Genomic DNA, 55224 nt, shown 5'->3' with positions numbered 1-55224 from the left:
TCACGCGCGGGGGTCCTCGCCGTGTTCTTCGTCGTCGCGTACCTGGGAATGGGCTTGCCCTCCGTCCTGTTCAGCATCGCCCTGCGGCGTTTCGCCGTGCAGACCGCGATGATCGGCTTCGCGGCGGTCCTCTCCTGCAGCGCCGTTGTATCGGTCGCCGTCGCCCTGCGCGACCGCGCACCCGGTCCCGGCGCGCTCTCGGCGCAGTCCGCTCGCCCCTCCTGACCTCCTTGCGGCGCATGCGACACCGGTGTCTGGGAGGCGCGGACCTGGGCACTCGGTGCGGGTGCGCGTGACACGGATCCGCGGCAGACGGGAGGCCCGAGATGTCTGCAGAATCGGCCGGAACGATCGCACTCCCCTCCGGTGAGGAGATCGCGGCGCTCGGGCAGGGCACCTGGTACCTGGGCGAGGACCCGGCCCGGCGTGAACAGGAGATCGCCGCGCTGCGGCTGGGCGTGGACCTGGGCATGACCGTCATCGACACAGCGGAGATGTACGGCCACGGGGCAGCCGAGGAGCTCGTCGGGGAGGCCCTGCGGGGACGCCGGGAAGAGGTCTTCCTCGTCAGCAAGGTGCTGCCCGGTCACGCCGACCGGAAAGGCACCGTCGCCGCCTGCGAGGGCAGCCTGCGGCGGCTCCGTACGGAACGGCTGGACCTCTACCTGCTGCACTGGCGGGGACGGTGGCCACTCGAGGAGACCCTTGCGGGATTCACCGACCTGATGGAGGCGGAGAAGATCCGTTACTGGGGCGTGAGCAATCTGGACGTCGCCGACATGGTCGAGCTGACCACCCTGCCCGGCGGCGACACCGTGGCCGCCGACCAGGTGCTGTACAACCTCTCCCGGCGCGGCATCGAGTGGGATCTGCTCCCCTGGTGCCGCGAGACCGGGGTCACGGTCATGGCCTACTCCCCGATCGAGCAGGGGCGGCTGCTGAAGGTCGAGGCTTTGGGTGCCGTGGCCCGGGCCCTCGGAGCCACGCCGGCCCAGGTCGCACTCGCCTGGGTGCTGGAACAGGGGGTGGCCGCGATCCCGCGTTCCGGATCACCCGACCACGTTCGGGAGAACCGCGGCGCGGTGGACCTCCACCTTCCCACCGAGGCGCTCGACGCCCTCGACGAGGCGTTCCCGCCGCCCAGCGGCCCCACGCCCCTGGAGATGCTGTGAAGGAGCTGGTCCGAAAAAGGGAACCGGTCAGGTCGGCGTCCTCAGGCTCCGATGGGTTCGAAGCGGACGGTGAGGCCGAGGGCGTTGGCCTGGCGGGTGATACGGCGCAGAGCGCGTTCGGGGTCGTGCCGCGTGTAGTAGTCGCCGCCGAGGTCGTGGAAGGGGGCGTTGGTGGTGAGGATGTGCCAGACGGCGGTCAGGAGTGAGTGTTCGAGGGCGACCAGGGCCTTCTTCTTCCCCAAGCGGGGCATGAGCCGCATGTAGCGGGCGCCGAGGTAGGTGCGGTCCCGGGTGCGGGAGGCTGCCATGGCCGCGGTGCCCAGAGCCCCCGAGAGCCAGCGGTTGCCGTGGCGTCTTCGGCCGGACTTGTGCTTGCCCGCGGATTCGTGGTGGCCGGGGCAGACGCCGGCCCAGGAGGCGAGGTGTCCGGCGGTGCGGAAGCGGGTCATGTCGCCGCCGGTCTCCGCGATGATCACCTCTGCGGTGACCCTGCCGACGCCGGGGATGGTCTCGAGTAGTTCAAGCTGCTGGGCAAAAGGGCGCATCTCCTCCTCGATCCGCTCGGAGAGCTGGTCGATGGCGGCGCGCAGTTGGTCGATGCGGTCCAGGTGGAGACGGCATAGAAAGGCGTGGTGCTCGCCGAAGTTCCCGGTCAGGGCTTCCACGAGTGCGGGGATCTTGGGACGCATGCGGGCCTTGGCCATTTGGGCCAGGACGCGGCTGTCGCGTTCTCCGGCGATGAGGGCTTCCAACATGGCCCGGCCGGACACGCCGAGGATGTCGGTGGCCACGGCGGAGAGCTTGATCCCGGCGTCTTCGAGTTCCTTCTCCAGCCTCTGGGCCTCCCGGGACAGCTCGGAGGCCAGCGTGGTGCGGTAGCGAGTGAGGTCGCGTAGGTGCCGGATCGGCTCCGGTGGCACGAACGAGGCCTTCAAAAGACCGCATTCGCCCAGTTGGCACAGCCAGGCCGCGTCCGCGACGTCGGTCTTGCGGCCGGGCAGACCCTTGGCATGCGCGGCGTTGACCAGGATCACGTTCAGGCAGTCTTCGAGCAGGTAGAACGCCCCGCGCCAGTAGTCGCCCGTTGCCTCCATCACCACCAGGGTGACCTGCTCGGCGACCAGCCAGTCCCTCAACTCCAGCAGGCAGTTCGTCGTGGTGGTGAAGGTACGGATCTCCTGCCGCCGCGAACGCCGGCCACTCGTGCTGGGCGTGCGGACGCACGCCTTGAGGTCCTTCTTGCCGATGTCCAGCGCGGCACAGCGCTGGTGCAACACGTCCATGAGCCCCTCCCGGACGGCATCGTCAGGCGTGCCGTCCGGAGGAACCACAGGGCTGAAGAGTCTGGTCCGCGTGCTGCCGCAACAATTGACGGTCCCTGTCAGCAGTCCCCGACGCCATACTGAACGACGAGCTCACAGGCATCACAGATTCGCCGGCGTCCCGGACGGACACAACCCCCATTTTCCCGGCCTCACGGCGGCCGGCGCAGCCGGTCTGGGTTACTGACAGGATGGCGCGCCCCCCGCTCGTCGTCGGAATGGGGGGTTCGCTGCGCACCCCGTCGACCAGCCTCACCGCACTGCGCGTGGCGGTCGAGGGGGCGGCCGAAGCAGGCGCCGACACTCAGGTGATCGACCTCAAGCGGCTGGACCTTCCGTTTTACACGTCCGAGCACGGAATCCCTGCGTCCGCCCGCCGGCTTGCGGACACCGTTCAGGCAGCCGACGCCCTGCTGTGGAGCAGCCCGACCTACCACGGGTCGGTCAGCGGCGCGTTCAAGAACGCAGTGGACTGGCTCGCCCTCCTGGCCGACCACGATCCGCCCTACCTCAGCAACAAACCCGTGGGGATGCTGACGACCGCCGGCGGAGTGCAGGGCCTGCAGACGATCAATGCGATGGAGTTCATCGTGCGGTCGCTGCGCGGCTGGGCCGTGCCGCTGGTGTTCGCGGTTCCGCGGTCCTCCCGGGTCTTCGACGGCGACGGACGCCTCACCGACCAGCCGGTCGCGGACCAATTGCGCGGCCTCGGCACGGAGGTGACCAGGGCAGCCCTGCAGTTCCGGGCGGAGGGCACGTGCGACTACGCGCAGGAGCGGCCGTCCGGGGCCGTCCGGGACTGAGCCCGGCCACGTCACGCCGGGGGCGCCGGGGTCGTGCTTCCTCAGGGCCCGGTCCGCCCCACGGGCCGCCGGTGCTCGCCGCGCGCTCTGGAGCGTCCGGGCGGGAAGTGGGGCAGCACGTGTTCGGCCAGTTCGTCGATCACTTCGGCGACCGGGCGGCGGCTGTGCTTGAAGTTGATCATCAGCTGGTCGATGCCGATGTCCTGCCAGGCCCGCATCATCGCCAGGAACGACACCCGGCCCACCGAGAAGCCCTGGTGGATGCGCCGGGGCAGGGCCAGCGGGTCCTCGGTCAGGTCCAGGTAGGTGGCTTGGGCGTACGGCTTGAACCCACCGCCATCGCCCCGGGTCAGCTCCCGCCACCGCTGGATGTTCTCGGCCTGCTGCTGGAGCGGCGGGGTGTAGTACAGCCAGCCGTCCATGTTGTCGGCGATCCACCGGACGTCCTGCCTGCCGCGTCCCGTCATCAGTACGGGGATCCGCCGGTACACCGGCTTGGGCAGCAGATCGGTGCCGTGCATCCGGCCGAGCGGCGACTCCACGTGCGGGAAACGGTGCTCGAGGACGACACGGAAGTACTCCAGCGACTGCCGGAACCTCTCGGCCCGGCCGCCCACGTCCTGACCGAAGGCCGGGAACTCCACGGGCCGGTCACCGGTGGCCACCCCGAGCAGGAGCCGTCCGCCTGACAACTGGTCCACCGAGGCGGCCGCCTTGGCGGTGTGCAATGGATGCCGCAGCGGCATGACGATGCTGGCGGTCCCCAGTGTGATCGAGGTGGTGCGGGCGCTGAGCTGCCCCAGGTACACCCACGGGTCGAAGACCTGCCCGGCGTCCCCGAAGCTCGGGTCCAGCAGTGGTACGTCCCGGACCCACACCGAGGCGAAGCCGGCCCGCTCGGCCTGCTGGATCCGCTCGATGTGCCCGGCCAGGGACGGCACGGGCCCGTCGAAGCCCTCCAGGGGCGTGATGGCGCCCACGGTCATCCTGCCGCCGGGATACGCCCTGGCCATGGCCGCGTGCTCGGAGAACGGCCGCTGCGCTCCGCCTTCGACGTCCACGGGTGCGCCGGCTGAAGGAACTGTCGATTGTGTCATGCGATTCTCCGGCGATTTCATGCCGAGTCCGGGCGCATCTGACGCGTGCTGAGGTTGCCCAACCGGCGGTCCTCGCGCATCCCCTCGCCGACGTAGCGCCAACGTTTCGACAGGAGTTCGCTCTGCGCGCCGTGCGGCGGGACGCGGGAGACGAACGTGGTGCTATAGGCGTCCTGGGAAAGCACGGTGAGGTGGTGCGGCCGGTGGCCGTCCCCCCGGATCTGCCAGTCGGAGATGACCCGCATGTCGCGGAAGAACAGCCCCTGCGGCACCTCGGCCTCCATGTCGCCCGAGGTGCCCGAGACGCAAAACGTCGGCCCCTCGACCAGTGTGACGGTGGCGGCCGTGAGTACGGCCGGTTCCGTCTCCTCGATGACGGCGCCGACCTCGTTCGTCATGGCTCCTCCTAGCCCGGGGCGCCGACGAGAGCCTCGAAGTCCCGGGGCAGCTGGGACATTACGTGGCGGAACTCGCCATTACTGACCGCGTCCCTCAGGGTGCTCAGCTCCGCCCGTACGCCCTCACGGGCCTCGTCCGGGCTCACCCCTGCTCGCCTGCTCACCCGATCGATGAACTCGTCGACTCCGAAGGGCTCGGCCTCCGGGGTGGGAGAGACCAGCGGTTCCTTCAGCGGCTTGGGCAGTTCGGACGCGAGGTCCTCCGCCTCGCCCCTGGTGAGCCGCTCGGCCAGGGTTTCCAGGGTGGCGCGGGTGAGGGGCTCCGCCTTCTCCGGGGGGACAGGGGCGCGCCGGGTGATGGTGTCAAGGAAGGTCTTGTAGTCCATGAGCCGTCCTTTTCCTGAAGCTTTGCAACTGCCTGGCGTGGGACCTGAGACAGCCACCGAAGGGTGCGTCGTGCGTGTAGGGGCGCGCTGATGCGCGTCATGGTGCATGCGCCTCAGCAGACGCCGAGTGGAATCGGACATTTCCATGCTCCCGATGTGGGCCACACTCTGCCTGCTCCCGGCAGGAGGAAGGGCGGCGGGCTCGATAGACCTCAGAGCACAAGTGCAGACGGCCTCCGCCACGGCGAAGGGGACGCCGGCGCCGGTCTGCCGGACGTGCGTCAGGGCGCCGTGCCTGTGGGCGCGGTCGACTCTCCCGCCGTCGCGTTTCCGGCCGGCCCGTTCGGCGTCGAGAGCGTTCGACAGCGGCGCGCTGTCGGGCGATGTCGATCAGCCACACTTCCAGTTCGATCGACGGGGGGCACGGCCGGCGCGGCTCTCACCCGCACCCAGAGATGGGCATGTCCTCGTCAGGCACGGTGCTGGCCGACCCCGCTTCCTCCAGGGCCCTCGAAGCCGTGTGTGACGCTCGGGGGGTGATGGTCGGGGTTGGCGGCTGATCCGTGTGGTGCTGGTTTGTTGGGGGGCGGGGTGGTGCCTGCTCTTCAGCCCGGCCCCTGCGCCGGGCCCGGCTTTGTCCCCATCTCGTCGGGGCGCCCCCGCTTTACCGGGTTGGTCGTGTCGTCCGGTCAGTGGCTCTCGTTCAAGGCGCTGCAACGCCGTGCAGCTTCCTGCGGAGGGACGGCCGTACGGCTGGCCGGGATGCCTGCGCACTTCATGCTGCTCTGCCAGGGTGGGAGAAGGTGTTCTTTTTCGGCCTGGGGTGCGGAGGCGCTCAGCAGGGGGCTCTGCGAATCTCGACCGGGTAACAGCCGGCGGCGGTGCCGGCGGGAGCCAACGGCGCCGTCCGGTTCCCGGTGAGGAGGCGAGAGGCATGACCGTGATGGGTGTGTCGAAGTTCGAGAGGTTCTTCCGCGCCGCCGCAGGGCTCGACGTGGACAAGAGCGACCTGAAGCGGTACGGCGACTTCGTCGACGCCAAGCTTTACGACCTCCTGGTCGTCGGCCAGGCGTCGGCCAAGGCCAACGGCCGGGATACCGTCGAACCGTGGGACCTACCGATCACCAAGGGCCTCCAGGAGAGCATCCACCGGTTCCGGCGGCTCGACGAGGAGGTCGAGCTGAAGCCGATCCTGGAACAGCTCGCCGCGCACCCTCCCCTCGACAGGACACCCACCCAGGAGACCGAAGAGCGCTACCCCGAGATCATCGGCGGTCTCAGCGTCGCCCTCGCCGAGACGTTCAAAATCATGTATCCGGATGTCAAGAACCCGCAGACCAGCCACTGGGACGGCGTGACCGCGGTCTTCGACCGGCTGCTGTAGCAGTCGCGCCCCGGTGCACGTCGCCGGACCGAACTGGCATGTCGGACGGGGGCCGGAAGGTGGAGACTGGGAGCCTTCACCGAGGCCCGATTCGCGCAGCAGGTAGCTCGAGGATTCGCGATCGCCCTCTCAGCGCGGCTGGTCTCCTGGGCGGCCCAGGAAGATCACACCCGATTTCCTCCAGGCAACGGCGTGTGACTCGGAATGTCCTTTCGGGGAGGAAGTGCCGTCCCGCGATGCTCTGACACGCCGAGGGAAGATTCATGAAGCTGTCGTCTAGGAGGGGTCGCGCGCCGTGAGCGTGAAAGAAGTCCTCGATGCGCGTGTCGAAAGGCCCACGGCTGTCCTGGGGAAGACACCCCAACGAACAGCTGCGGCTCAGATCTGCATGAATGGAGGTCGTACCGACTTCGAAGAGGGGCGGGTGTTCGGGCCGGGAAGGCCAAGCTGTCCTGGATCGACTCCCACGAACTCCTCCTGAACAAGGCGGCAGACGGATACCAGCACTCCTCCACCCTGACGGCAGCTCCGGCTGATCGCGCGCACATACGCTCTCGGGGCACCCTCGGCCGGCCCTTGCAGTCCCCGATCCGGAAAAGGGATCCGGACGGGCCCTGCCGGGTGTCCCTGCCGCTCGCGTCGGACAACCAGCGACTCGTGAAGGGAGCCACACCATGACACAGGAACTCCGGGGGATGCGGGTGGGGATTCTGGCCGCCGACGGCGTCGAGCGCGTGGAACTCGACCAGCCGCGCGGTGCGCTGCAGGGCGCAGGGGCGAAGACCGAGATCGTCTCGCTTCATCCCGGCGAGATCCAGGCCCGCCAGTTCGACCTCAACGCGGCAGGAACCTTCCCCGTGGACCGCCTGGTCGCCGACGCATCCGTCGACGACTACCACGCCCTGCTCCTGCCCGGCGGCACCATGAACCCTGACCAGCTGCGCATGGACCGCGACGCGGTGCAGTTCGTCAAGGACTTCATGGCCAGCGGGAAACCGGTCGCATCGATCTGCCACGGCCCGTGGACCCTGGCGGAAGCCGACGCCGTGCGCGGCCGCCGCCTGACGTCCTGGCCCAGCATCCGCACCGACCTGCGCAACGCCGGCGCGGAGGTCGTCGCCGACCAGGAGGTGGTCGTCGACGGGCAGCTGGTCACCAGCCGCAGCCCGGCCGACCTGCCCGCCTTCTGCGCCGCCGTCGTGGAGCAGTTCGCCCGGGCGCACCCTCACCCCATCCCCGGCTGAACCCAAAGGCCTGGTCGCGGCGGAGAGAGCAGGCGGTGCACGGTGGAGGTGGGCCCGCTGGGCCCGCGCTCCACCCCACGGGCCGGTCAGCCGTGGCGGTCGCCTGCCAGCCTCCGCGGGTGCACCTCGGCGCGGTACGGCCCGAGGGCAGCGACCAGCGCCAGGGCAAGACCCAGGATCTCGCGCCCGTCCGCGTCGTCGAAAGGGGTGTGGGCCAGTGCCAGCAGCCCGTGAGGGTCCGCTGCGCTCCGGGGCGACCGTTAGGACCTGTGTCCCTCTGGGCGTCGAAGAAGTACATCCGTGAGCCCCGCACCTCATGCAGGCCGAAACCCTGAGTACCCCGCCGCGAGTCGCCAACCCGAATCGTCGTCCCGCCTCCTGTCCTCACAGACCGACCGCCGGTGCCGCTTTTCGACCCGCTGGGTGCAGGCGGGGTGACCGGCGAACAGCCACTCTGGGGCCTGTCGGGACCGCTCGGCGGTCCGCTGGCGGAAGGAGGGGCCATGACCGAGCAGGCCCGCAGGGCCGTTGCCTCGTACGCGACGTACCAGGAAGCCGAACGTGCCGTCGATCACCTCGCCGACCAGGGCTTTCCCGTTCAGAAGGTGGCGATCATCGGTCGGGACATGCGCCTGATCGAACAGGTGATCGGTCGAATGGGGTATGGCGAGGCCGCCCTCCACGGCGCAGCCACCGGAGCGCTGCCCGGCGTACTCATCGGCTGGATCTTCGGTCTGCTGAACTGGCTGAATCCGGTCGTCTCAGGTCTGCTCCTCGCCCTCTACGGGCTGATCTTCGGAGCGGTCGTCGGTGCGCTGCTCGGCGTCCTGCTACACGCGGCCCAGGGCGGCCGCCGGGACTTCGCCTCGGTCCGCTCGATGGAGCCCAGCCACTACGACGTCGTGGTTGACGAGGACGTCGCCGATGAGGCCGTCCGGCTGGTCGCCGGGCTGGACAGCAGGGGCGGCGCGAACACGGGGAGCGCCTCCTCGAAGGGCGGCCGCCCGCGCAGCGACCCCACCCCCACCTGAACGAGTTGCGAAGCCGGGCGGACAGGGCCCGGAGGATGAACCGGTCGCCGACGGACGTCGACCGCGGAAGGAGTTCCTCATGGCCAAGGCAGTGGGCATTGATCTGGGTACCACCAACTCGGTGATCGCCGTGTGGGAGGGCGGCGAGCCGACCGTCGTGCCCAACAGCGAGGGCAGCCGGACCACACCGTCCGTGGTGGCCTTCACCGACACCGGCGAGCGCCTGGTGGGCCAGTTGGCCCGCCGCCAGGCGATCCTCAATCCCAAGGGCACCATCTACTCGGCCAAGCGGTTCATCGGCCGGCACTTCGACGAGGTCTCCGAGGAGGCCAAGGCCGTCGCCTACGACGTCGTCCCGGGAGAAAACGGCGAGGCCCGCTTCAAGGTGCGTGACAAGCTCTACGCGCCTGAGGAGATCAGCGCCCTGGTGCTGCGCAAGCTCGCCGACGACGCCTCCAAGCAGCTGGGGGAGCGGGTCACGGAGGCGGTCATCACGGTGCCCGCCTACTTCAACGACGCTCAGCGCACCGCGACCCGTGACGCCGGACGGATCGCGGGACTGGAGGTGCTGCGGATCATCAACGAGCCGACGGCGGCCGCTCTCGCGTACGGCATGGACAAGAAGCAGCACGAGACGGTGCTGGTCTTCGATCTCGGCGGCGGCACCTTCGACGTGAGCATCCTCGACGTCGGCGACGGCGTGGTCGAGGTGCGTTCCACGGCGGGGGACAGCCATCTGGGCGGCGACGACTTCGACAGGCGTCTGGTCGACTACCTCGCGGACGACTTCCAGAAGGAGAACGGCATCGACCTGCGTAAGGACCCGCAGGCGCTGCAGCGCCTGTTCGAGGCGGCGGAGAAGGCCAAGACCGAGCTCAGCTCCGTCACCCAGACCCAGGTCAACCTGCCGTTCATCACCGCCGACGCCTCCGGGCCCAAGCACCTCACCGACTCGATCATGCGATCCACGTTCGAGCAGATCACCGCCGACCTGGTGGAGCGCTGCCTGGGACCGGTCAAGCAGGCCATGGAGGACGCCAAGGTCGGCGAGAACGACATCGACGAGGTCATCCTCGTCGGCGGCTCCACCCGCATCCCCGCCGTCCAGGCACTGGTGCGCCGGCTGACCGGCGGCAAGGAACCCAACATGAGCGTCAACCCCGATGAGGTCGTGGCGCTGGGCGCCGCGATCCAGGCCGGGGTGCTCAAGGGCGAGGTCAAGGACGTCCTGCTGCTCGACGTCACCCCCCTGTCGCTGGGCGTGGAGACGCGCGGCGGAGTGATGACGAAGATCGTCGAACGGAACACCACCATCCCGGTGCGCCGCGCCGAGACCTTCTCCACCGCCGAGGACAACCAGCCGGCCGTCGATGTGGTGGTCCTCCAGGGCGAGCGCGAGCGGGCCGCCGACAACCGGGCGCTCGGCCGGTTCCAGCTCACCGACATCCGGCCGGCGCCGCGGGGCGAGCCTCAGATCGATGTCACTTTCGACGTCGACGCCAACGGCATCCTCAACGTCAGCGCGCGCGACAAGGACACCGGCAAGGAGCAGGGCATCACCATCAGTGAGAGCTCCAACCTCGACCGGAGCGAGGTCGAGCGCATGGTCCAGGAGGCCGAGCGCAACCAGGGCCAGGACCAGGCCCTGCGCGAGGCCGTCGACGCCCGCAACGAACTGGACGCGATCGCCTACCAGGTCGAAAAGCGCCTGAGCGAACTGGGCGACGCCGCGCCCGCGCACGAAAAGGCCCGTGCCGAGATGCTGGTGGCAGAGGCCCGCGACGCGGTCAAGAACGAGGCCGGAGTCGACAAGACCAGGCCGCTGATCTCCGAACTCCAGCAGGTCTATGCCGGGCTCGCCGCCCACCAGGCCGAAGCGGCGGCGGCGAGTGGTCCGTCGGACACCACCGGGCCGGACGGCTCCGGGCAGGGCGGGACCGGCGCCGACGAAGACGTGATCGACGCCGAGTTCGACAAGGGCTGAGGTACCTGCCATGCCGATCCCTCCCCAGGACCGATCGTCCGACCTGCCGCCCGAGGGCGCCGCACAACCGCCGCAGGGCGACCTTCCCGAGCCCGGGCCGCCGACGACGGAGGCCGAACCGGGGCCGGACGCGGCCACCGGTCCGGCCGCGCGGGAAGACGAGTACGCGGAAGCACTCAAGGATGTCGAGGACCGCTGGCGTCGCGCTCTGGCCGATCTCGACAATCTGCGCAAGCGCCACGTCAGGGAGCTGGAGCGGGAACGGTCGGTCGAACGCGCCCGCACGGCCGCGGCCTTCCTGCCGGTCATCGACAACCTCGAACTCGCCCTGAGCCACGCGGGCTCCGACCCGGGGGCGATCGTGGAGGGGGTCCGCGCCGTGCGCGACCAGGCCGTGTCCATTCTTGAACGCCTTGGTTACGAGCGTCACGCCGAGACCGGCGTCCCGTTCGACCCCTCCCGGCACGAGGTCGTCGGCGTGGTCCAGGATCCGGACGCCGAACCGAACACCGTGGTGCAGGTGCTGCGCCCTGGTTACGGCGAAGGCGAGCGGCAGTTGAGGCCGGCCGCCGTGACCGTCGCCAAGCGGGAGTGACCGCCGATGGCACGCGATTTCTACGAGGTTCTCGGGGTTCCGCGCAACGCCGACAAGGACGAGCTGCAGCGGGCGTATCGCAAGCTGGCCCGCAGGTACCACCCCGACGTCAACAAGGACCCGGCGGCGGAGGAGCGGTTCAAGGAGATCAATGAGGCCTTCAGCGTGCTGTCGGATCCGGACCAGCGGGCCCGTTACGACCGCTTCGGGGAGGATTTCCGGAAGGTCCCCGAGGACTGGGAGGAGCGGGTCGGTGCCGGTGCGGGAGCCGGCGGCTTCCGCTGGTCCACCGGGGAGGGCGGCCCCCGGGGGCGGTACGCCACTACCGGCTTCGGCGGGGAGGGTGTCGACTTCGAGGACTTGTTCGGCTCGTTGTTCGGGGGCGCGGGGCGTACGCGTGTGCCCGGGGCGGACCAGGAGGCCGAGCTGCCGCTCACCGTGGAGGAGGCCTACCGCGGAGGCCGCCGCACCGTCACGCTCGCCGGGCCCTCCGGGCAGCCGCGGCGCTACGAGGTCGATGTGCCGCCGGGTGTCACGGACGGGCAGCGTATCCGGCTGGCGGGCGAGGGCGGCCGCGGCAGCGGTGACGCTCCCGCGGGGGACCTGTACCTGCGGGTGCGGATCCTGCCGCACCCGGTGTTCCGTCTCGAGGGCCGGGATGTGTATGTGCAGCTTCCGGTCACCCCCTGGGAGGCGGCGCTGGGTGCGACGGTTCCGGTGCCCACGCCGAGTGGGGCGACGGCGAAGGTGACCGTGCCCGCGGGCTCCTCCAGCGGGCGTCGGTTGCGGCTGCGCGGTGAGGGCATGCCGAACCCGCGGGGCGATAACGGCAACCTCTACGCCGAGGTACGGATCATGGTGCCGTCCCGGCTCAGTGACCAGGAGCGCGCACTTTTCGAGGAGCTCGCCGCCGTCTCCCCGTTCGACCCCAGGAGGACATGATGAGCGACCGACCGCCCCACACGCGCCGGGCACCCGCGTGGACGGCACCGGCCGCGGCACGCGTCCAGTACGCGATCGTGCCGGTGCCCAGGCTGTCCCTGGACACCGTTGCCCGCCGCTCCGGCGTCCATCCCGATCTCGTCCGCCGGTTCGTGGCCCTGGGACTGGTGGACGCCGAACGCGACGCCGCGGGGCGACTGGTGTTCGCTCCCACGGCACCGTCCGCCCTCGCCCGCGTCCAGCGGCTGCGCACCGGGCTGTGCCTCAACTACGCATCCATCGGCCTGGTGCTCGACCTGCTCGACCGCATCAGCCTGCTCGAAGCCGCGCTGCGCCGCGCTGGCACAAGGAGTGATCCGCCACCATGGACATGAACCGCCTGACCCAGAAGTCCCAGGAAGCACTCCAGGAAGCCCAGAGCGCCGCCATCCGCATGGGCCAGACCGAGGTCGACGGAGAACATCTGCTGCTCGCCCTCCTCGACCAGGAGGACGGCCTGATCCCACGGCTGCTGCAGCAGACGGGCACCGAAGCGGGGGAACTGCGTGCGGCCGTACAGCAGGAACTCTCCCGTCGGCCCCGGGTCACCGGGCCCGGCGCGGCGCCCGGCCAGGTCTTCGTCACCCAGCGCCTGTCGCGGCTGCTGGACGCGGCCGAGCGGGAGGCCAAACGCCTCAAGGACGAGTACGTGTCCGTGGAGCACCTGCTCCTGGCCCTGGCCGAGGAAGGCTCGGCGACCGCCGCAGGGCGCCTGCTCAAGGAGCACGGGGTGACCCGTGAGTCGTTCCTGAGCGCGCTCACCCAGGTCCGCGGCCATCAACGCGTCACCTCCGCCAACCCTGAGGTGGCCTATGAGGCTCTGGAGAAGTACGGCCGCGACCTGGTCCTGGAGGCCCGCTCCGGGCGGCTGGACCCGGTCATAGGCCGTGATGCGGAGATCCGCCGCGTCACCCAGATCCTCAGCCGCAAGACCAAGAACAACCCCGTCCTCATCGGCGATCCCGGCGTCGGCAAGACCGCCATCGTCGAGGGCCTGGCCCAGCGCATCGTTCGTGGCGACGTCCCCGAGGGCCTGCGCGACAAGACGGTGTTCGCTCTCGACATGGGCTCCCTGGTCGCCGGGGCCAAGTACCGGGGCGAGTTCGAGGAACGCCTCAAGGCCGTGTTGTCCGAGGTGAAGGCCGCCCAGGGGCGCATCCTGCTCTTCGTCGACGAACTGCACACCGTCGTAGGTGCGGGCGCCGCCGAAGGGGCCATGGACGCGGGCAACATGCTCAAGCCGATGCTCGCCCGCGGTGAACTCCACATGATCGGCGCCACCACCCTCGACGAGTACCGCAAGCACATCGAGAAGGACGCCGCCCTCGAACGCCGTTTCCAGCAGGTGCTGGTCGACGAGCCGAGCGTGGAGGACACCATCTCCATCCTGCGCGGACTGCGCGAACGTTTGGAGGTGTTCCACGGCGTGAAGATCCAGGACACCGCGCTGGTCTCCGCGGCCACCCTCTCCCACCGCTACATCACCGACCGGTTCCTGCCCGACAAGGCCATCGACCTCGTCGACGAGGCGTGCGCCCGGCTGCGTACCGAGATCGACTCGATGCCCGCCGAACTCGACGAGATCACCCGCCGGGTGACCCGCCTGGAGATCGAGGAGGCGGCCCTGTCCAAGGAGAGCGACCCCGCCAGCAAGGCCCGTCTGGAGGAACTGCGCAGGGAACTGGCCGACCTGCGCGGCGAGGCCGACGCCAAACGCGCCCAGTGGGAGGCCGAACGCCAGGCCATCCGCCGCGTGCAGGAACTGCGCCAGGAACTGGAACAAGTCCGCCACGAGGCGGAGGAGGCCGAACGCAACTACGACCTGAACCGCGCCGCCGAGCTCCGCTACGGCCGCCTCCAGGAACTGGAACGCCGACTCGCCGCCGAGGAGGAGCAACTGGCCGCCAAACAGGGCCAGAACCGGCTGCTGCGGGAGGTCGTCACCGAGGAGGAGATCGCCGAGATCGTCGCCGCGTGGACCGGCATCCCCGTCGCCCGCCTCCAGGAAGGCGAGCGGGAGAAGCTGCTGCGCCTGGACGAGATCCTGCGCGAACGGGTCATCGGCCAGGACGAGGCGGTCAAACTGGTCGCCGACGCCATCATCCGCGCCCGCTCCGGAATCCGCGACCCGCGCCGGCCCATCGGCTCGTTCATCTTCCTCGGCCCCACCGGCGTCGGGAAGACCGAGCTGGCCAAGACCCTCGCGGCGGCCCTGTTCGACTCCGAGGAGAACATGGTCCGCCTCGACATGAGTGAGTACCAGGAGCGGCACACCGTCAGCCGGCTCATGGGCGCACCACCCGGATACGTCGGCTATGAGGAAGGCGGCCAGCTCACCGAGGCCGTACGCCGCAAGCCGTACTCGGTCGTGCTGTTCGACGAGATCGAGAAGGCTCACTCCGATGTCTTCAACACCCTGCTGCAGGTCCTCGACGACGGCCGCATCACCGACTCCCAGGGCCGCACCGTCGACTTCCGCAACACCGTGATCATCATGACCTCCAACATCGGCTCCGAGCACCTCCTCGACGGCGCCACCGCCGAGGGCGAGATCAAGCCGGACGCCCGCGCCCTGGTGATGGGCGAGCTGCGCGGGCACTTCCGCCCGGAGTTCCTCAACCGCGTCGACGACATCGTGCTGTTCAAGCCGCTCGGTGAGCGGCAGATCGAGCGGATCGTGGAGCTGCAGTTCGACGAGCTGCGCCGTCGACTCGCCGAACGCCGCATCACCGTCGAACTCACGAATGCTGCCCGCGAGTTGATCGCCCACCAAGGCTACGACCCGGTCTACGGGGCACGCCCGCTGCGCCGCTACATCTCCCACGAGGTCGAAACCCTCGTCGGACGAGCCCTTCTGCAGGGCGACGTCCAGGACGGCGCCACCGTCCGCGTCGACGCCCGGGATGGCGAACTGGTCGTCACATACGACCAGCCCGAGGACGTGGAAGAGGCGAGGGCCGCATGAGCACCGCGCGAGCGACGACCGTCAGCTGCCCTCACTGCGGGCGCACCAACCGCGTTCCCGTGGCCGCCGAGGGCCACCCCAAGTGCGGCCACTGCAAGCAGCCCCTACCGTGGATGGTGGACGCGGGCGACGACGACTTCACCGAGGTCGCCGAGCGGGCCGACGTCCCCGTCGTGGTCGACCTGTGGGCCACCTGGTGCGGACCCTGCCGCATGGTCAGCCCCGCCCTGGAAAAGGTCGCCACCGACCTCGCCGGCCGCATCAAACTCGTCAAGGTCGACATCGACAAAAACCCGCGACTGTCGCAGCGTTTCGCGGTCCAGGCGGTGCCGACGCTGCTGATCCTCGACCACGGGGAGACCGTCGCCCGGCAGACGGGGGCCGCGCCCGCCCCCGCTCTACGCCAGTGGGTGGAACAGTCGATCACCGCCCGGAAAGGGTGATCCGGATGACCATGCATGCAGACCCCCACCTCGCGCTCGTCCGGCCGGTCAAGCCGCTGACCCCAGAGGGGTGTCAGGAGTGTTTGATGCTCGGCTCCCCGTGGGTCCACCTGAGGCTCTGCCTGACCTGCGGGCACGTCGGCTGCTGCGACTCCTCGCCGAACAAGCACGCGCGCAAGCACGCAGCTGCCGACGCTCATCCGATCGTGCAGTCGTTCCAGCCCGGCGAGGATTGGCGCTGGTGCTACGTTCACGAGGCGTTCGTCTGATGTCCGGCGACCAGTCGCTGCCGGGCGAAGAACCGGTGCCGGAGAAAGCGGACGAGGCCGCCTTCTGGGAGACCCCGGACATCTACGGCGCGTATCCGCGCCTCACGGAGGACCAGATAGCACGTCTGGCGGAGCACGGGCAACGCCGGAACATGGCTCCGAACGACGTGCTGATCCGGGAGGGGGAGCGCTGCGAGACGTTCTTCGTCGTCCTCAGCGGTACCGTCGCCGTCGTCGAGGACTACGGCACTCCGGAGGAGCACGTGCTGCGCGTGCACGGCCCCGGTCGCTTCATCGGCGAACTCGGCCTGCTGCACGGACAAGTGGCCTTCTACACCGCTGTCGTCAGGGAGCCGGGCGAGGCCCTCGTCGTCTCCTTGGACCAGTTGCGCCACCTGGTGTCCCAGGACTCCACCATCGGGGACATCGTGCTGCGCGCCTGTCTGTGCCGTCGCGCGCTGCTCGTCGGACAGGGCGCCGGCTTCCGCATCATCGGCTCGCGCTACTCGCCCGACACCAGACGGCTGCGCGAGTTCGCCATCCGCAACCGGCTGCCGCACCGCTGGATAGACCTGGAGACCGACAAGGAGGCCGAGGAGTTGCTGCGCCGCTTCGGCGTCGGCCCGGAGGAGACACCGCTCGTCATCTGGCGGGACACCACCCTGTTGCGCAACCCCAGCAACGCCGAACTGGCCCGTCTCATCGGCTTGCCGTCACTGCCTGCCGGAACCCGTCACGGCGACGTCCTGATCGTCGGCTCCGGACCCGCCGGCCTCGCTGCCGCGGTGTACGCCGCCTCCGAGGGCCTGAGCACCACCGCGGTGGAGGCGTTGGCCACCGGCGGCCAGGCCGCCACGTCGTCCCGTATCGAGAATCTGCTCGGCTTCCCCTCCGGCATCTCCGGCGCCGAACTCGCCGAACGTGCCCTGCTCCAGGCCGACAAGTTCGGCGCCAGGATCAGCATTCCGGTGGAGGCGACCGGTCTCCATCCCAAGGACGAGGACCACTACGTCGTGGCGTTCGCCGACGGCAGCGAGATCGCCGCCCGCGCCGTCGTCCTGGCCACGGGTGCCCGCTACCGCCGCCTCCAGGTGCCCGGCATCGAACGCCTGGAGGGAACGAGCGTCCATTACTCGGCGACCGTCTACGAGGCCCAGCAGTGCCGCACCGACCCGGTGGCCGTGGTCGGCGGAGGCAACTCGGCGGGCCAGGCGGTGCTGTTTCTCGCCGGGTATGCGCCCAAGGTGTACCTGCTGGTCCGAGGACCAAGCCTTGAGGCCAACATGTCCCGCTACCTGGTCGACCAGGTCGAGCGCCATCCGCGGGTGGAGGTCATGCTGCACACCGAGGTCAGCGAGGGCATCGGCCAGGAAGTGCTGGAGGAGCTCGACGTGGTCGACAACCGCACGGGCCGGCACCGCCGGCTCGCCGTAAGGAGCCTGTTCGTCTTCACCGGAGCCGACCCCCACACCGAGTGGCTCGCCGGCACCATCGCCCTCGACTCCCGCGGCTTCGTCCTCACCGGGCCGGAGGCCCAGGAAGCCTGCGCCCACCCCGAGGTGTGGCACGGCCGCGGGCGCTCCTGCATGACCCTGGAGACCTCCCTGCCCGGGGTCTTCGCGGCCGGGGACGTCCGCAGCGGCTCGGTGAAGCGGGTGGCCTCGGCGGCCGGGGAGGGCGCGATGGCCATCCACTACGTGCACCGGCACCTGGGGCACTCGGCCGCGCCCGGCACCACGGGCACGCCAACTGCCGCGGGCGGCTCGGACGTCTCCCCACGCATACGTCACAAGGAATCCGCATGGCTCGCATGACCCATGGCGGGCGATGAGGTCACGAGAAGGAAGAAGGAGGCGATGGCGATGGCCATGCCCGTCCGGCGCCACCGCGGTGGCGGTCTGCAGGAAAGGCCCGTCTGGGCACCCACCCCTGTCAATCCCCTGGTCGAGTTCGATGAACTGCTCAACCAGATGAGCGGCCTGCTGGAGTCGACGGTGGGCGCGGCACCCGCGGCCGCGTGGACGCCTCTCGCGGACGTGTCGGAGTCCGAGGAGGCGTTCCACATAGAGATCGAACTCCCCGGTGTGAAGAGCAAGGACATTGACGTAGAGGCCGACGGTCCCGAACTCGTGGTCACCGGAGAGATCAAGGAGCGGGAACGCAAGGGTGTGCTGCGCCGCAGCACCCGCCGGGTCGGAGCCTTCGAGTACCGTTTGCGGCTGCCCGGAGAGTTGGACACCCACAAGATCAAGGCTGAGATGCAGGACGGGGTGCTCAGCATCACGGTTCCCAAGGCCGAAGCCGCCAGGCCTCGCCGGGTCCAGATCAGTGAGTCCGGCGAGGGCGCGCGCGAAGACGCCACCCAGAGCGGCGCAGCGGCGGGCGGCGGGACCACCGCTCCCTGAGCCCCCACCGGGCCAGCGGTGCCGGACCAGCGTCCGTCACCGCTGCCGTCGCGACGAGGACGACGGCCTGCACGGTGCGGTTGATCGGCATGGTCTCGACGCACACGTCGGAGTCCGGGTACGTGTGGCGGCGCTCGACGCGGCGAGACTGCTTGCCCCTCCAGGAGGCGCGGCGCTCCCCGTGGCCGATTTCGTCACCCACTCCGGTGCGCGGGTCCTGATCCGTCACCTTCCGCCGCCACGGCGGCCCGCACCCGCTGCTCCTCGCGATCAGGGCCGACGTCCCGTTCCAGGGGTGTGCGGCTCACGGCCGTCGCGAGGTCTTCCAAGGCCCGTTCTTGCAGTTCCGCCTCGTGCCGCACGACCGGGCTCCGGTGGCCGGCGGCGTCCTCCCACGCGTGGAGCGCCTCGTTCACGTGCCCCCAGTCCGGATTCCTGTGCTCGCGCACGTCGGCTGCCGCCTGCTTGGTGTCGGCCTCCAGGGCGTCGGCGAACCGCTTCGCCTCGGGGACGGAACGGCTGTCGGCCTGCGGGACGTGGCTCTCCATGAGCATCGCCGCCCGGCCGAATTGCTTGAGCGCCTCCTGCGCCTCCTCCGTTTCGCGCGACGTCGGGCACCCCTGGGGCGGACCGGTTCCTGCCTTGCCCGGTCGTAGGCATCCTGGCAGGCGGCGCGTGCCTCCCTGCTCGCCAGCAGTACCCTGCGCATGTCGGCGTGATGCTCCCGGGTCGGTTCGGCGTGGCTGCCGAGCAGGTCGGTTCGGCGTGGCTGCGGTGCACAGCGGCCGCGTAGCGGCCGCTGGCGGTGAGCCAGTCCGCGAGCCGGACATGCGGTCCGGGTCCCCCGTCGGTCCCCGACGCGAAACAACCACGCACGATCAATCAGTGGAATCTTCGTACCCGGACGCCCACCAGCAGCGCACCGGGATCTGTGATCGGCTTGGCGGCGGTCCGCTCCGGTCACGGCGCCTGAGAGCAGCCCTCCCGGACCCGCGGCACCGGCACAGCGCCGGTCCCGGCGGGCCCGGCTGGGACAACTCCGGTTGCGCCCCGCCTGTGCGCGTCACACGCTCCTTCATGGACCGCACTCCGGGAAGCCGGCGTCCCGCCCATCCTTGTGACCGGCGCTGCGGGCCGCCTCGGGCCGTAGGGCGATCCGTGGTGGAGGGCCTTCGGCGAGGGGGCCTGCCCGTCCGGGCCATGGTGCGGCGCGATGACGACCGCGCGCAGGCGCTGCGCGCGACCGGCGCCGAGGTTGTTTTCGGACACCTGACATGGGCGGCCGACGTCACCCATGCTCTGGCCGTCTGCGGACGCATGTACTTCGTCATGGGCGTTTCGGCGCAGTATCTGCAGGCCCGCCGTCACCACGGCGGCCGTCGCGGGCACTAACGGACGCCTGGAGGCGTTCGTCAACATGCCGCAGTGCACCGTCTCCGAGACGGCCCTCACCAGCACCGCAGAGTCGGATCAGCAACTGCAGCACTGGCTGGTCGAGCAGGTCCTCGACTGGCCCGCGCTTCCCGTGGTCCACATCAGGCCGACGGTGTCCACGGAGAACCCGCTCTTCCGCGTCGGCTTCTCCTCGAAGTCCGGGAGAGCACCATCAGGCTGCCCTTCGGCCACGCCGAGACCTCCCCGGTGGTGGCGTCGCCGCGGTCGGCCCGGCTGGGGCGCGCGACCCAGCGGTAGGGAAGCGGCATGAGGCCCCGGTCGCAGGTCCGAGTCCTGGAGCGGGGGACTCGGAGCATGGGAACAGGGCAAGGTGCCGACCGGAGGAGCGGAGCCGGTACAAGTTCACCTACGGCGATCTCGAGCGCGTCAGCTCCGTTGCTCGACCACCCGCATCACTGTCCTCGTCCAGGCCGCCCTCTGCCTGTATCAGGCCAGCTCAGCTTGAGGATGGAAAACGCTCCCTACCTTGTTCGCGTGGGGTTGGTCCCGGTCACTCGTAGGATCGCGGAGACCCCAGGGGTCCGGGTGTGGCTCAAAAGGCTCATGCCGAAGATCGTGGCTTTCAGTGATTGGCCGCCCTGACCCCGCGACGACACGGCCACTGATTGGGATGCGCGAGCAGTCGCTTCGTAGGGACACGTCGGCGTGGTCGTCTGCGGGAACACAACGACGCGAGTTGCGAGGAGGCCCAAGTTGGCTGAACTGTGGGCGGGGACGGACGCGGGCAAGGCCGAGCACCACTGCACGGTCATCGATATGAGCGGGACGAAGCTGCTGTCGCGTCGGGTGCCCAACAACGAGCCCGAACTACTGGAACTACTCGGCGACGTGCTGGCGCTCGCGGACGGTGACCCTGTGACGTGGGCGGTGGACCTGAACGCCGGCGGGGCCGCGCTGTGGATCGCCCTGCTGACCGCGCACGGCCAGCAGGTCATCTACATCCCCGGCCGCACCGTGCACCACGCGTCGAGTTCCTACCGCGGCGACGGGAAGACGGACGCAAAGGATGCCTTCGTCATCGCCGACCAGGCACGCATGCGCCGTGACCTGCAGCCCCTGCAAGAGTGGGACGAGATCGCGGTCGACCTGCGGGTCCTCACCGCCCGCCGCTACGACCTGTCCGCAGACCGCACCCGCGCCATCAACCGGCTTCGCGCCCAACTGCTGGAGTACTTTCCCGCCCTCGAGCGTGCTTTCGACTACAACACCTCCAAAGCCGCGCTCACCCTCCTGGGCGGCTACCAGACCCCCGTCGGCCTGCGGCGCATCGGCCAGTCACGGCTCGCCGCCTGGCTGGCCAACCGCAAGGTCCGCAACGCCTCCGCCGTCGCGGCCGCAGCGATCGAAGCAGCCGGCCTGCAACACATACAGGTCCGCGGCGAGAAGACGGCCGCGGCCATGGCACGCACGCTGGCCCAGGCGGTCGCAGACCTGGACCAGCAGATCGCCCGCATCGATGCGCAGATCGAGGCCCGGTTCCGCGAGCACCGGCACGCCGAGGCGATCACCAGCATGCCCGGCATCGGCTCCCTGCTCGGCGCCGAGTTGGTCGCCTGCACCGGTGGTGACATCGCCTCTTTCGGCAGCGCCGGGCGCCTGGCCGGCGTTGCCGGCCTGGCCCCGGTCCCGAGGGACTCCGGCAAGATCAGCGGCAACATGCGTCGCCCTCGCCGCTACCACCGCCGACTCCTGCGTGTTTTCTACCTTTCCGCCCAAGTCGCCGCCCGCTGCTGCCCCACATCACAGGCCTTCTACCAGCGCAAACGCGGTGAGGGGAAGACACACAAGCAGGCCGTGCTCGCACTCGCCCGGCGGCGCCTCGACGTGCTGTGGGCGCTCATACGCGACCAGCGCACCTTCACCGCCGAGCCACCTCGGCCCAACCACGCAGCGGCATAGCCAGCACACCAGGCGTTACATCGGGCTTGACAAACCACATTGGGAATCACTGTCGGCGTCGCGGTCCAGGACTGCTCCTTCCCGAGGAGGGGCTGGGGACTGGGGAATCCCCATCGGACCAGACCGATCGCCGGGACGCTGTCGCGCCAGATGCCCACGAGGATCCGCGGCAGAGGCGTCGGACGTACCTCCTCCACCTGGCCGAACGCCGGAATTGATCCGATGGAGGTCGCAGAGCGAGCGGGAAATACCGTGGAGGTGCTGTTGGCTCGGTATGCCCACAGTGTCTCCATGGGCGGCACGCGGTGGCCAACAAACGCATCGAGGATCTGTTGTTCGGATACGAGCCGGCCCCCGGCGTGCGGGAACTCCGGTGGCGCCCCGGTTCAAAGGCCCCGTTCCGCCCACTCGCCGACGTGCTGCCCCGCCTGGCCGACGGTCGTGACATCACCATGCCCGGGGCAGACCACGGTGTCCGCCGGCACGGAGATGAGCCGCTCCCTGGAGGGACCGCTGGACGGTGACGGCTGACGCGGAACCCTTCGACCGGCGAGATCAACGCCGCGCCGGCTGTCACACCGGGCGGGGACTGGCAGTCTTGAGGGAGGTGCAGCCACCGGCGGGAGACGGTGATCGCGGTGTATGCGGGTACCCGTCTGCTTGAGGGTGCCCGGGCCACACCGGATGCCCCCGCCTGCACGCCGGTCGGCGGCCGCAAAAGCCGTTACCGGGGCCGGAACGCTTCGGGAGGCCCAGCCACGGTCCAGGACACCGCGCAGCAACGAGTACCCGCAGGCACTGTGGGGCCGGCCGGGCGGGTGGGGGATGTCTGGACGTCCGCGTGGGACCGGGTCATCGCCTCCGATCCCGGGTTCATCCGGCTGCTGAACGCGCTGCGCATCGTCTTGAGCGTGCTGCTGTCCGTCGTCGTGATGACTGCGCTGCACATCCCTCTTCCGCTCCTGGTCACCGGTGCGACGGCGGCGGAGGTCTTCTCGTTCGCCGTCTCCGATCCGCACCGCCGCGATCAGGCGATCACGCTGGCTCTGGGACTGCCGACCGGTCTGACCGCGCTGGCTTTCGGAGCCCTGCTGGTGCACCACCGATTGCTGAGCGACGTGGTCTGCGTCCTGGTGATCTTCGCGGCCGCTTACGCGCGACGGTTCAGCAGACGGTGCAGCGCGTTGGGCGTCATCGCCTTTCAGATGTTCTTCATCACCCAGTTCGTCAGGCCTCACCCGCAGTGGCTGCCTCGGCTGTGCCTGCTGCTGGTGATCGGTGCGGTCTGCAGCGCGGTGGTGAGGTTCGGGCTCGTCCCGACGTCCTCGCAGGGCACCCTGCAACGACTGCTTGAGGCGTTCCGCGCGCGACTGGTGCAGCACCTTGAGGCAGTCATCGACCTGGCTCGGCAGAAGCCGGGAACACCTGGCGCCGAACGGGCCGTGCGCCGTCTGCGGCGGCGCACGGCTGCCCTGCATCAGGCAGCACTGATGATCCAGGACCACTTGGACGACACGATTCGGGAGCACTGCACGGCAGCCCATGTCCAGCGGCGCATCGCCGAGGCGGAAGTGGCCGCCGAACACCTCGCGGTCCTGCTGACAGGGGCGCTCGGCCTGCAGGGGGTCAATCCCGTCGCCAGCGACATCACCGAGCGCACCGGCCGCGTGCCACCGGACGTCTCGGTACCGCTGCGCACGGCCGACGAGCAGGTCATCCACCGTCTCATCGCCGATCTGCACGCGCTGAAAGTGGTCGCCGGGCGGGCTCCCGGCAGCGACCACGGTGTCGGCCTGAAGATCGTGCGGGACCGGCTCCTGAGCTACCGCGACGACGAACGGCTGCCCGACGCGCCCCCTGCCGTACAGGACGTGTTCCGGGCGATCGGCGACGTCAGCCGAGCCCTGCTCGGCCTGCGCCTGGCACTGACCGGGCCTGACGAGAGCGAGGAGAGTCCGGATGACAGCCCCGAGACCGTGCGCTGCCGGGAGGAGCTGCAAACCGAGGACGCCGTCCTCGACGCCGAGGACGCCCTAAGGGAGAAGTCCGAGGAGGAGGGCGAACCGGCCGGCCTGGAACGCACTACCACCCGTATCGCCGTGCAGGTTTCCCTCGCCTCGGCCCTGGCGATCGTGGGTGGCGAACTGCTGTCGCCGCAGCGCTGGTACTGGGCCGTCTTCACCTGCTGGGTGGTGTTCGTCAACACCTCCTCGGCCGGAGAAATCCTGGTCAAAGGGTCCCGGCGCCTGGTGGGCACCCTGCTCGGCGTCCTGGCCGGAATCGGCTTGGCCAGCCTGGTCGGCAACCAGCCCTGGGCCGCGTTCACGCTGGTCATCCTGTGCCTGTTCGGGACTTTCTACGCGATCTCCTACGCGGTGGTGTCCTTCTTCGTCACCGCGATGATCGGGCTGCTTTACACGCTGTTGCACAGCTTCACCCCGGACCTGCTCGTGATACGGCTGGGCGAGTCCGCGCTGGGGGCCGCCTGCGCGGTCGTGGTGGGCCTGCTGGTGTTGCCGGTGCGGACGCAGGAGCGCACCGAGGAGCAGATCCGCGAAGTGCTCTCACGACTGCGTGAGGTGACCGGCCAGGGTGTGGCCGAGCTCGGCGGCGGTCGCCCCGTCGACCTGCTCCACCGTTCACGGGCCTTGGACGGCGCACTGGCCGATCTGCGGACCACCACTCTGCCGCTGCGCCATCCGATCACCCCCTTGCGCCGTCGCCGGCGGCTCACCCGTTACGTCCTGGGACTGCTGGAGACGGCCGCCTACCACGCCCGCAACCTCGCGGCCATCGCCCAGCCCGCGCCAGGCAGTCCGGGGATCGTGAGCGATGCGCGGCTATCCGAGGTGGCAGGACGCGTAGACCGCAACCTCGGCGCGCTCATCGAGTGCCTGCAGACCAAGGGTGGCTGCCGGGAGCCTCTCGACGCCGAGGCGGGAACCGCCACCGCGCAGAAGGACTCCGAAGCCCCTCACGCCCCCGGATCCGGAAGGCGGACGGCGCCGGAGACGGAGCAGCAGCGAAACCGGCTCACTCAGGTGGCACTGCGTCATCTGCAGCGGGTGGACGAAGACGTCCTGGGACTCGCCCGCCCGCTCGGCATGGGATTCAAGGAACAGCAAGCCAAGCCGGACACCCGGCCGACGGAGACAGCTGCCGCGGGCCGGTAGGACGCCGGCGCCCGCGGTGGGCGATCGCGGCGGTAGTTCGGCTGACGAGGCGTCATGGTCCCGGCGGCGCCACGATGCCGGCAGGGGGCCTGCGCTCACCAGGCCGATCGGGGCCGGTGACCGGGTGGTGACAGATCCGCCCCGCATCCGGCCACGGCGGGTGCTGCGTGACCGGCCCGGCCTGCGGCGCCGGACGTACAGTTGACGCAGATTCGTCCAATTGACGCAGATTCGTCGTACACGAGCCGCTGTCGGTGAAACTCCGAAAAGGACGGACCTCTCCCATCGACTGAGGCCGGTTCGTGCGACCTGCCGGGCACGCGGGCATGATCTCGCCAACGATGACGACGAAAGCCGTGCATCCCTCGCCGTGATCCCGGGAGTCGCGCATCGGAACCCGGCCTCGATCACGCGACGCACATCGCACGGAGCTCGCCCATGTCGAACCTGTGGGGCTCGGAAAGTCATCGCTGCAGCTCAAACGGCATATCTGTACTCGTTGATGACTCCGCCGAGGACGCGGGTGCGTAGGAGTCTTTGCGCGTGGGGGTCGTGCCCGACAACGGGCTGGTCCCGAGCCTCGGGCGGTCGTTGGTCTCGGGCTCGGTGCGGTCGATGCCTGTTGTAGTGGTGCTGGTACTCGGTGAGGACCTGTCGAGCGTGGGCCTCGTTCATGATCAGAACGTGGTCGAGTGCCTCCCGGCGGATCGTGCCGATCGCGCGCTCGCAGTGAGCGTTCATCCGCTGCGCCTGCGGCGCACTGAGCAGCACCTCCATCTCTTCCGCTTCGAAGACGGCGTCGAAGGAGCTGGTGTACTTGCTGTCGCGGTCGCGAAGGGCGAAGCGTAGGGACTCGACGCGGGCGCCGAGATCCGCGGCGAGGTTGCGGGCCTGCTGGGTCGCCCATTGTGCGGTGGGGTGGGCGGTGACGCCGGTGACGTGGAGTCTGCGGGTGCCGTGCTCCAGGAACACCAGCGCGTACAGGCGCCTGCCGGTCACGGTGTCCACGTGGAAGAAGTCCGCGGCGATGATTCCCTCCGCCTGTATGGTGAGGAATTCGCGCCAGCTTGGACCGGAGCGACGCGGGGCCGGGCCGATGCTGGCAGCGTGCAGGATCTGCCACACTGTTGATGACGCGATCGGGTGCCCCAGCCGGGCCAGCTCGCCCTGGATCCGGCGATGCCCCCACCGGGGATTGTCACGCGCCAGGCGCAGGACCAGTTTCTTGAGCGCGGCAGCGGTGGCTGGTCTACCGGTGTGTCGGCGTCGGCCGGAGTAGTCCCACTTTCTGGTGATCAGCCTTCGGTGCCAGGCCAGTAGCGTCCCTGGCGTGATCGGGAAGACGCTGCTCCAGCGGCGGCGCGGTATCAGCGACGACAGCGCGGCCAGCCAGAATCGGTCGGCCGGCTCGTAGCGGATCGGATGGGTGAGTTGCCGTTGCAGTACAGCGTTCTCGTGCCGCAGCACCAGCAGTTCGGCATCCTTGGCGGTCTCCCGGCGTAGCAGTACCGCTGGCACGGACAGCAGCGCACGGGTGGTCCGGTACAGCAGTGAGGTTCGGGTCGGCCCAGGCGGGGGCCACCTGAGGGGCCTCGCGTTTTTCGGACAGGGATCTGACCGTATATTTCACCCGGCGATTCGCAACCTCGCGTGCTCGGCGTGGACTTCTCGCGGAGGACGGTAACCGACAGCCGAGTGGAGGCTTTTGCGATTGTACCAGAATTCGATGTAGCGGGTGATGTCCTGCCGGGCGGCCTCGCGGGTCAGGTAACTCACACGGGGGGCACGCTCGTTCTTCAGGAGTGCTACTGACGTCGATTCACTTCGCCGGTTGGCATCACCTGCCAGCTCCCTGGACGAGGCCCACGGACCACCGCAACGAAGACGGCCGGTGAGACGTGCGCGCCGCAGCGGCCGTCGTCCGCGGACTCAACCGCGGCGCCGCGGTACGGGCGGCATAGCGGGCATGCCCGGGATGTCGGCCGGGTCGACCTTCCATTCCCGGGGGAAGGCGGAGGGATCGGTGGCGGCCGGCCCTTCGGTGGAGCGGTAGCTGTAGAAGCAGGTGTCGCAGACGTACATGGTCCACTTGCCCGGGACGGGTGAGGTGGTCATCACGCGCACCGCGGACTCCTCACAGCGCGGGCAGATGGTCGTGTTGAATGGGGAGGTCACTTGATCAGTTCCTTCAGGATGGTCTCCCACGCGGCGGTAGCCGGTGGGTTGGCGACCTCGTGGGAGTAGTGGCCCCGCGTCTCGGGAGACTTCGGGGTGGTGGCGTCGATGACCACTTTGTGGACGATGCCATCCGGCTCGGAACTCGGATCAAGGGCCAAAACCGAGCCGTTGGGCACGGTGACGATGTCGTGCTGGGCATGGAAGCGCACCGACAGGGCCCACATCACCTGCGCGAGGTTGAACGGGTCGACGTCGTCGTCGACGACGATGATCACCTTGCAGTAGGCCAGGCCGTGAGGAGTCGTCATCGCGCGCATGCCGACCGCCTTGGCGTGGCCGCCGAAGCGCTGCCTGACGGAGATGATCCCGAGCAGGCCCTGGGTGTACATGGCGTTGACCGCCACGACCTCCGGGAAGTCCGCCTTGAGCTGCCGGTACAGCGGGACGCTGGTGTTCAGGGCGAGCGTGTAGTCCATCTCCGTCCACGGCTTGCCGAGATAAAGGTGCTCAAAAATGGGATCAGTGCGGTGGCTGACCCTGGTGATGCGGATGACCGGCTGACTGCGAGCCCCGGAGTAGTAGCCGGTGAACTCGCCGAACGGCCCCTCGATCTCCCGCTCACCACGGACGATCTCGCCTTCGAGGACCACCTCAGAGCCCCAGGGCACATCGAGGCCGGTCAGCGGCGCCCTGCCGATACGGTAAGGGGCGCCCTGGATCGCGGCGGCCATCTCGTACTCGGACTGGTCGTAGGCGAGCGGCATCCCGCCGACAGTGGTAATGACCGGTTCGTTGCCGATGGCGATGGCGATGGGCAGGTTCTCATCCCGCTCCTCGGCCTTCCGCAGATGCAGACCGATGTCATGGGCGGCCAACGGCTGGATACCCAGGCGATCCCTGTCCTTGACCTGGATGCGATAGATGCCGGCGTTCTGCTTACCGAAGTGCTCCGGGTCGTCCGGATCACGGGTGACGACGATCGCCTTGTCGATGTAGGTGCCCACATCCCGCTCATTCAGGCGGAACAGCGGCAGCAACCGAAAAAGATCGATGTCCTCGGTCAGCGTGTGCTCCTGCCACGGCGGGTCGTCACGGCGCTCGACCTGGCCGGGGAAGGCGTCCCAGCGCCGGGCGAACTCGAAGAACTGCTCCTTGACGGGAGTGTCCTTGTCCATACCCAGCATGAGCGCGTGGTTGGGCCAGGAACCCACCACGTTGAGAGCGACACGCCCCCGCCCGGGCTCGTAGCCATCAATGTTGTCGAACAACAGGGCCGGCCCACGGTCGGTGAGATTGGTGACGGCGGCAGCCGCGGAACTCAGGTCGGGCTCGGGCCTGACGGGGTCGGAGTAGGTGAGCAGTTGGTCGTTCCTCTCCAGGAAGCTGAGGAATTCCCGTAGATTGGCGTAGGCCATGGGTTGTCCTTCTGTTGCGGTCGGGCGTCCTGACGGGCCGTCAGGCTCGGTCGCGCTCATCGGGGAGCCGAATCTCGTCATCCCGGTCGCGTGGGACGTCCGCGCGACCGGTGTGCGGTGCGGCCATCCCGTTCCAGCGGCGGGACCCGGGCATCCGCAGCTGAAACTGGTCGAGGGTGCGGGCCACGATGTGGTCGATCACGTCGTCGAGCCCTGCGGGGTGGTTGTAGAAGGCCGGTGTCGGAGGCAGCACGGTGACGCCTATCCGGGAGAGCTCCAGAAGGTTTTCCAGGTGGATGGTCGACAGTGGCGTCTCGCGGACCACCAGGACGAGCTTGCGGCGCTCCTTGAGGGTCACGTCCGCGGCCCGGCCGACGAGGTCCTGTGCGAACCCGGTGCGGATGCCCGCCACCGTCTTCATGCTGCACGGGACGACGATCATGCCGTCGGTGGGGAACGAGCCACTTGAGATCGACGCTCCCTGGTCGTGGGGCGCGTGGCTGACGGTCGCCAGCTCGGCCACATCCCTGGCGGTGCAACGCGTCTCCAGGCTCACGGTGGAACGGGCCCACCGGCTCATCACCAGGTGCGTCTCCACCTCCAGCTCCCGCAGGGCCTCCAGGAGGCGGACACCGAGGATGGCCCCGGTCGCTCCGGTCATGGCGACGACGAGTCGCATGGTGTGCCTTCCGACGACGAGGAGAGGGACGTGCGCGCCCCTTCTTGGGCCATAAAACGCTCCGCGCACGCCCTAATTGAGAAGTGTCCCCGGGGGTCGGGTACCGCTGCGACGCTTCGGTGCGGTGAGGTCAGATGCGGAGAAGATCCCCTGTACCGCGATTCCGGCGAACCGACCGCACGGCAGACGATCACCTGCTGCCCATCAAACCCCCGACCAGCCCGAGCCCCCACACCAGCCCCGTGACCTGTCTTCAGGTGGGAGACGGCTCAATCCGCCTCCTCGCGTACAGCGACACAAGACCCCAGGCGCGTACCGGAGCCCTCCGCAGCGTTTCGCACGGCGAGGGATGCCCGTCTGAGGGCATGTCACCCGAGCGGACACCACGCCAAGCAGTTCGCGCAGCACCTCCAGCAGGCACGCACTCGGCAGGGCGACCGTCACGCCGTGACAGTGGTCGGCCGCCGCACGGCTCAGCGCAGGCCAGCCCGATCGTGGTGGGCAGGAGACTCGGCGCCCGAATAGGTGTAGTAGTCCGTCTGCGGCAGGCCGATGAAGGCCAGCAGTCGGGCGGTGAACTCCTCGTAGAACTGGTCGACCGTCTGCGGCAGGTTGTAGAAGGTGGGGATCATCGGGTAGACGACGCCGCCCGCCTCCGCTACCTGGGTGAGGTTGCGCAGGTGGATGAGGTTGAACGGGGTCTCTCGCACACACAGCACCAGCGGACGCCGCTCCTTCAGCGTCACGTCGGCCGCCCGCTCAATCAAGGTGTTCGCCGTGCCGTTCGCCACCCGCCCGACCACGCCCAGCGCACAGGGCACCACGAGCATCCCCCAGGTCGGGTAACTCCCCGAGGTCGGCCCGCCGTTCAGGTCCTCCGGATCCCACTCCACGACCTTGTCCACCGCAGGCCGCGCGCCCAGCACCAGCTCGGCGGCGTCCCCGGAGGCATCCCGCCCGGTTTCGTACGCCACCAGCTTCCGCCCCGCCTGGGAGACCATCAGGTCGATCCGCCCCACCCGATCGTCCTTGACCAGCGCTTCCAGGACGAACCGCGCCATCCGGGTGCCCCCCGCACCCGTTACCGCCAGCGTGATACCGCGCCGTTCCGCCATCTACTCATCCCTTCGGTTCCCAAGCGGCCCATCCCCCAGTCAAGGACAGCCGACATACATACCGGAAAAATCATGGTAAACGGGCTGCTGATCAGATAGGGGATGGAAACGCCCTGAGTCGACGATCCAACACGGCGCGTCCCGCGGGTACCAGGGCCGTTCCAAAGTCGTTTGATCTTGGTGTTGTTGCTGGTCACGGGGCGATGCCGAGGAGGTCGAGGGGCGGGTGAAGGGTTCGTAGGACATCTCGCGGAGGCCGGCGGCGGTGTTGGTGTGGCCGTCAAGACGGAGCTTGTTGATCGCGAGGCTGCGCAGGGTGGCCATGTTCTCCGGGCCGTGTCCAGTGCGTATTTGGGAGCGGTCCTCGTCGAAGGTGACATCCCGGACGAAGTGCAGCTGGTTTTCGATCACCCACTGTGATCTCACAAGGCGAGCGATCCGCTCCGGTGAGGCCTGTCGGCTGGTGCGGTCGGTGATCACGTAGACGGTCTCGCGGGTCCGTTTCCCGGTCTTGCGGCTGGTTCGGTGCCGGGTGATCCTCGCGACCTGGGCGGCGTTCGGGGCGTACCACGCGGTGGCCGGGCCCGGGGGCACGCGATGGCGGTCCCGCCCGCAGTCCTTCCACGTCTCGGCGTGGGCGCGGGCGAACGGCTTCCCCGCCGGCGGCGCCGACGTCGCCGAGGGCGGGCTGCCGCCGCTGAACGTGCGGTGGCTGCGCAACGCCGCGCTGGTGCGCGCCCGCCGGCCCGTCGCCCACACCCGGGCCACGATGAACGACCAGTACCTGATGCGCAGCGACCAGGTCGTGCGCGAGTCCCGGACCGTCGTGGCCCAGGCGCTGCGCGGGGAGGTCGACAAGGCCCGCGCCCGCCTGGCGGTGCCGGTCTTCACCGCCGGTTTCGTCGCCCGCGCCCGCCTCGATCCGGCCGCGGCCGCGCAGGAGACAGGACTTACCCCGGCAGCGGTCGAGGCGCTGGTTGCCGGGCACAGCGACACGGTGCTCACCGGCTGCGTCGACCATACCGCCGGCCCGCACGCCAAGGCCGGCGCGCCGTGTCCGGCGTCGTTCCTGACGTGCCTGTCCTGCCCGAACGCCCGCGCCCTGCCCCACCAGGTGCCGGTGCAGGTCGCCGCCGCCGACCACCTGCGGGCCCCGCGCACGACCTGGACCCGCGGACGTCGATGGTGAAGTACGGGCCGGCGCTCGGGCAGCTCGATGAGATCCTCGGCCACTACACCCCGGCGGAACAGGACCGCGCCCGCGCCGGGGTGAGCGCCGGGCAGCGCGCCCTGGTCGAGCAGGTCCTCGACGGACGGTGGGAGCTGCGGTGACCGCCCCCGCGCGCGCCCTGCCGGCGCCCGGCGGCGGGCCGGCAGGGCCGTGGCGGAGGCGGACGTGGTGATCCTGGGGGGCCGGGCGCTGCGTCCCGGCACCCCGGTGGAGCAGCTGTCGCGGTTCGGCGCCCCGGTCTAGGCGCTGCAACCGGCTCACCCGGACGCCCACGAAGGGGTGTGGGCAGTGCACTGGGCGAAGTTCCCCACCGCCCTGGTCACTCCTGTTCAAGACGTGGGCCCTCGCGCTGCTGGACCACCCGGTGTCGGCGGACACCCCGCGCCGCGCAGACGAGGGCCTGCTGGCGGTGCGGGGTGTCGGCGAGCAGATGCGGCTGCGCGGCCTGACCGGATGGGACCAGCTGACCGACCGGCACCTGGAGGCCTACCGGGACCACGTGCTGACGGCCACGATCCCCGCGCAGCGCAAGCGCGCACTGCAGGGCGCCGTCCTGCTGCTGCACTCCTACCGCGACCTGCTGCCCGCACCGTGCCGGATGGCCACCGCCGACCCGTGGCGCGGCGCCCGCGACGACGCCCTGGTCGTGGTGCCGGGCCCGGGCCGGGTGAACAAGACGCCGCGGATCGCGCTGGCGATGATGGAGGCGCTGCTGGCGTGGAGCCTGCGGATGCTGGAGGACATCGGTCCGGACGTCGCCGAAGCCCGGCGGGTCTGGCAGGGACTGCGCGCGGGTGAGTACCGGTCGCAGGCCGGGTTCGACGGCCTGCCGATCCGCGACCGCCTCGCCCGGTTCCTCGCGGCCGCCGGAGCGGATGCCGTCCTGCCGGGCCGCCGCGGCGCCGACGGCGGCCTGGTCCTCGACGAGTACGCCCTGTGCCGGCTGCTGGGCCTGGACTCCTCCCACGGCAAGCTCCGCTCCGACCTCCAGCGCCGGATGGCCGCCGCCAGCGGCCTGCCGATCGCCGACGGCTGCCCCCTGCCGGCCCCGATCACCGGCCGGATCGACGGGCGGCCCTGGCGCGAGAGCCCGATCACCGCCGGTGAATTGCCCGGCCTCGTGCAGGTGCTGACCGCCGCGCTGTTCACGGTGGTGTGCCACCTCAGCGGCATGCGCCCCGGCGAGGTCCTCAACCTGCGCCGCGGCTGCCGGGCCACCGACCCCGGCGACCTGCTGCTGGGCCGCCGCGACAAGGCCCCCGGCCTCTGGACGTCTTGTCGCGCTGCGGGAACCCGGCCGGGGCTCGGCCGGCCGGTCAGGTGCGGAGACGGGTTGTCGCTGCCCGACGGGCGACGACAGTTCGCACGCTGACGCCGGTGACAGCCGCTCGCGCGAATGCCTCGGGGCCGTGCGGGCGAGGTCCGCACGGCCCCGAGGACGGGGAGGGTCAGGCGCGGCGCTGCGGCACCGGCGGCATGGCGATCATGCCGGGGATGTCGGCCGGGTCGACCTTCCACTCCTCGGGGTAGGCGGCCGGCTCGGTGGCGGCGGCCTCCTCGGTAGAGCGGTAGGTGTAGAAGCAGGTGTCGCAGACGTACATGGTCCACACGCCGGGCAGCGGCGAAGTGGTCAGGACGCGCACCGTGGACACCTCGCAGCGCGGGCAGACGGTGGTGTTCAGGGGGGAGGTCACTTGATCAGTCCCTTCAGGATCGTCTCCCAGGCGGGGGTGGCCGCCGGATTGGCGACCTCGTGGGAGTAGTGGCCGCGGACTTCCGGCGAGATCGGGGTGGTGGCGTCGATCACCACCTTGTGGACGATGCCGTCCGGGTCGGAGCTCGGGTCGAGCGCCAGCACCGAGCCGTTCGGCACGACCACGAGGTCGTGCTGCGGGTGGAAGCGCACCGACAGGGCCCACATGACCTGCGCCAGGTTGAACGGATCGACGTCGTCGTCGACAACGATGATCACCTTGCAGTAGGCCAGGCCGTGAGGAGTCGTCATCGCGCGCATGCCGACCGCCTTGGCGTGGCCGCCGAAGCGCTGCCTGACGGAGATGATCCCGAGCAGGCCCTGGGTGTACATGGCGTTGACCGCCACGACCTCCGGGAAGTCCGCCTTGAGCTGCCGGTACAGCGGGACGCTGGTGTTCAGGGCGAGCGTGTAGTCCATCTCCGTCCACGGCTTGCCGAGGTAGAGGTGCTCGAAGATGGGGTCGGTACGGTGGCTGACCCGCGTGATCCGGATGACGGGCTGGCTGCGGGCGCCGGAGTAGTAGCCGGTGAACTCGCCGAACGGCCCCTCGATCTCCCGCTCGCCGCAGATGATCTCGCCTTCGAGGATCACCTCCGATCCCCACGGCACGTCGAGGCCGGTCAGCGGCGCCTTGGCGATGCGGTACGGCGCGCCCTGGATGGCGGCGGCCATCTCGTACTCGGACTGGTCGTAGGCCAGCGGCATGCCGCCTACGGTGGTGATGACCGGTTCGTTGCCGATGGCGATGGCGATCGGGAGGTTCTCGCCGCGTTCCTCGGCCTTCTGCAGGTGCAATCCGATGTCGTGGGCGGCCAGCGGCTGGATGCCGAGGCGGTCCCGGTCCTTGACCTGGATGCGGTAGATGCCGGAGTTCTGCTTGCCGAAGTGCTCCGGGTCGTCCGGGTCGCGGGTGACGACGATCGCCTTGTCGATGTAGCAGCCGACGTCGTGGGCGTTGAGGCGGAACAGCGGCAGGAGCTGGAAGAGGTCGATGCCCTCGGTCAGGGTGTGCTCCTGCCAGGGAGCGTCGTCCCGGCGCTCGATCGCGCCGGGAAAGGCGTCCCAGCGCTGGGCGAACTCGAAGAACTGATCCTTGACGGAGGTGTTCTTGTCCATGCCGAGCATGAGGGCGTGGTTGGGCCAGGAGCCGACCACGTTGAGGGCCACCCGGCCCTTCCCCTGCTCGTACCCCGCGACGTTGTCGAACAGGAGGGCGGGCCCGCTGTCGGTCAGGTTGGTGGTGGCGACGGCCGCGGAACTCAGGTCCGGCTCGGGCTTGACGGGCTCGGAGTACTGGAGGAGTTGGTCGTTCTTCCGCAAGGCTTCCAGGAATTCCCGGAGGTCTGCATAAGCCATTGGGTCGTCCTTCGTTCTCAGGGGGGTATCCGCCCGGTCAGGCGAGGTCGCTGGCGGCGGGCAGGACGTCGGGGAGGCCCTCGGACTCGGGAAGGTCAGCAGCCCGCCCGTGGTGTTCGTCGGCCAGCCCGTTCCAGCGGCGGGCGCTGGGCAGCCGCAGCCGGAACTGGTCGAGCGTGCGGGCGACGATGTGGTCGACGATGTCGTCAAGGCCCTTGGGGTGGTTGTAGAAGGCGGGTGTCGGAGGCAGGATCGTCACGCCCATCCGGGACAGCGCCAGCAGGTTCTCCAGGTGGATGGTGGACAGCGGGGTCTCCCGGGCGACCAGGACGAGCTTGCGGCCCTCCTTGAGGGTCACGTCCGCCGCCCGGCCGACGAGATCCTGCGCGAAGCCGACACGGATGCCCGCGACCGTCTTCATGCTGCACGGCACGACCACCATGCCGTCGGCGTGGAAGGACCCGCTGGAGATCGTCGCTCCCTGATCCTGCGGTCCATGGTTGACGGTGGCGAGCGCGGCCACCTCCCGCGCGGTGTACTCCGTTTCCAGCGCGATGGTCGCGCGGGCCCACCGGCTCATCACGAGATGGGTCTCCACCTCCAGGTCACGCAGGGCCTCAAGGAGACGGACACCAATGACGGCCCCGGTAGCTCCGGTCATGGCCACGATGAGTCGCATGAGTATGCCTTCCGACGAGATAAAGGACGTACACGTCCTTTTCTGACGGCTACACTACTCCGTGTACGCCCTAACGCAAACGTCCGTCCCCGCGCCCTTCGGGGACCGCCGCGGGGAGGGCCGATGGAAGGAGGCCGAACCGTCGCGTGACAGCCTGGTCACGCAACGGTTCGACACACCTGTGGGAGGAGCACATCGTGATCGACAAGGAAGGCGGCGGGGACGGCGACGCCGTCGCGACCGGCAACGACGAACACATCGTCCGGGGCATCACGGGTGCGGGAAACGTCATCCGGCGGCTGTTCCAGCAGCGCACCCGGTTGTGGCTGCAAACGCTGCCCGACGACATCACGGGACCCCAGTTCACCGTCCTTGGCACGCTGTACCTGCGGGGCGCGATGGACCAGCGCACACTGGGCCACCATGCGAACCTGGACAAGTCCACCGCGGCACCCATCGTGGAGCGGCTGAGGGTACGAGGGCTGCTCGCCATCGAACGCGACACCGCCGACGCGCGCCGCAAGGTCCTCAACCTCACCCCGGCCGGGTGTGCGGCGGTCGCCCACCTCGCTCCCTACGCTGCTCAGGTCGAGGACCTGCTTCTGGAAGAACTGTCGCCCGCCGAGCGCGAACAGTTCTTCCACCTCGCCTACCGGATCCTCGGCGCCGCCGACACGACATGAGCCGAGCGGGCGCGAGGTGCGCCGAGAATCCGTCGCCGACCGCGGCACCACCGCACCACTCCGGAGCCTCGCCTGCCCCGTGGCCCGTCCCGTCGGGCCGGACCCGGCACTGACGAGCAACAACCAGCAAAGACAGGGCATCCGCCATGACCGGGACTTCCGCCACGCCCACGCCGCTCGCCATCCGCCAGGCGCTCGGCGGCCACACGACAATGACCCTCGCCCACACGGACGCGGACGGCCCCGGAGCCTGCGCCGTCCTATACGCGCTGACGGCGGGGACCGTCCCGTCGTTGATCTTCGTAACCTCCACCGATACACGGCACGGCAGGGCGATGCAGGAGCAGTCCCCCGCACAGGTGGCGTTCACCGCCCAGCGGGACGGCCAGGAGTGGAGCGGACTGACCGGCGTGCAGGGGCGGGGGGCCTGCCGAAGGCTTGACGGCCTCTCCCGCGACGCCGCCTGGATCGCGTACACCACGCGGTTCCCCTTTGTCACCGCCGACGCCAGGCTCGCGTCAGCACTCAAGCGCACGGCCCTGTGGGAACTCGTCCCGACCTGGCTACGCCTCATCGACAACACCCAGGGCTTCCGCCACAAAGAGGAGTGGTCGGCGTAGCGCCGGCGGGTCGAGCCGTGCGGCATACGCCTCCGCCCACTTCAGCCATTCCTCCTCATTGGTCGGCATCGGAGCGTCGTCGGTTTGAGCGCGGGCTGCCCGACAGAAGGCGCGGATCTCGGCAGCTCTTCTCCGAGTACTCATCCGTTCGAGGAGTACCTTCGCGCGTTACTCCGCCACACCCTCGTTGAGCGCCCGCAACGCAGTCGACCGGTCCACGCCCGTACTCCGCCCGCCGGCGTTCCAGCAGCCCCCGGCATGCACGTACACGGGGACCGCGTCCCGGTTCAGGCCGAGTTCCAGCAGCCGGTCGGGCGCCGTTGGGCGGGCCTGCTCACCCTGCCGCTGTTCCCGCTCGCGACGTTCCTCGTCGGCGATCCACCGGCGGTGCGTGCGAGGTCGCGTTCCTGTACTGGCTCAAGGAAGCGGAGTAGCACGAGACGCGAAGAGGCAGGGTCGTTCACGTGTTCGATTCTAGGCAGTACGCTGCCCAGCAGCACCACAAGGGCGATCGGCGGCAAGGAGGAGAACATGCGGGACGACCTGCAGATCCTCACAATCCCCGGCATCGACCCCGCCGCCCTGGACCCGGCACCCGACGGGCTGCGCCACTACTCCGTTGCCCGCGACCGCATCCACCCGCCAGGCCGCCATCGCTGCTCGGCTTGCGGCGCCCCCGCAGTCGCCACCTGCCGACGATCGATCCCCGGCCTGGGCTTGCGATGGCAGGACTCGTGCGTGCCTGCTGAGATGGAACACCCCCAAGACCCGCGCGATCTGTACCACGCATGCGGCGACGACATCACCGCCGCACGTCCCGTTCTCACAGGCGACGTCTACGAGGCAGTCGCCGTTATCGAAACCGACGGCTCCACGCGCGAGATCACGGCCATGGTCCTCGACCACCCGTGCTCTCTGCGCGCGAACGGAGTGAACCTCGCCTCGCGTCTAGCCGTGGCTGAGGTGAAACCTCTCCCCGGGGCTCAGTGGAACGGCTGCTTCAACCGCATGTTCCTCCCGCCGCCGTTTCCTCCGACATTCGGAGAGGTAAAAGCTTGCGCAGCCTTCTTCGATCAGTGCTACCACGTCTCTCCTGACCAACTTCAGGCCGGGACCAGGATCGCCTGCCTCAACCCCTTTGGGATCAACCTCCTTCTCCAGCGCATGGTGAAGCACTCCAGCCGCTTGACGGTCGAGACGTTCAAGTTCCAGGAGGCGAAGGACGAGCAGGTCGAACGGGCGATCAACAAGCTCAAGCAGTCCCGTGCCGTGGCCACTCGCTACGACAAGCGCGGCTACGTCTTCCAGGGCACCGCCGCGGCCCTGGTCATCTGGCTGCGGAGCTGAGTCCCGCCCTCACAAGGCGATTGGTCGATATGCCAGGGCCTGAGCAACTACCTCATCAGCCGAAAGCTCCCGCTCAGGCGGCCAGAAGATCAAGCCGCTGACGTGGCCAGACGGACATGCCAGGGCTGTGTCGAGCCTGTCCAACCAGCCGGCCACCTCGTCGTCGGAAGCGCAGTCCGCATCCATGATGCGCTGCACGAGCGCGACCGCCTCCGCGCGATTCATCTCCACTGCGCTCATCGGGTCCTTTCGTCGCGGTCACCCTAACGGGGCGCGTGATCGGCCGGACAGTTCCTAGCCGGGCCCGTCTCTACGGTCCGCGGACATGCTCCCGACGCCGCACCGCCTTGCCCCCGGATCGCCGGACTCGTGGACTCCGCGCCGGAAACTCAGTCGATGTCAAGGCCTGTGCACCCGGGGCTGAGGCGGGAAGCGGGAGCGCAGATAGCAGCGAAGTGCGAGGTCAGGCAAGGTGGGCCAGTCCCACTGTGCGGGGGCTCCGGCCGTTTCGGCTACCAGTTCACTGGCCTGCACGACGTCAGAATGTCACGCCTGACCGACGCGTCCGGCACGGACGCTGCGGCATCAGCCGCTCCATGGGTGAACCACCATGGAGGTGCCCATATACACGGGCGGTCCCCGGAAAGTCCCGATCAACACTTTCGCATTTCTCAGAAATCGCCGGGGACCTGGCCGGTGCCCGACAGGTGTTCCGTGGAGGAACCCTGTCGCGGTTGACCGGTCCTATTTGCCACGATTGCTCCGGTTTGCGGCATAGTCAAGAGGTCGGCCCAATTACTGAGCGGAGGTCGGCTGCGGGGGGAGTTCGAACCGTAGAAGGGCTCCGGCCTGCTGCGTGCGCAGTTCCGTCTCCGTGTCCACGTGCCGCACCTCGCCCCCGTCGTCGATGACGGCCCCGGCCAGTTCATCGATCACGTCGGGCACCTCGCGCAGCGGCTCGCCGCAGAGCGGGCAGGTTTTCCCCGAGCGCGTCAGCAGCCCGTCCCGGTCGCAGACGAAGCCCGGTACGACGGCCTGATCGTCCACCGCCAGTGTCCGGATCGCGGCCAGGGACGCCGCCCACAGGGTCTCGTCGAGCCCGACGGCGGCAGGTCTGCCAGCCGCCTTGGCCTCGAGGATCTCGCCGACCAGCCGCCGTTGCTCCTGCTCGGCGTGGTCGGTGACGAGCTCCCGCACTTTCTGCCGGATGTCCTCGGGCGTCGCGGTCTCCCGGTCGAGGGTGAAGGTCCCCACGAGGCGGTCCGTCAGCTCACCCGGCAGGAAGGCGACGAAGACCGACACCTCGTGCTCCTGACCGCCGACGGCAAGCAGGTCATAGCCCCCGCCCGTAAACAGTTGCTTGAGCTCGCCGACCAGCCGCCGGTAGTGCTTCTTGCTCAGCTCGTCCGCCTTGTTGCGGACGCGGTACTCGGCGTACTCGTCTGAGTAGGCGTGTTTACGCAGCACCCGGTCTCGGATCACCTCGAGTTCGCGGATCTCGTCGGGGTAGTACTCCCAGACCTGGCCCACGCTCTTGTCGACGAGGGCGGCGCAGGTGCGGTAGTACTCGTCAAGCACACCCAGGAGGGGCCGGACATCAGGATCGGCGTCCACCACGATGCTCTCGCGCGTCCTGCGGGGCAGCCACACCTGTTCGTAGATGTCGTGGCCGGCGCAGGAGAAGACCGCGACGGCTCCCGGCCGGAGGGGCTCCTCACTCAGTGTCTTCTCGATCCTCGCGATGTCCTCGCGGAGCGAGAGCCGCACGGCGTGCTCGGCCGAAGCGTCCTCCGAGAGCGGCCGGATGCGGTTCAGCAGGCTCGATACGCGGCTATCGAATTCTCGGCGGTCGGGCCTGCCGGGGTTCACCGGGACGTACAGGGACACCAATGGGAGTCCGTCGCCTCTCAGCCGCAGGATTCGCTCGATCTGCTCTTGCGTGATCATCGCCGCTCCTCGCCGCTCCATGAGTCTCGTCGCCCGATGGGCCTCGCCCCTCGTTCCAGCTAACGAGGTGGGCGGGGCGGCGGCAACCGCAGCGCGATGGCCCCCGGGAAGCACGCCCCCCGCCTGCGGTATCCCGGACGAGGTCGGGCATGTGGAGAAGTGGCAGCTGGCCCTGGACATGCTCGATGAGATCCGCTCTTGGGGCATCGAGGTGCCGCTGGCCATCGCGGACGCCGGATACGGCGACGCCGCCGCGTTCCGGAGCGCAGTGCAGGCCCGCGGTATGAACTACGTGGTGGGCATCTCCACCACGCTGTCGGCTCATCCCGCCAAGGCGGTGCCGGTGGCCGAGCCGTACTCCGAGAGCGGACGCCCGCCGGTGGCGAAGTATCCCGACAAGCCGCAGTCAGTGAAGGAGCTGGTCATCGAGGCGGGACGGAAGGCAGCTCGGCCGGTGCAGTGGCGTGGAGGCTCCCGGCCCGGTGCCGGCCGCTCGGGCCGCAAGCGGATGTACTCCCGCTTCGTGGCCCTGCGTATCCGGCCTGCCGCACGCGAGGTCCGCCAGGCCACCGACGGCCCGGGACTGCCCGTGTGCTGGCTGCTGGCCGAACGGCCCGCCGAGGAGAACGAGCCGGTGCAGTTCTGGCTGTCCGACCTGCCCTCCGGCATGCCGCTGACCACCCTGGTCCGACTCGCCAAGCTCCGCTGGCGCATCGAGCACGACTACCGGGAGACCAAGCAGGCCTTGGGACTGGCCCACTTCGAGGGCCGGACCTGGAATGGATGGCACCACCGCGTCGCCCTCGCGCACGCTTTCTGCACCCTGCAACGACTGGCCCGAGCCCCAAAAGACGCGGCGCCAGCCTGAGCCTCTACCAAGTCGTCCGCGAGCTACAGACACTCCTCGCCCTCTGAACCGGTGCCTGCCCCACCTGCCACCGCGACATACCAGCACCGATACTCCCCACGCGCGCTGGACGATGAACAGCGCGCTGCGTTCGAGAAGCTGTTGGTGAGCCGAGGTTGGGGCAAGTTGATCACAGCTTCGGGCTGACTACCCAGTCACGCCAGGGCGTGGCCGCCGCGGTTGCCGTAGCCCCGCATCAGGAACCGTACGGGCCTTGGCCTGCAACATTTCGGCGGCCTCTGCCTACACATACTTGAAGACCCCGGCCTCAGCGTTTCCGCTGGTGAGTGTCGGAAGCTGCAGTGAACGGTCGCTGCGCCGGGTGCCCGCGCTGGCCTCTCGTATGCTGACCTGGGAGTTGGTGCCGCGCCTTTAGTTTTAGACCGACCGGCAAATGGTGGCGCTGGGCACGAGACAGGCACGGGCCTGAGTGATCATGGAGTCCTACCTTTCAAGCGTGGGTTTCCGCTGGTCATTCGTAAGATCGGTGGGCCCAGGCCTGCGTTCCGCGTAATTCAGCGGCATAGAGTCACGAATCTGGGGTCTGACCTGCGCGGACATGGGTGAGGGCGCCTGAGAGGCGTTTCTCTAGGCGCTGGTGTTCGTGCTGGTCAGCGGGGTGTGGGTTCGAGGGCGATGATCTGCTTCGGTGTGGGGATGTCGAGCTTGGCCAGGAGGTCGGTCTGGGGCTTGGTGAGGGTGGTGACCTGGCGGAACAGGCCGGTGGGGCCGGTGAACGTGCCGAGGTGGAGCCGGTCGAGTTCGCGGCGGATGGTCGGCCAGGTCGCGCCGGTGGTGGTCTCGATGATGCGGATCAGCAGCAGGGCGAGCCAGCAGAGAATGACGTGCGAGCGTATGCGTTCCTCGAGCCGGTGATAGACGGGCCGCAGGTCGATGATCTGCTTCATGTCCCGCCAGCCCCGCTCGACTTCGAGGAGCTGCTTGTAACCGAGGGCGATGTCCTCGGCGGACAGGTGAGGGTCGGAGCATCGCAGCAGGTACTTGCCGTCAAGGTTCTCCTCCGTCTTGATCTTCGCGGTGTCGATGCGGAGCTTGCCGGCCGGTGTGGTGCGAAGGTAGCGGTTGAGGCCGGGCTTGTCGGCGATCTTGCCGCGGAGTTCGCCGCGCTTGAACTCGCTGAGCTTGTCGGTGTCTTCGATCAGGAGGGTGAGCTGGGCGACGAGCTGTTCGCGTATGTGCTGGTCGCGGGTGGCGGCTTCGGGGTTGTGGCAGATCACGAACCGTTCGGTGTCGGAGATCCGCACCTCCTTGACCCGCATGTTCTGGGCGATCTCGCCGTAGCGGCCCTGGCGGGACAGGGCGGCCTTCACCTCCGGGCTGCCTGAGCGGAGTTTCTCGCCGACGATGTAGGCGTTCTCGCCCTGGCGGAGGTAGCGGCGGTTGCGTTCGCTGGAGAATCCCCGGTCGGTGACCCACACGATCTTGCTCAGGGTCCAGTCCCGCATGTCGTCCTTGACCTGCCGGATCAGCTTCTGGTCACCGGTGTTGCCGGGCCAGGACCAGACGCGGACCGGGATGCCGTCCCTGGTGACGGCCATTCCGATCACGATCTGCGGCAGGTCGTCGCGGGAGTCCTTCGACTTGCCGAAGGTCCGGAACCCGGCCTGGTCCGGGGCGTCACCGCTGTCGTCCGCGGCGGCGGGAGTGTCGTCTGCGGCGGGCAGGAGGCGGCCCTTGTCGTCGCGGGCGACGAGCACGTCGGCCTCCTCCAGTTCGAAGTAGGTGCTGGTGGTATCGAAGAACAACAGGTCGACCTCGAGGTTGAGAAGGTTCGCGACCTCGTCGAACACCCGTTTCTCCAGGTCGTCCTGGACTTCGTGGAGCCAGTCCATCGCCCGGTAGCAGGCGTCGTCGTCGGTGGCCGGCAGGCCGTCGACATGCACGTCGTGTGTGACCCAGTCCGCGGCGGCCAGCTTCGACGACGGGGCCAGGGCCCGGTTCGCGACCATGGAGAACAACACGCGCTCGGTCACCGACATGTCCCGGCGTCGGCCCCGCTTGGGCTGCCCGACCTGCCCGACGATCCTGTCGATCTTCAGTCGACGCCACAGCTGATCGAGGACGTAGGTGCCGCCGAACGGGACTGAGGAGACGAACTCCAGGTCGCCCGCCGCGGTCGACGCCAGCGCCTCGCCCGGTTCCAGCAGCCGCGATAGAGACGCGACCAGGCGCTTCACCGCGTCCCGGTCGAGGTCGTCCTCACGGCCGAACGAGAACAGCACCTTCGGGACCGCCCGGCCCTTCACCGGATCCCACTCGTTGTGAGCCAGGTGCAGGTACCGGACCGTGCCGGACTTGTTCTCCCGCTTCGTCGTCTTCACATACACGACTCCAGACCATACGGAGCAAGACCAGTTCAGCGCAGGTGAATCCGCAAAATCGCGTCTCTAGGCGAATCCGGCCGTGTCACTAGGCTCCAGCCCGCTGACCTGCACCTTCACCTCGGAAGGGACTCCAGAACCCCTGAATTGCGCGGAACGCAGGCCAGGGGCTCCGGGTATGGCTGTCATGGAGGAGCCGATCGGATGGCTCAGAGAACATGGCCGCCCCGCCCCGAGCCCCGCGACGACTCGACCGCCAATTGGGATACGCGACTTGATCGCTCTGTAGGACTACGTCGGCGAGGTCGTCTGCGGGATTGGTTGACGACGAGCTGACGGAGGTGGCCGTGCCCCAGATCTGGGCCGGAATGGACATCGGCAAGGAGCATCACCACTGCGTGGTGATCAACGATCAGGGCGAGCGGCTGCTCTCCCGCCGAGTCCTGAACGACGAGGCGGCCCTGCTGGAGCTGATCCGCGACGTCCTCGACATCGATCAGGACGTGCTGTGGGCGGTGGACATCAACCACGGCGGTGCTGCGCTGCTGATCGGCCTGCTGCTCAACCACGGCCAGCCCATGGCCTACCTCACTGGCCTGGCCGTCCACCGCGCGTCCGGCACCTACCGCGGCGAGGCCAAGACCGATGCCAAAGACGTCTGCGTCATCGCCGACCAAGCCCGCATGCGCCGCGACCTGGGCCGACTGCGGCCCGGCGACGAGATAGCCGTCGACTTGCGCATCCTTACCACGCGCCGCACTGACCTCGCAGGCGACCGCACCCGTCAGATCAACCGGCTCCGCGCCCAACTGCTTGAGTTCTTCCCCGCGTTGGAACGCACGCTGGACCTGACCAACAAGGGTCCCGTCATTCTCCTGACGGGATACCAGACACCGGCCGCCATCCGCCGCGCCGGCGCGAAGCGCATCGAGACCTGGCTGCGCAATCGCAAGGTCCGAAGCACCGCGGCCCTGGCCAAGTCCGCCCTGGAGGCAGCACAGGCCCAGCACACTGCGCTGCCCGGCGAGACGCTGGCCGCCGGCATGGTGATCCGTCTTGCGAAGGCGGTGATGGCCCTCGACGAGGAGATCGCCGAGCTCGACGCGCTCATCGAGGCCCGGTTTCGTGAGCACCCGCACGCCGACGTGATCTGCAGCCTGCCCGGGCGGTCCCCGACCCCCGGGACGCGCAGATTGCACGACTGAAGGCCGAGAACACCAGACTGCAGGGCCGCCTCTCCAAATGCGACGAGACGATCGCCGAGCTCGCCGAGTTCAAACAGCTCGCCCTCTCCCGCCTTGCCGCCCAGCACGACGAGATCACCCACTTGCGAGGACAGACCGCTCCTGCGTCCCCACCAGCCGTGGTCAGATCGATTCCGCGGTCCCGAACCGACGGTGTCATCGGCTCCTGCAGCTGACGCGATCACCCTGATGACCCGCCGACTCACCCGCGGCCCCAAGAACCTGCCCAACCTCGACCAAGTCCTCGAAGCAGCCTGACCCCTAGCCGCCGACGTCAGGCCCCGCCGCCGACCACCAGCTCGTCCTCGGCCTCGGCGACGGTCCCATACACCCGCACTACGGTGTCCACCCCGGTCATGGCCAGCATCTGCTGCAGCGTCGCCGGCACGGAGGCCAGCACCAGCACGGCGCCAGCCTTCTTCGCCTGCTGCCAGGCCCACAGCAGAACATTCAACCCGGCCGAGTCGCAGAACGTGACCCCGGACAGCTCGAGCACCACACACCGCTGACCTCGGGCGATCTCCTCCAGGAGACGTTCACGGAAGAACGGGGCGGTCTCATAGTCCATCTCCCCGATCAGTTGCACGGCCAGGCACGGCCCCGACGTCCTCGCCTGAACTGAGGGCTCTGCGGTCATCGCGTTCTCCCCACCGTCTCATCGGGAGACGCAACCGGTTGTGACGGTGAGACTATCGGCTTCCCACACACCGCGTCCCCACACCGCCCACACACGAGAACAGTGCACGGATGAAATCTGTTTCCGGTAATTTCCTGCAGGGATGCAATCAGGGCAGTGGGGAAGACGGGGGACCTCATGGACCAGCAGGCCCGCGGATGGGGCTTCCTCACCAACCACGCGCACGTACTGCGGGCCATCGCCCGAAACCCTGACCTCCGCCTTCGCGACATCGCGGCGGCCTGCGACATCACTGAGCGCACCGTCCAGAGCATCGTTACCGACCTCGAACAGGCCGGCTATCTCAGCCGCGAACGCGACGGACGACGCACCCGCTACAGCCTCCACCTCGACGACACGCTCCGTCATCCGGCAGACGCCCACCTGACCGTCCGCGAACTGCTGGAACTCCTTGATATCTGCGACCAGGACCGCTACCCGCACGAGTGAACTTCCGATGCTCACTATCGAGACACAGCCCCGCCCAGAAACGCGATATCGCCCACCGGCACCCCGTCCATCGAAAGCGACACGACCTGCGCGGGACACGGCTTCTGCCGAAACAATCTGCGACTCGGCAGGGTTGAACGTGCTGCTGGGAGCCCATCGTGATGCGGACAGGGGTGATGCTGGCCCTGGGCAGTGTTCCGGTCTCGCTGCACCAGATCCTGGTGATGACTGGAGCCGATCAGGTCCTGCGGGTCTTCGACACCGCCGCCGACGCCGAGGCCGCACTGAGCGCCTGACGCCGGCGGCAAGCGGGTCACGTCGGCGGTCAGACGATGGTGGTCTGCTGGTCGGCCGGGAGGTCGAGACCACGGGCGGCGACCAGGTGGGCGCGACCGTCGGCCAGCTGGTAGGACAGGCCGACGACGGCCGTCCGCCCCGAGGCGACCTGCTCGGCAAGTACACGGGAGCGGTCGGTGAGCAGGTCGACGCTCACGCGGACGTGCTCGCTGATGAAGTCCCGGTCGGTGCTGGCGCCGGCGGCCCGGGCCGCCAGCACACTGGGGGTCACCCGCTCGACGACGTCACGTACGAATCCGTCGGCGGTGGTGCCCTCGTCCACCGCGGCCCGCGTGGCGGCGACCGCCCCGCACGCGTCGTGGCCGAGGACCACCACCAGCGGGCAATCCAGCACACTCACTCCGTACTCGATACTTCCCAAAACCTCCGGACCCATCACATGGCCCGCGGTGCGTACCACGAACAGGTCTCCGAGCCCCCGGTCGAAGATGATCTCAGCGGCCAGGCGGGAGTCCGAACAGCCGAACAGAACGGCGAAGGGCTGCTGGCCCGGAGCGGTCTCGGCGCGGCGGGCGGCATCCTGGTTCGGGTGCTCGGGCGTGCCGGCGGCGAACCGGTCGTTGCCGGCCGTCAGCATCTCGAAGGCTTCACGCGGGCTCGGGGTGGCGGTGTCAGTCATGGCGGCAGGCTAAGGCCCTGCCCAGGCCCACCGCCCGGCGGGGCCGCCGAGCGAGCAGGCGGCCCCCGGGCGTGCCGGCGCGAAACGTCCGGGGGCCATCTCTCACCGGCCGGTGCAACCGGGAGCCTCGCATCGCTGGGAGAGCAGCACGCAGGGCTGACGACAGACAGCTACACGGCCCGCACCACTCTGGTCAACGGTGCACCCGTGCGCAAGGACACGATGCGGCCAGCTCCGCACCGCGCCATTACAGCTGGCGGCCGGCCACGCCGCCGCCCGGGTCGTCGGCCAGCTCGATCGCGGCGGTGATCCGCTTGCCCACCGGTTCCCGGTGGACGACAAAGCTCTGGCACACAGCCATCACGATCTCCAGGCCGTGCTGCCCGACGCGGCCGGGGTCGGCCGCCAGGACCGCCGGAAGCGTGGTGCTGCTGTCCCACACGGTGACCTCGACGGCGCCAGCGTTGACCTCCAGGGTCAGCAGGCACGGGCCGGGGGGTACTTGCGGGAGTTGGTGACCATCTCGCTGACGACCAGCTGCACCATGCCCATCACCCGGGTGGAGACCGGGAACCCGTGCACGGCCTGCACATCGGTCAGGAAGGAGCGGGCCAGGTCACGGGCGAGGGCGATCTCCTCACTGCCCTCGAAGGCGGCTGACACCGCGATGCGGCGCTCCACGAGGGGCTGCTGGTCCTCATCCTGCCCAGCCGGGTCCATACAAGTCCGCCTCACGTCCGAAGCGCCGATCCTCGCCGGGAGCCCGCTTACCCCCGGTCGGCGGTGGACGCAGGCCGGCACCTGCTGGCGCAGTGCGTTCAGTGCCTGCTGCCGGGTGAGCCCAGGGTGCAGATCCAGCAGGCGGCGAAGGCGGACTCCAGCGCGTACCTGCGCCGCCGGTACGGTCACCTGGTCGTGTCCATTGCGGACAGCCCCAGCCGATAGAGCGCCACGAAGTGCGCTGGCCGCTTGGTCACCGGCCGGCCCGCGCCAGCGCCGCCGGGCCAGCCGGTTCTGCAGCAGACACTCCCCGACGAGCTGATCGGCTGCTCACCGGTCTCGCTGCAGATGACGGAGCGCAGGCCGGGAGTGGGTGACCTGGCACCTGGCCGCCCCGGGCATCGTGGGGCTCGGCACGTCGTGCCCGCCCTGGACCGGGCCGGGCCACCGAGGCCGAACCGGTCCTGCCGGCAGCCCCGGAACTCGGTCGTTTGCCCGTCCTGATGCACGACTTCGCCTGGCCGGTGACTGGCGTGCAGGCCTCCCCCTCGCGCACGGTACGGGCTGGCCAAAGCACGGGGAACGACACGATGAGCCTGGACTCCGATGTGCAGGATGTCCTGGCTGCGGAAGCCGCCAGGCTGATCATGATGCAAGGTCATTCCACACCCAGCGCTCCGGGTGCCGTCACCACGTCCGGCGGGTCGACACCTCGACCGAGCGGAACCCCTGCTGCTGCCCGCTGGTCTGGACAGCCACGGAATCGCCAGCCGGCCGATGTACTGCTCAGAAACCTCCTCCCCTGACTTGATCGGACGTCCGATCCCGCGGCTCTCCGCCGGTGGACCACGGTCGTTGTCCGAGGTGGCCGGTTGACATATTTCGGACCGGTGTGAGGCTGAAGGAGACACGGTTCCGCGTCGCGTCACGTAGAGCCTGACAATGCCGCCCACCGGGTCCAGTCACCCACCAGTTCGCGGCGGCGACAGATGAACTTAATCCCTGCTCCGCAGGGGGACAGCTCCGGGACGCGAAGTGAGGCGATCGAATGGACCGGGTTCCCGAGGTGGCCGTGGTAGGAGCCGGCATCGTCGGCCTCTGCACCGCGTATGCACTGGCCGAACGCGGAACGACGGCGCGGGTGTACGAAAGCGGCGTTCCAGGCCACGGGCAGTCCAGTGGCCAGTCCCGCATCTTCCGCCACGCGCACGACGACGCCCGCCTGGTCGAATTCACCCGGCAGGGCCGCGCCGTCTGGGACGAGTGGGCCGACCGGTTGGGCGCCGAAATGATCTCCCATGACGGAGTGGTCGCCTTGGGCGGTCCCGTTCCTGGGAGACTGCGCATTCTGCAGGATGCCGGCGGCATACCGGTCCGGACCGTGGACAGCGCCGAGCTTCACGTCCGCATGCCGCTGCTCGCCCACTACCGCGGTCCCGCGATGCTCGATGAGGACGGTGGCGCCATCCGCACCCGTGTCGCGGTCGAGAGCCTGGCCAACGCGCTGGGTGACTCTGTGGTCACCGACGAGGTCATCTCGCTGCATCCGACGGGCCACGGCACGGTGGAGGTGCTCAGCGCCGTCGGCCGCGAAGAGTACGCAACGGCCGTGGTGTGTGCGGGCCTGGGCACGGCGCGGCTGGCGCGCAACGTGGGGCTTTCGTTGCCCATACGGCCGGCAGCCCACGTCCGCCTCACCTTCCAGGTCAGGGGAGCGCCTCCGGAACGGGTTGCCTGCCTGCAGGACAGCAGCGGCGACTTCGGCGAGGTCGGCGTCTACGCAGTCCCCTACCCCGGCAACAGCCGATATGCGGTGGGCCTCAGCCAAACGGTCGAGGTACGGGAGGACGGCAGCTTTGCGGACCCCGAAGCACTGGTGGCGCTCAACGACCGCGCCCGCTCGTACGTCTCCCGCGCATTGCCCGGCCTCGACCCCGAGCCCGTCGAGTACCTGCACTGCTGGGTGACAAGCCTGCCGTGGAGCGAAGACGGCATGGCGGTCTGGGAAGCCGACAGAATCTTCTTCACCGCCGGGCACAACCTGTTCAAACAGGCACCTCGACTGGGACGGGCGTTGGCCAGAGCGGCCATGGCCGAAGAACTCGAGGAGAACCTGCGGCCAGCGGCAGCACTCGGCCAGCCCCGCTGAACGCCCCAACAGTCGGCGCATCCCGCTCCGACGACGTGGTACCTACGAGGGGCGAGGAAGCCGGTACGCCCCGGCCTTCCCGGAGGCAGCTATCTCGTGTCCCCGTTTCCGAGAAGTCTTCCGTGTTCGGTTGGTTGCTCTCATCCACGATCTTGAAGGTTCGTGGTGGAGGCCGGCTGAGGGGCATCGGCTCCTTGCTCAGCCGCGGTACACCGCTGGCATCCGTGTGGTGGGTGACCATGGCGATCTGCAGCATGATGTGCCCCGCACCCGGGGGATCGCGAAAATTCCCTCCTACGCTGGCCGTCAGGCCCGGGCCGAGGGACGCGTCGGTGATCGCGGTGTGCCATCCGGAAAGATCCCGATCACATCAGTGCGGCAGCGGCAGCGGCAGCGGCAGCCGCGCGACGCGGACGGCCACCGTGATTCGGGTGCTTGCCCCCATCAGCAGGCCCTGCGCGGTCCGGGCGCCGGTGTCGACGTCGACCACGACCAGCGGGAATTACGTGCCGCGCAGCCAGGTCAGGTGCCACCAGCAGTCACCGATTGTCTCCGGCCCATAGGACGCGGTCCTCACGGCCCTGTCCGCCGCCGCATGGTTCGTCTTCTTCTTCACCACTCCGTACGCGAGTTTCACCTACATCGACAACACGGACCAGGTCATCACCGCCGGGTTGCTGCTCGTCGTCGGCCTTGCAGTCTCCCCAGCTGGCTCGTCGCTATGGCCGCGAGCGAGCCATCGCTTTCTCCGCGAGGGCGGTGATCTGGTGGACCTGACAGGCCGCCCGGATGGGCACGTTGACCTTTTCGTCGGCCCGGGACACCCACGGCTGGCAGCCGTGAAGGCCGCCGTCGACTCCTTTGCCCTGACGGCCAACGCCGAGCCGCCACGGACCGCCCACCTTGAGGCCCGACTGCACGCAGCCTGGAAGGCCCGGCACCAGACGGGCAACCACCGCGAGGCCATCGGGAAGCTGCTGCCCGACCTCATCCGTGACGCCCAGGTGCTCGTACGGCACGCCGACACGGCCGCCGACCGGCGCGCCGCTCAGTCTCTACTCGCCCAGACCTATTCGCTGTCGCAGTTCTTCATCGCCTATCAGCCCGACGCCTCCGTGCTCTGGCGCGTCGCCGAACGCGGCATGATCGCTGCCCAGGAGAGCGAGGACCCGCACGCCATCGGTGTGGCCGCCTGGCTGCTGGCTCAGGCCCACAGGGATTCCGGCCCTCGCCACTTCGACGCGGCCGACGCCGTGAACTCGAAGCCGTCCGATTCCTCGAACCGTTGCTGCCCGACGCCCCGGACGACGTGCTCGCCATCGCGGGCGCCCTGGAGTTCGAGCTCGGCTACACCGCCGCCCGCCGCCGGGAGACAGGCACGGCCTGGCGGCACTGGGACAAGGCCAACGACATGGCGGCCCGTCTGCCGGCCGACTACTACCACCCCGTCACCAGCTTCAGCCGGGCCGTGATGGGCGCGCACGCCGTCACCATCGCCGTCGAACTGCACCAGGGCGGCGAGTCCGTTCGGCGAGCCGCGAAGGCGGACAAGGCTGTGATCAAGTCCCACCCGCGGCGCGCCCGGCACCGGATCGAGGAAGCCCGCGGCTACCAGCTCGACAACCAGCCCGATGTGGCGATCGCATCGCTGGAGAAGGCGTTCGAAGCGGCTCCCGAGACGATCCGGTACAACGGCTACGCCAGGGCGATCATCCTGGAAGAGATCGAGTCGACGCAGGCCCCCCGCCTGCGCCGTGCCGCTGACCTGGCATCCCGGGTCGGCATCCTCGCTGCCTGAGCATAGCGACCGGATTACGGTCGGCGGTTCCCTTGTAGCGCTCTTACCTTCGAAGCGTCAGGCCCCGACGAGGTGGTGAGACCTCGCCGGGATGCCAACGCTACGCAGGAGCGTCGACATGAGGAACCGTACCGTCCCAGGCGGACGGCGAACACCCGGAGCCAAGATGACGATCCGGGTCTACAAGGTGAGCAGCGAGGGCGAGAAGTCAGTGCCGCGCGCCACCGTGACCGTGCCCTACAGCCACAAGCCCGTGCCCACGCCGATGAGCACCGCGCTACCGCCGTGCGCCTGCCCCATCCACCGCAAGGCCGGTGCAGTCCGGTGAACGGCACCGACGCGCCGCAGGAAGCGCCGCTGAGCACCGTCATGGTCCGCGCGTCAGCGACCTGGTTCATCGACCAGCCCACCCTCCTGCGCCACGAGAGGGTGAAGGCTTTCGACCAGGCCTTCCAGCAGCAGCTGTGGCAGCTGATCCCCCACATCGAGCAGATGGCCGCGGCCCTGCCGAAGGACGACGGACCCGCGAAGGTGGCCCTGGCCGGAGTCCGCGAAGCCCGCCGCCGTCTCGTCGAGATCGAGGCCGCCGGCCTGTCCGGTGAGGTGGCGCGGGTGAAGCGGCTGGCCCGGTCCGTGGTGTCCCTGTGCAACCACTACGACACCCTCTCGGGGGTGCGGATGTGCCTGGTCTGTGACAAGCCGATCGAGGGCGGCGATCCGTGGGAGCCGTACGGCCAGGTCAGCCCGTCCGGCGGCGCCACTTGGTCCGGCCGCGTCCACAAGGCCTGCGCCAACACAGTGCGCCGTCACTGACGAGCGCCCACCCGTGACGCCAGTAGTCGACCTCGTCGCCCCGCGGGGCGCGACGGGTGGAGAAGGACGTCAGGCGCAGCAGCGCCAAGCCGTCCTGAGCCATGGCCATGCTCTCCTCTTGACTGCTCCACGCCCTGCCCGAGGCTCACGGCGTCCTGTCCCAGCGCACGCCGCGGGGATCTTCCCAGGCCTTTCGCCGACCGATGCGTCGGCAAGGCAGGGGTCCGGCCCGCAGCCTCCCCGAAGGGGGACTGCGGGCCGGGGAGGGCGGGCCTCAGGCGGGAATGAGGCCGTGGGGGTCGATGATGAACTTTTCGGGCACTCCCGTGTCGAAGGTCGCGTAGGCGTCGGGGGCGTCGTCGAGGCTGATCACCTTCGTGTTGAGCATGGCGTTCAAGTAGGGCATGCGGTCCCACAGGATCGCCATCATCAGCTCGCGGTTGTAGTGCATAATCGGTGCCTGCCCAGCGGTGATCCGCGGCGACTTGATCCAGGCCTTGCCGAAGTCGATCGGGTACGTTCCCTCTTGCTCGGCCTTCGACTTCGCGAGCGGGTCGGGGCCGTAGACGCCGATGACTCCGGTGGCTCCGCCCGCGCGGGTGGCGTCGATCACCTGGTTGATGGCGTAGGCCGGGTCCATGTCCTCGGCCTCGCGGCCGATGCCGTGTGCCTCGGTGCCGACGTAGTCGACTGCGCAGTCGACCATGGGTTCGCCCAGGATGGCCTCGATCTGGTCGGTGAGCGCTGCGTCCTGGCTCAGGTCGATCGTCTCGCAGCCGTTCTTCTTCACCAGCTCCAGGCGGTCCTTGTTGTGGTCGCCGACGATGATGCAGGACGCCCCGAGGAGGCGCGCCGATGCTGCGGCGCAGCGGCCGACCGGGCCGGCGCCGGCGATGTACACGGTCGAGCCCGGCTTGGCACCGGCCTCCATGAGACCGTGGAACGCGGTGGGCAGGATGTCCGAGAGCAGCGCCAGGTCACGGATCTTCGCCATGGCCTGGTCCCTGTCCGGGAAGCGCAGGAGCTGGAAGTCGGCGTACGGGACGAACAGGTACTCGGCCTGGCCGCCGGTCCAGTCGCCCAGGTTGAAGCCGTACGCTCCGCAGGACACCTTGGGGTTCGTGGTCTCGCAAACGTCGGTCCGGCGCGCCCTGCAATTGCGGCATCGGCCGCAGGCGACGTTGAACGGGACGGAGACGAGGTCGCCCTCACTGAGGAACTCGACGTCGGGGCCGACCTCGAGGACCTCCCCGGTCATCTCGTGCCCCATCACCATGCCCTGGGGCACCGGGAAGGACCCGCGGTAGATGTGCAGGTCGCTACCGCAGATGTTGGTGGCGACGATCCTGAGGATGACTCCGTGCGGGGCCTTCTTACCGTTCGGCATCTCAAGCTTCGGGAAGTCGAGAGACTCGACGCGCATTTCCTTCGCGTTCTGGAAGGTGACGGCGCGGTTGCTGCTTGCCATGACGATCTCCTCTGCTGATCCGGGGGACTCGCCCGCCGGAGTGCCGAGGTCATTTGGGTGGCTTTGTGACCTCGGTCACTCTCAACGTAGGGCTACACCCAACGTATGCACGCCAGCGCCACACCCTCTATGCCCTGCGTGCCAACGCACTAACGCTGCGCGCCACGCTCCCGGCCAAGCACGTCATCTCCTATCTGCGCAGGTCCGCGCGTTGTTAGCTTTGAGGCATGGCCGACGCAGCAGCGCCCGCTCCCCAGGAGCCCTCACCCGTCCAGGACGACGTACGGGCGATGGGCGCTCGCGAGCACAATCTCAAGGACGTGGACCTGACGGTCCCGCGCGACGCAACGGTGGTCTTCACCGGCGTCTCTGGGTCGGGCAAGTCCTCCCTCGCCTTCGGCACCCTCTACGCGGAGTCGCAGCGGCGCTACCTGGAGTCGGTGGCCCCGTATGCCAGACGGCTGATCGACCAGACCGGCGTCCCCGACGTCGACTCGATCACAGGGATGCCTCCGGCCGTCGCCCTGCAGCAGCAGCGCGGAGGGCGCAGCGCCCGCTTTTGTCGAGATCGCCTACACCCCGACCAACAGCTCCTGGCTCAACCGCATCGAAGCCCAGTTCACTGCCCTGCGCTACTTCACCCTCGATGGCACCGACCACGCCAGCCACAAGGAGCAGGGCAGCATGATCCTCCGCTACATCATCTAATGGGCACTGAACGGCGGTTGCTCCGCGGCTGCCGCCACGGACAGGACCAAGGTCTATACATCATCAGGGCAGACAGCCCCATCGCCAGCCTGACCTGGTCCTGTAACCCGAGACCGGCCACCGCCCGCCGTGCCAGTACGCCCTGATGGGCGAGGCCATGCCTGGCACTGGGCCCTTGCAGAGGCGCGCTGGTCCCGGCTTCCACCGGCGGCGTCACATCCAGACAGATGATCAGATCGTTGTTGTTCGTGGTCCAAGCCATTCGTAGGGATCACCTCTCATTGCGCCCGGAGCCCTTCGAGCACTGGTCAAGACCGAGGGCCCCTGCGGACAGCTGGGGTCACGAACGGCTACTGAGGTTTTCGGGTTGGGGTCGGTGTGGTGATGGCCAGGCCGGTTTCGGTGAGGCAGCCGTCGATGAGGCGGGGGCGGTGCTGGATGTGCCTGAGCCCTCGGCGGAGGGTGCGGATGAGGTGGTCCGGATCGGTGAAGGCCGTATTTGCCATCGGGCCGCGCCGCAGGAGCGACCAGACGCCTTCGACGGGGTTGAGGTCAGGTGCGTAGGAGGGCAGCTGGAAGACGGTGAGCCAGTCATGCTCGGCCGCGTACTTCTTCATGCCGGCGGCCAGGTGGGTGTTGAGATTGTCCCAGACGAGCACGATGGGCCCGCCGAGCTGGATGTGCGCTCTTACCACCAGGTCCCGGTAGTCGGTCCAGGCAAAGCTCTTGCGGGCCCCCTTCAGCGGCAGATGGATCCGTGGCCGGTAGATCAGCCTGCTCTGCCGGCCGGGCTTGTAGCAGCACAGGGCTGCTGGGGGTTCCCCCCGAGAAGTGGACACCGGTTTGTATGCTTATGCGGCAAGTGAGAGTGTAGCTGAGTGTCGGGCCTCGTAGGCGACGGGGCTGAGCTGGCCGTTCTTCTTGTGTCTGCGGCGGGTGTTGTAGCGCGTGAGCCAGCGGA

Annotated in this window: 51 protein-coding genes and 7 pseudogenes (1 of these 58 only partly in view); 35 read left to right on the top strand and 23 right to left on the bottom strand. The window is 69.0% G+C overall.

Annotated elements, in window-relative coordinates; genetic code table 11:
* Both ACIBJF_RS33200 and ACIBJF_RS33195 read left to right on the top strand, forming a co-directional pair.
* A protein-coding gene (locus ACIBJF_RS33200; protein WP_399179316.1) for a hypothetical protein crosses the window boundary here: on the top strand, positions 1–225 show its final stretch. The gene continues 273 nt to the left of window position 1, outside the view; 225 of the gene's 498 nt are visible here — the last part of the coding sequence; the start codon falls outside the window, past its left edge; it ends in the stop codon at positions 223–225.
* A gap of 101 nt (positions 226–326) precedes the next feature.
* A complete protein-coding gene (locus ACIBJF_RS33195; protein WP_399179315.1) occupies positions 327–1172 on the top strand; it encodes an aldo/keto reductase in 846 nt (281 codons plus the stop codon).
* A 41-nt stretch (positions 1173–1213) separates the two neighbouring features.
* Here ACIBJF_RS33195 and ACIBJF_RS33190 read toward each other — a convergent pair whose 3' ends face one another.
* A complete protein-coding gene (locus ACIBJF_RS33190) occupies positions 1214–2455 on the bottom strand; it encodes an IS110 family transposase (protein ID WP_399179313.1) in 1242 nt (413 codons plus the stop codon).
* Between the two features lie 230 nt (positions 2456–2685).
* Here ACIBJF_RS33190 and ACIBJF_RS33185 point away from each other — a divergent pair, with 230 nt between their 5' ends.
* The gene (locus ACIBJF_RS33185; protein WP_399179311.1) at positions 2686–3297 is read left to right on the top strand and encodes an NADPH-dependent FMN reductase; all 612 of its coding nucleotides are present in this window, start codon (positions 2686–2688) and stop codon (positions 3295–3297) included.
* Between the two features lie 41 nt (positions 3298–3338).
* Here the strand turns inward: ACIBJF_RS33185 and ACIBJF_RS33180 are convergent, their stop codons facing one another.
* From ACIBJF_RS33180 to ACIBJF_RS33170, 3 genes are read right to left on the bottom strand one after another with little or no spacing between them, the layout of a single operon-like run.
* Positions 3339–4394, bottom strand: coding sequence for an LLM class oxidoreductase (locus tag ACIBJF_RS33180; protein ID WP_399179309.1), 1056 nt, complete (start codon positions 4392–4394; stop codon positions 3339–3341).
* A gap of 17 nt (positions 4395–4411) precedes the next feature.
* Positions 4412–4792 carry a glycogen debranching N-terminal domain-containing protein gene (locus tag ACIBJF_RS33175; protein ID WP_399179307.1) on the bottom strand — a complete coding sequence of 127 codons (381 nt, stop codon included), beginning with the start codon at positions 4790–4792 and terminating at the stop codon, positions 4412–4414.
* A gap of 8 nt (positions 4793–4800) precedes the next feature.
* Positions 4801–5178 carry a DUF2267 domain-containing protein gene (locus ACIBJF_RS33170; RefSeq protein ID WP_399179305.1) on the bottom strand — a complete coding sequence of 126 codons (378 nt, stop codon included), beginning with the start codon at positions 5176–5178 and terminating at the stop codon, positions 4801–4803.
* A 934-nt stretch (positions 5179–6112) separates the two neighbouring features.
* On the opposite strand from ACIBJF_RS33170, the gene ACIBJF_RS33165 reads away from it, so the two are divergent.
* The 12 genes from ACIBJF_RS33165 to ACIBJF_RS33110 all read left to right on the top strand — a co-directional run bounded on the left by ACIBJF_RS33165 (position 6113) and on the right by ACIBJF_RS33110 (position 18479).
* Positions 6113–6562: a DUF1931 family protein gene (locus tag ACIBJF_RS33165; RefSeq protein ID WP_399179303.1), complete on the top strand. Its 450-nt coding sequence runs from the start codon at positions 6113–6115 to the stop codon at positions 6560–6562.
* A 674-nt stretch (positions 6563–7236) separates the two neighbouring features.
* Entirely contained in the window at positions 7237–7806 is a 570-nt protein-coding gene (locus ACIBJF_RS33160) for a type 1 glutamine amidotransferase domain-containing protein (RefSeq protein ID WP_399179301.1), read from the top strand.
* 503 nt (positions 7807–8309) lie between these two features.
* Positions 8310–8837: a general stress protein gene (locus ACIBJF_RS33155; RefSeq protein ID WP_399179299.1), complete on the top strand. Its 528-nt coding sequence runs from the start codon at positions 8310–8312 to the stop codon at positions 8835–8837.
* 79 nt (positions 8838–8916) lie between these two features.
* Positions 8917–10821 carry a molecular chaperone DnaK gene (gene dnaK, locus ACIBJF_RS33150; RefSeq protein ID WP_399179297.1) on the top strand — a complete coding sequence of 635 codons (1905 nt, stop codon included), beginning with the start codon at positions 8917–8919 and terminating at the stop codon, positions 10819–10821.
* A gap of 10 nt (positions 10822–10831) precedes the next feature.
* On the top strand, positions 10832–11416 hold the full coding sequence (gene grpE, locus ACIBJF_RS33145; protein ID WP_399179295.1) for a nucleotide exchange factor GrpE: 585 nt from the start codon (positions 10832–10834) through the stop codon (positions 11414–11416).
* Positions 11417–11422: 6 nt separating this feature from the next.
* Entirely contained in the window at positions 11423–12358 is a 936-nt protein-coding gene (locus ACIBJF_RS33140) for a DnaJ C-terminal domain-containing protein (protein WP_399179293.1), read from the top strand.
* The gene (locus ACIBJF_RS33135) at positions 12358–12732 is read left to right on the top strand and encodes a chaperone modulator CbpM (RefSeq protein ID WP_399179291.1); all 375 of its coding nucleotides are present in this window, start codon (positions 12358–12360) and stop codon (positions 12730–12732) included. Before ACIBJF_RS33140 ends, ACIBJF_RS33135 begins: the two co-directional genes overlap by 1 nt.
* Positions 12723–15362, top strand: coding sequence for an ATP-dependent chaperone ClpB (gene clpB / locus ACIBJF_RS33130; RefSeq protein ID WP_399179289.1), 2640 nt, complete (start codon positions 12723–12725; stop codon positions 15360–15362). Before ACIBJF_RS33135 ends, clpB begins: the two co-directional genes overlap by 10 nt.
* Entirely contained in the window at positions 15359–15805 is a 447-nt protein-coding gene (trxA, locus tag ACIBJF_RS33125) for a thioredoxin (protein WP_399179287.1), read from the top strand. The genes clpB and trxA overlap by 4 nt, the downstream gene beginning before the upstream one ends.
* A gap of 5 nt (positions 15806–15810) precedes the next feature.
* Positions 15811–16074 (top strand): UBP-type zinc finger domain-containing protein, encoded by a 264-nt coding sequence (locus ACIBJF_RS33120; RefSeq protein ID WP_399179286.1) that lies wholly within the window; start codon positions 15811–15813, stop codon positions 16072–16074.
* Positions 16074–17888 carry an FAD-dependent oxidoreductase gene (locus ACIBJF_RS33115; protein WP_399179285.1) on the top strand — a complete coding sequence of 605 codons (1815 nt, stop codon included), beginning with the start codon at positions 16074–16076 and terminating at the stop codon, positions 17886–17888. The genes ACIBJF_RS33120 and ACIBJF_RS33115 overlap by 1 nt, the downstream gene beginning before the upstream one ends.
* Before the next feature lie 48 nt (positions 17889–17936).
* Entirely contained in the window at positions 17937–18479 is a 543-nt protein-coding gene (locus tag ACIBJF_RS33110) for an Hsp20/alpha crystallin family protein (protein ID WP_399179283.1), read from the top strand.
* A 194-nt stretch (positions 18480–18673) separates the two neighbouring features.
* Here the strand turns inward: ACIBJF_RS33110 and ACIBJF_RS33105 are convergent, their stop codons facing one another.
* Positions 18674–19027, bottom strand: coding sequence for a hypothetical protein (locus tag ACIBJF_RS33105; protein WP_399179281.1), 354 nt, complete (start codon positions 19025–19027; stop codon positions 18674–18676).
* Positions 19028–19679: 652 nt separating this feature from the next.
* On the opposite strand from ACIBJF_RS33105, the gene ACIBJF_RS33100 reads away from it, so the two are divergent.
* The 5 genes and pseudogenes from ACIBJF_RS33100 (at position 19680) to ACIBJF_RS33080 (ending at position 25006) form a co-directional block, all read left to right on the top strand.
* A complete protein-coding gene (locus tag ACIBJF_RS33100; protein WP_399179280.1) occupies positions 19680–19871 on the top strand; it encodes a hypothetical protein in 192 nt (63 codons plus the stop codon).
* A gap of 427 nt (positions 19872–20298) precedes the next feature.
* Positions 20299–20379: pseudogene (locus ACIBJF_RS33095) on the top strand (IS5/IS1182 family transposase); the annotation flags it as partial.
* Between the two features lie 248 nt (positions 20380–20627).
* On the top strand, positions 20628–21833 hold the full coding sequence (locus ACIBJF_RS33090; protein ID WP_399179278.1) for an IS110 family transposase: 1206 nt from the start codon (positions 20628–20630) through the stop codon (positions 21831–21833).
* 192 nt (positions 21834–22025) lie between these two features.
* Positions 22026–22180, top strand: a pseudogene (locus ACIBJF_RS33085) (site-specific integrase); the annotation flags it as partial.
* A 471-nt stretch (positions 22181–22651) separates the two neighbouring features.
* Complete coding sequence (locus ACIBJF_RS33080; protein WP_399179276.1) at positions 22652–25006, top strand: FUSC family protein; 2355 nt, start codon at positions 22652–22654, stop codon at positions 25004–25006.
* Between the two features lie 477 nt (positions 25007–25483).
* Here the strand turns inward: ACIBJF_RS33080 and ACIBJF_RS33075 are convergent, their stop codons facing one another.
* The 6 genes from ACIBJF_RS33075 to ACIBJF_RS33050 all read right to left on the bottom strand — a co-directional run bounded on the left by ACIBJF_RS33075 (position 25484) and on the right by ACIBJF_RS33050 (position 30987).
* Positions 25484–26524 carry an integrase core domain-containing protein gene (locus tag ACIBJF_RS33075; RefSeq protein ID WP_399179275.1) on the bottom strand — a complete coding sequence of 347 codons (1041 nt, stop codon included), beginning with the start codon at positions 26522–26524 and terminating at the stop codon, positions 25484–25486.
* Between the two features lie 411 nt (positions 26525–26935).
* Entirely contained in the window at positions 26936–27181 is a 246-nt protein-coding gene (locus ACIBJF_RS33070; protein ID WP_399179273.1) for a non-oxidative hydroxyarylic acid decarboxylases subunit D, read from the bottom strand.
* Positions 27178–28599, bottom strand: a complete 1422-nt coding sequence (locus ACIBJF_RS33065) for a non-oxidative hydroxyarylic acid decarboxylases subunit C (protein WP_399179271.1) — start codon at positions 28597–28599, stop codon at positions 27178–27180. Before ACIBJF_RS33065 ends, ACIBJF_RS33070 begins: the two co-directional genes overlap by 4 nt.
* A gap of 40 nt (positions 28600–28639) precedes the next feature.
* On the bottom strand, positions 28640–29278 hold the full coding sequence (locus tag ACIBJF_RS33060; RefSeq protein WP_399179269.1) for a UbiX family flavin prenyltransferase: 639 nt from the start codon (positions 29276–29278) through the stop codon (positions 28640–28642).
* 473 nt (positions 29279–29751) lie between these two features.
* Positions 29752–30393 carry a UbiX family flavin prenyltransferase gene (locus ACIBJF_RS33055; protein WP_399179267.1) on the bottom strand — a complete coding sequence of 214 codons (642 nt, stop codon included), beginning with the start codon at positions 30391–30393 and terminating at the stop codon, positions 29752–29754.
* Between the two features lie 39 nt (positions 30394–30432).
* Positions 30433–30987, bottom strand: coding sequence for an ISAs1 family transposase (locus ACIBJF_RS33050; RefSeq protein WP_399179265.1), 555 nt, complete (start codon positions 30985–30987; stop codon positions 30433–30435).
* Between ACIBJF_RS33050 and ACIBJF_RS33045 the strand changes: the two genes are divergently transcribed.
* The 3 genes from ACIBJF_RS33045 (at position 30926) to ACIBJF_RS33035 (ending at position 32996) form a co-directional block, all read left to right on the top strand.
* Positions 30926–31582 (top strand): hypothetical protein, encoded by a 657-nt coding sequence (locus tag ACIBJF_RS33045; RefSeq protein ID WP_399179335.1) that lies wholly within the window; start codon positions 30926–30928, stop codon positions 31580–31582. The two genes, ACIBJF_RS33050 and ACIBJF_RS33045, sit on opposite strands and share 62 nt — an antisense overlap.
* Positions 31576–31725 (top strand): hypothetical protein, encoded by a 150-nt coding sequence (locus ACIBJF_RS33040; RefSeq protein WP_399179263.1) that lies wholly within the window; start codon positions 31576–31578, stop codon positions 31723–31725. Before ACIBJF_RS33045 ends, ACIBJF_RS33040 begins: the two co-directional genes overlap by 7 nt.
* 263 nt (positions 31726–31988) lie before the next feature.
* A complete protein-coding gene (locus ACIBJF_RS33035; protein WP_399179261.1) occupies positions 31989–32996 on the top strand; it encodes a hypothetical protein in 1008 nt (335 codons plus the stop codon).
* Positions 32997–33072: 76 nt separating this feature from the next.
* Here the strand turns inward: ACIBJF_RS33035 and ACIBJF_RS33030 are convergent, their stop codons facing one another.
* Genes ACIBJF_RS33030 through ACIBJF_RS33020 form a run of 3 tightly spaced genes read right to left on the bottom strand, consistent with a single transcriptional unit; the run spans position 33073 to position 35415 of the window.
* Positions 33073–33318 carry a non-oxidative hydroxyarylic acid decarboxylases subunit D gene (locus ACIBJF_RS33030; RefSeq protein ID WP_399179259.1) on the bottom strand — a complete coding sequence of 82 codons (246 nt, stop codon included), beginning with the start codon at positions 33316–33318 and terminating at the stop codon, positions 33073–33075.
* The gene (locus ACIBJF_RS33025) at positions 33315–34736 is read right to left on the bottom strand and encodes a non-oxidative hydroxyarylic acid decarboxylases subunit C (RefSeq protein ID WP_399179257.1); all 1422 of its coding nucleotides are present in this window, start codon (positions 34734–34736) and stop codon (positions 33315–33317) included. The genes ACIBJF_RS33030 and ACIBJF_RS33025 overlap by 4 nt, the downstream gene beginning before the upstream one ends.
* Before the next feature lie 37 nt (positions 34737–34773).
* Positions 34774–35415 (bottom strand): UbiX family flavin prenyltransferase, encoded by a 642-nt coding sequence (locus ACIBJF_RS33020; protein ID WP_399179255.1) that lies wholly within the window; start codon positions 35413–35415, stop codon positions 34774–34776.
* Positions 35416–35612: 197 nt separating this feature from the next.
* On the opposite strand from ACIBJF_RS33020, the gene ACIBJF_RS33015 reads away from it, so the two are divergent.
* Both ACIBJF_RS33015 and ACIBJF_RS33010 read left to right on the top strand, forming a co-directional pair.
* Complete coding sequence (locus tag ACIBJF_RS33015; RefSeq protein WP_399179253.1) at positions 35613–36098, top strand: MarR family winged helix-turn-helix transcriptional regulator; 486 nt, start codon at positions 35613–35615, stop codon at positions 36096–36098.
* A 146-nt stretch (positions 36099–36244) separates the two neighbouring features.
* On the top strand, positions 36245–36718 hold the full coding sequence (locus ACIBJF_RS33010) for a pyridoxamine 5'-phosphate oxidase (protein ID WP_399179251.1): 474 nt from the start codon (positions 36245–36247) through the stop codon (positions 36716–36718).
* Positions 36719–36886: 168 nt separating this feature from the next.
* Here the strand turns inward: ACIBJF_RS33010 and ACIBJF_RS33005 are convergent, their stop codons facing one another.
* Complete coding sequence (locus ACIBJF_RS33005) at positions 36887–36982, bottom strand: DUF6233 domain-containing protein (RefSeq protein ID WP_399179332.1); 96 nt, start codon at positions 36980–36982, stop codon at positions 36887–36889.
* A gap of 267 nt (positions 36983–37249) precedes the next feature.
* Here ACIBJF_RS33005 and ACIBJF_RS33000 point away from each other — a divergent pair, with 267 nt between their 5' ends.
* Positions 37250–38065, top strand: a complete 816-nt coding sequence (locus ACIBJF_RS33000; protein ID WP_399179249.1) for a hypothetical protein — start codon at positions 37250–37252, stop codon at positions 38063–38065.
* Between the two features lie 9 nt (positions 38066–38074).
* On the opposite strand, the gene ACIBJF_RS32995 is transcribed toward ACIBJF_RS33000, so the two are convergent.
* Entirely contained in the window at positions 38075–38305 is a 231-nt protein-coding gene (locus ACIBJF_RS32995; protein WP_399179247.1) for an e9imm peptide, read from the bottom strand.
* A 555-nt stretch (positions 38306–38860) separates the two neighbouring features.
* Positions 38861–40012: a hypothetical protein gene (locus ACIBJF_RS32990; protein ID WP_399179245.1), complete on the bottom strand. Its 1152-nt coding sequence runs from the start codon at positions 40010–40012 to the stop codon at positions 38861–38863.
* A 121-nt stretch (positions 40013–40133) separates the two neighbouring features.
* Here ACIBJF_RS32990 and ACIBJF_RS32985 point away from each other — a divergent pair.
* A pseudogene (locus ACIBJF_RS32985) lies at positions 40134–40880 on the top strand (transposase); the annotation flags it as partial.
* A gap of 650 nt (positions 40881–41530) precedes the next feature.
* On the opposite strand, the gene ACIBJF_RS32980 reads toward ACIBJF_RS32985, so the two are convergent.
* Positions 41531–43261 (bottom strand): IS1634 family transposase, encoded by a 1731-nt coding sequence (locus ACIBJF_RS32980; RefSeq protein ID WP_399179243.1) that lies wholly within the window; start codon positions 43259–43261, stop codon positions 41531–41533.
* 347 nt (positions 43262–43608) lie between these two features.
* Here ACIBJF_RS32980 and ACIBJF_RS32975 point away from each other — a divergent pair.
* Positions 43609–44445: pseudogene (locus tag ACIBJF_RS32975) on the top strand (IS110 family transposase); the annotation flags it as partial.
* 334 nt (positions 44446–44779) lie between these two features.
* On the opposite strand, the gene ACIBJF_RS32970 reads toward ACIBJF_RS32975, so the two are convergent.
* Positions 44780–45142, bottom strand: coding sequence for an STAS domain-containing protein (locus ACIBJF_RS32970; protein ID WP_399179242.1), 363 nt, complete (start codon positions 45140–45142; stop codon positions 44780–44782).
* Positions 45143–45298: 156 nt separating this feature from the next.
* On the opposite strand from ACIBJF_RS32970, the gene ACIBJF_RS32965 reads away from it, so the two are divergent.
* Together ACIBJF_RS32965 and ACIBJF_RS32960 are read left to right on the top strand one after the other, a co-directional pair.
* Entirely contained in the window at positions 45299–45631 is a 333-nt protein-coding gene (locus ACIBJF_RS32965) for a helix-turn-helix transcriptional regulator (RefSeq protein ID WP_399179240.1), read from the top strand.
* A gap of 158 nt (positions 45632–45789) precedes the next feature.
* Positions 45790–45927 carry a hypothetical protein gene (locus tag ACIBJF_RS32960; protein WP_399179238.1) on the top strand — a complete coding sequence of 46 codons (138 nt, stop codon included), beginning with the start codon at positions 45790–45792 and terminating at the stop codon, positions 45925–45927.
* A 29-nt stretch (positions 45928–45956) separates the two neighbouring features.
* Here ACIBJF_RS32960 and ACIBJF_RS32955 read toward each other — a convergent pair whose 3' ends face one another.
* Positions 45957–46607: a carbonic anhydrase gene (locus ACIBJF_RS32955; protein WP_399179236.1), complete on the bottom strand. Its 651-nt coding sequence runs from the start codon at positions 46605–46607 to the stop codon at positions 45957–45959.
* 247 nt (positions 46608–46854) lie between these two features.
* Positions 46855–47327, bottom strand: a pseudogene (locus ACIBJF_RS32950) (ATP-binding protein).
* Positions 47328–48375: 1048 nt separating this feature from the next.
* Here ACIBJF_RS32950 and ACIBJF_RS32945 point away from each other — a divergent pair.
* From ACIBJF_RS32945 to ACIBJF_RS32930, 4 genes and pseudogenes are all read left to right on the top strand, one after another.
* Positions 48376–49476, top strand: coding sequence for an NAD(P)/FAD-dependent oxidoreductase (locus tag ACIBJF_RS32945; protein WP_399179234.1), 1101 nt, complete (start codon positions 48376–48378; stop codon positions 49474–49476).
* Positions 49477–50237: 761 nt separating this feature from the next.
* Positions 50238–51274, top strand: a pseudogene (locus tag ACIBJF_RS32940) (XRE family transcriptional regulator); the annotation flags it as partial.
* Between the two features lie 118 nt (positions 51275–51392).
* Positions 51393–51602, top strand: coding sequence for a hypothetical protein (locus ACIBJF_RS32935; protein WP_399179232.1), 210 nt, complete (start codon positions 51393–51395; stop codon positions 51600–51602).
* Positions 51599–52087, top strand: coding sequence for a DUF6415 family natural product biosynthesis protein (locus ACIBJF_RS32930; RefSeq protein WP_399179230.1), 489 nt, complete (start codon positions 51599–51601; stop codon positions 52085–52087). Before ACIBJF_RS32935 ends, ACIBJF_RS32930 begins: the two co-directional genes overlap by 4 nt.
* 274 nt (positions 52088–52361) lie before the next feature.
* On the opposite strand, the gene ACIBJF_RS32925 is transcribed toward ACIBJF_RS32930, so the two are convergent.
* Positions 52362–53555, bottom strand: coding sequence for an alcohol dehydrogenase catalytic domain-containing protein (locus tag ACIBJF_RS32925; protein ID WP_399179228.1), 1194 nt, complete (start codon positions 53553–53555; stop codon positions 52362–52364).
* 227 nt (positions 53556–53782) lie between these two features.
* Here ACIBJF_RS32925 and ACIBJF_RS32920 point away from each other — a divergent pair.
* A pseudogene (locus tag ACIBJF_RS32920) lies at positions 53783–54112 on the top strand (excinuclease ABC subunit A); the annotation flags it as partial.
* 501 nt (positions 54113–54613) lie between these two features.
* Here ACIBJF_RS32920 and ACIBJF_RS32915 read toward each other — a convergent pair.
* Positions 54614–55102, bottom strand: coding sequence for a transposase (locus ACIBJF_RS32915; protein ID WP_399179227.1), 489 nt, complete (start codon positions 55100–55102; stop codon positions 54614–54616).
* Positions 55103–55224 lie beyond the last annotated feature (122 nt).

The sequence above is a fragment of the Streptomyces sp. NPDC050743 genome (genome assembly GCF_044456925.1).
GTDB lineage: Bacteria > Actinomycetota > Actinomycetes > Streptomycetales > Streptomycetaceae > Streptomyces.
Note: the sequence above shows the minus strand (reverse complement) of the source record. Positions and strands in the feature narration are given on the sequence as shown.

Excerpts from the sequence above, each read along its gene's own strand:
- trxA (WP_399179287.1), top strand. The coding sequence starts at position 15,359 with ATGAGCACCGCGCGAGCGACGACCGTCAGCTGCCCTCACTGCGGGCGC.
- ACIBJF_RS32955 (WP_399179236.1), bottom strand. The coding sequence starts at position 46,607 with ATGACTGACACCGCCACCCCGAGCCCGCGTGAAGCCTTCGAGATGCTG.
- ACIBJF_RS33060 (WP_399179269.1), bottom strand. The coding sequence starts at position 29,278 with ATGCGACTCGTCGTCGCCATGACCGGAGCGACCGGGGCCATCCTCGGT.
- ACIBJF_RS33175 (WP_399179307.1), bottom strand. The coding sequence starts at position 4,792 with ATGACGAACGAGGTCGGCGCCGTCATCGAGGAGACGGAACCGGCCGTA.
- ACIBJF_RS33065 (WP_399179271.1), bottom strand. The coding sequence starts at position 28,599 with ATGGCCTACGCCAATCTACGGGAATTCCTCAGCTTCCTGGAGAGGAAC.
- ACIBJF_RS32970 (WP_399179242.1), bottom strand. The coding sequence starts at position 45,142 with ATGACCGCAGAGCCCTCAGTTCAGGCGAGGACGTCGGGGCCGTGCCTG.
- ACIBJF_RS33025 (WP_399179257.1), bottom strand. The coding sequence starts at position 34,736 with ATGGCTTATGCAGACCTCCGGGAATTCCTGGAAGCCTTGCGGAAGAAC.
- grpE (WP_399179295.1), top strand. The coding sequence starts at position 10,832 with ATGCCGATCCCTCCCCAGGACCGATCGTCCGACCTGCCGCCCGAGGGC.
- dnaK (WP_399179297.1), top strand. The coding sequence starts at position 8,917 with ATGGCCAAGGCAGTGGGCATTGATCTGGGTACCACCAACTCGGTGATC.
- ACIBJF_RS33185 (WP_399179311.1), top strand. The coding sequence starts at position 2,686 with ATGGCGCGCCCCCCGCTCGTCGTCGGAATGGGGGGTTCGCTGCGCACC.
- ACIBJF_RS32995 (WP_399179247.1), bottom strand. The coding sequence starts at position 38,305 with ATGAGCGCAGTGGAGATGAATCGCGCGGAGGCGGTCGCGCTCGTGCAG.
- ACIBJF_RS33120 (WP_399179286.1), top strand. The coding sequence starts at position 15,811 with ATGACCATGCATGCAGACCCCCACCTCGCGCTCGTCCGGCCGGTCAAG.
- ACIBJF_RS33160 (WP_399179301.1), top strand. The coding sequence starts at position 7,237 with ATGACACAGGAACTCCGGGGGATGCGGGTGGGGATTCTGGCCGCCGAC.
- ACIBJF_RS33165 (WP_399179303.1), top strand. The coding sequence starts at position 6,113 with ATGACCGTGATGGGTGTGTCGAAGTTCGAGAGGTTCTTCCGCGCCGCC.
- ACIBJF_RS33020 (WP_399179255.1), bottom strand. The coding sequence starts at position 35,415 with ATGCGACTCATCGTGGCCATGACCGGAGCTACCGGGGCCGTCATTGGT.
- ACIBJF_RS32935 (WP_399179232.1), top strand. The coding sequence starts at position 51,393 with ATGAGGAACCGTACCGTCCCAGGCGGACGGCGAACACCCGGAGCCAAG.
- ACIBJF_RS33110 (WP_399179283.1), top strand. The coding sequence starts at position 17,937 with ATGGCCATGCCCGTCCGGCGCCACCGCGGTGGCGGTCTGCAGGAAAGG.
- ACIBJF_RS33140 (WP_399179293.1), top strand. The coding sequence starts at position 11,423 with ATGGCACGCGATTTCTACGAGGTTCTCGGGGTTCCGCGCAACGCCGAC.
- ACIBJF_RS33100 (WP_399179280.1), top strand. The coding sequence starts at position 19,680 with ATGGTGCGGCGCGATGACGACCGCGCGCAGGCGCTGCGCGCGACCGGC.
- ACIBJF_RS33010 (WP_399179251.1), top strand. The coding sequence starts at position 36,245 with ATGACCGGGACTTCCGCCACGCCCACGCCGCTCGCCATCCGCCAGGCG.
- ACIBJF_RS33135 (WP_399179291.1), top strand. The coding sequence starts at position 12,358 with ATGAGCGACCGACCGCCCCACACGCGCCGGGCACCCGCGTGGACGGCA.
- ACIBJF_RS33040 (WP_399179263.1), top strand. The coding sequence starts at position 31,576 with ATGGTGAAGTACGGGCCGGCGCTCGGGCAGCTCGATGAGATCCTCGGC.
- ACIBJF_RS33115 (WP_399179285.1), top strand. The coding sequence starts at position 16,074 with ATGTCCGGCGACCAGTCGCTGCCGGGCGAAGAACCGGTGCCGGAGAAA.
- ACIBJF_RS33105 (WP_399179281.1), bottom strand. The coding sequence starts at position 19,027 with ATGGAGAGCCACGTCCCGCAGGCCGACAGCCGTTCCGTCCCCGAGGCG.
- ACIBJF_RS33195 (WP_399179315.1), top strand. The coding sequence starts at position 327 with ATGTCTGCAGAATCGGCCGGAACGATCGCACTCCCCTCCGGTGAGGAG.
- ACIBJF_RS33000 (WP_399179249.1), top strand. The coding sequence starts at position 37,250 with ATGCGGGACGACCTGCAGATCCTCACAATCCCCGGCATCGACCCCGCC.
- ACIBJF_RS33180 (WP_399179309.1), bottom strand. The coding sequence starts at position 4,394 with ATGACACAATCGACAGTTCCTTCAGCCGGCGCACCCGTGGACGTCGAA.
- ACIBJF_RS32945 (WP_399179234.1), top strand. The coding sequence starts at position 48,376 with ATGGACCGGGTTCCCGAGGTGGCCGTGGTAGGAGCCGGCATCGTCGGC.
- clpB (WP_399179289.1), top strand. The coding sequence starts at position 12,723 with ATGGACATGAACCGCCTGACCCAGAAGTCCCAGGAAGCACTCCAGGAA.
- ACIBJF_RS33055 (WP_399179267.1), bottom strand. The coding sequence starts at position 30,393 with ATGGCGGAACGGCGCGGTATCACGCTGGCGGTAACGGGTGCGGGGGGC.
- ACIBJF_RS32990 (WP_399179245.1), bottom strand. The coding sequence starts at position 40,012 with ATGATCACGCAAGAGCAGATCGAGCGAATCCTGCGGCTGAGAGGCGAC.
- ACIBJF_RS33190 (WP_399179313.1), bottom strand. The coding sequence starts at position 2,455 with ATGGACGTGTTGCACCAGCGCTGTGCCGCGCTGGACATCGGCAAGAAG.
- ACIBJF_RS33155 (WP_399179299.1), top strand. The coding sequence starts at position 8,310 with ATGACCGAGCAGGCCCGCAGGGCCGTTGCCTCGTACGCGACGTACCAG.
- ACIBJF_RS32925 (WP_399179228.1), bottom strand. The coding sequence starts at position 53,555 with ATGGCAAGCAGCAACCGCGCCGTCACCTTCCAGAACGCGAAGGAAATG.
- ACIBJF_RS33170 (WP_399179305.1), bottom strand. The coding sequence starts at position 5,178 with ATGGACTACAAGACCTTCCTTGACACCATCACCCGGCGCGCCCCTGTC.